Source organism: Muricoccus roseus (assembly GCF_900141905.1).
In the GTDB taxonomy this organism is placed as follows: Bacteria; Pseudomonadota; Alphaproteobacteria; order Acetobacterales; family Acetobacteraceae; genus Roseomonas; species Roseomonas rosea.
Map to the genome: position 1 here is coordinate 1 of NZ_FQZF01000010.1, position 53,597 is coordinate 53,597.

The 53,597-nt window shown below is 70.0% G+C and carries 60 protein-coding genes and 5 pseudogenes (1 of these 65 running past the window's edge); 21 read left to right on the plus strand and 44 right to left on the minus strand.

Annotated features, from left to right (window positions below):
* Window positions 1-177 precede the first annotated feature (177 nt).
* Entirely contained in the window at window positions 178-351 is a 174-nt protein-coding gene (locus BUB97_RS26190; protein WP_175562599.1) for a hypothetical protein, read from the minus strand.
* Window positions 352-367: 16 nt separating this feature from the next.
* Between BUB97_RS26190 and BUB97_RS25800 the strand changes: the two genes are divergently transcribed.
* Window positions 368-724 carry an FAD-binding protein gene (locus BUB97_RS25800; RefSeq protein WP_073134147.1) on the plus strand — a complete coding sequence of 119 codons (357 nt, stop codon included), beginning with the start codon at window positions 368-370 and terminating at the stop codon, window positions 722-724.
* A gap of 203 nt (window positions 725-927) precedes the next feature.
* On the opposite strand, the gene BUB97_RS09770 is transcribed toward BUB97_RS25800, so the two are convergent.
* Window positions 928-2,277 (minus strand): MmgE/PrpD family protein, encoded by a 1,350-nt coding sequence (locus BUB97_RS09770; protein ID WP_073134150.1) that lies wholly within the window; start codon window positions 2,275-2,277, stop codon window positions 928-930.
* Between the two features lie 2 nt (window positions 2,278-2,279).
* Window positions 2,280-3,152, minus strand: coding sequence for a tripartite tricarboxylate transporter substrate-binding protein (locus tag BUB97_RS09775; protein ID WP_175562600.1), 873 nt, complete (start codon window positions 3,150-3,152; stop codon window positions 2,280-2,282).
* A gap of 191 nt (window positions 3,153-3,343) precedes the next feature.
* Here BUB97_RS09775 and BUB97_RS09780 point away from each other — a divergent pair, with 191 nt between their 5' ends.
* The 3 genes from BUB97_RS09780 to BUB97_RS09790 are packed head-to-tail and all read left to right on the plus strand — an operon-like array spanning window position 3,344 to window position 5,917.
* Window positions 3,344-4,135, plus strand: a complete 792-nt coding sequence (locus tag BUB97_RS09780) for an SDR family oxidoreductase (RefSeq protein WP_073134469.1) — start codon at window positions 3,344-3,346, stop codon at window positions 4,133-4,135.
* A 42-nt stretch (window positions 4,136-4,177) separates the two neighbouring features.
* Window positions 4,178-5,137 (plus strand): tripartite tricarboxylate transporter substrate binding protein, encoded by a 960-nt coding sequence (locus BUB97_RS09785; RefSeq protein ID WP_139281322.1) that lies wholly within the window; start codon window positions 4,178-4,180, stop codon window positions 5,135-5,137.
* 9 nt (window positions 5,138-5,146) lie between these two features.
* Window positions 5,147-5,917, plus strand: coding sequence for an SDR family oxidoreductase (locus BUB97_RS09790; RefSeq protein ID WP_073134154.1), 771 nt, complete (start codon window positions 5,147-5,149; stop codon window positions 5,915-5,917).
* Here BUB97_RS09790 and BUB97_RS09795 read toward each other — a convergent pair.
* Complete coding sequence (locus BUB97_RS09795; protein ID WP_245818261.1) at window positions 5,914-6,726, minus strand: N-acyl homoserine lactonase family protein; 813 nt, start codon at window positions 6,724-6,726, stop codon at window positions 5,914-5,916. The two genes, BUB97_RS09790 and BUB97_RS09795, sit on opposite strands and share 4 nt — an antisense overlap.
* Before the next feature lie 43 nt (window positions 6,727-6,769).
* On the opposite strand from BUB97_RS09795, the gene BUB97_RS09800 reads away from it, so the two are divergent.
* Window positions 6,770-7,792, plus strand: a complete 1,023-nt coding sequence (locus tag BUB97_RS09800; RefSeq protein ID WP_073134156.1) for a LacI family DNA-binding transcriptional regulator — start codon at window positions 6,770-6,772, stop codon at window positions 7,790-7,792.
* A gap of 4 nt (window positions 7,793-7,796) precedes the next feature.
* Here BUB97_RS09800 and BUB97_RS09805 read toward each other — a convergent pair whose 3' ends face one another.
* The 4 genes from BUB97_RS09805 to BUB97_RS09820 form a co-directional block, all read right to left on the minus strand.
* Window positions 7,797-8,600 (minus strand): SDR family NAD(P)-dependent oxidoreductase, encoded by an 804-nt coding sequence (locus BUB97_RS09805; protein WP_073134158.1) that lies wholly within the window; start codon window positions 8,598-8,600, stop codon window positions 7,797-7,799.
* Window positions 8,601-8,604: 4 nt separating this feature from the next.
* A complete protein-coding gene (locus BUB97_RS09810; RefSeq protein WP_073134159.1) occupies window positions 8,605-10,212 on the minus strand; it encodes a thiamine pyrophosphate-binding protein in 1,608 nt (535 codons plus the stop codon).
* Window positions 10,209-11,204 (minus strand): Bug family tripartite tricarboxylate transporter substrate binding protein, encoded by a 996-nt coding sequence (locus BUB97_RS09815; protein ID WP_073134161.1) that lies wholly within the window; start codon window positions 11,202-11,204, stop codon window positions 10,209-10,211. The genes BUB97_RS09810 and BUB97_RS09815 overlap by 4 nt, the downstream gene beginning before the upstream one ends.
* 68 nt (window positions 11,205-11,272) lie before the next feature.
* The gene (locus BUB97_RS09820; protein WP_086062070.1) at window positions 11,273-12,199 is read right to left on the minus strand and encodes a TauD/TfdA dioxygenase family protein; all 927 of its coding nucleotides are present in this window, start codon (window positions 12,197-12,199) and stop codon (window positions 11,273-11,275) included.
* Window positions 12,200-12,481: 282 nt separating this feature from the next.
* Between BUB97_RS09820 and BUB97_RS09825 the strand changes: the two genes are divergently transcribed.
* Window positions 12,482-13,378: an NAD(P)-dependent oxidoreductase gene (locus BUB97_RS09825; RefSeq protein ID WP_073134164.1), complete on the plus strand. Its 897-nt coding sequence runs from the start codon at window positions 12,482-12,484 to the stop codon at window positions 13,376-13,378.
* Between the two features lie 38 nt (window positions 13,379-13,416).
* Here BUB97_RS09825 and BUB97_RS09830 read toward each other — a convergent pair whose 3' ends face one another.
* Window positions 13,417-14,385 carry a Bug family tripartite tricarboxylate transporter substrate binding protein gene (locus BUB97_RS09830; protein ID WP_073134479.1) on the minus strand — a complete coding sequence of 323 codons (969 nt, stop codon included), beginning with the start codon at window positions 14,383-14,385 and terminating at the stop codon, window positions 13,417-13,419.
* 157 nt (window positions 14,386-14,542) lie between these two features.
* Here BUB97_RS09830 and BUB97_RS09835 point away from each other — a divergent pair, with 157 nt between their 5' ends.
* Window positions 14,543-14,869: an NIPSNAP family protein gene (locus BUB97_RS09835; protein WP_073134165.1), complete on the plus strand. Its 327-nt coding sequence runs from the start codon at window positions 14,543-14,545 to the stop codon at window positions 14,867-14,869.
* A 6-nt stretch (window positions 14,870-14,875) separates the two neighbouring features.
* Here BUB97_RS09835 and BUB97_RS09840 read toward each other — a convergent pair whose 3' ends face one another.
* Window positions 14,876-15,598: a GntR family transcriptional regulator gene (locus BUB97_RS09840; protein WP_073134167.1), complete on the minus strand. Its 723-nt coding sequence runs from the start codon at window positions 15,596-15,598 to the stop codon at window positions 14,876-14,878.
* Between the two features lie 161 nt (window positions 15,599-15,759).
* On the opposite strand from BUB97_RS09840, the gene BUB97_RS09845 reads away from it, so the two are divergent.
* Window positions 15,760-16,170 (plus strand): carboxymuconolactone decarboxylase family protein, encoded by a 411-nt coding sequence (locus BUB97_RS09845; protein WP_073134169.1) that lies wholly within the window; start codon window positions 15,760-15,762, stop codon window positions 16,168-16,170.
* Window positions 16,167-17,084, plus strand: coding sequence for an NAD(P)-dependent oxidoreductase (locus BUB97_RS09850; RefSeq protein ID WP_073134171.1), 918 nt, complete (start codon window positions 16,167-16,169; stop codon window positions 17,082-17,084). Before BUB97_RS09845 ends, BUB97_RS09850 begins: the two co-directional genes overlap by 4 nt.
* A gap of 34 nt (window positions 17,085-17,118) precedes the next feature.
* Here the strand turns inward: BUB97_RS09850 and BUB97_RS09855 are convergent, their stop codons facing one another.
* Genes BUB97_RS09855 through BUB97_RS09865 form a run of 3 tightly spaced genes read right to left on the minus strand, consistent with a single transcriptional unit; the run spans window position 17,119 to window position 19,174 of the window.
* The gene (locus BUB97_RS09855; RefSeq protein ID WP_073134173.1) at window positions 17,119-17,907 is read right to left on the minus strand and encodes an N-acyl homoserine lactonase family protein; all 789 of its coding nucleotides are present in this window, start codon (window positions 17,905-17,907) and stop codon (window positions 17,119-17,121) included.
* A complete protein-coding gene (locus BUB97_RS09860; protein WP_073134176.1) occupies window positions 17,904-18,833 on the minus strand; it encodes an NAD(P)-dependent oxidoreductase in 930 nt (309 codons plus the stop codon). The genes BUB97_RS09855 and BUB97_RS09860 overlap by 4 nt, the downstream gene beginning before the upstream one ends.
* Window positions 18,834-18,838: 5 nt before the next feature.
* Entirely contained in the window at window positions 18,839-19,174 is a 336-nt protein-coding gene (locus tag BUB97_RS09865; protein WP_073134178.1) for a carboxymuconolactone decarboxylase family protein, read from the minus strand.
* Between the two features lie 150 nt (window positions 19,175-19,324).
* On the opposite strand from BUB97_RS09865, the gene BUB97_RS09870 reads away from it, so the two are divergent.
* The gene (locus BUB97_RS09870) at window positions 19,325-20,311 is read left to right on the plus strand and encodes a Bug family tripartite tricarboxylate transporter substrate binding protein (protein ID WP_086062073.1); all 987 of its coding nucleotides are present in this window, start codon (window positions 19,325-19,327) and stop codon (window positions 20,309-20,311) included.
* 33 nt (window positions 20,312-20,344) lie between these two features.
* Here BUB97_RS09870 and BUB97_RS09875 read toward each other — a convergent pair whose 3' ends face one another.
* The 8 genes from BUB97_RS09875 to BUB97_RS09910 all read right to left on the minus strand — a co-directional run bounded on the left by BUB97_RS09875 (window position 20,345) and on the right by BUB97_RS09910 (window position 28,838).
* On the minus strand, window positions 20,345-21,334 hold the full coding sequence (locus BUB97_RS09875; protein ID WP_073134179.1) for an Ldh family oxidoreductase: 990 nt from the start codon (window positions 21,332-21,334) through the stop codon (window positions 20,345-20,347).
* 37 nt (window positions 21,335-21,371) lie between these two features.
* Window positions 21,372-22,088: an SDR family NAD(P)-dependent oxidoreductase gene (locus BUB97_RS09880; protein ID WP_175562601.1), complete on the minus strand. Its 717-nt coding sequence runs from the start codon at window positions 22,086-22,088 to the stop codon at window positions 21,372-21,374.
* A 58-nt stretch (window positions 22,089-22,146) separates the two neighbouring features.
* Window positions 22,147-23,409, minus strand: coding sequence for an ABC transporter substrate-binding protein (locus tag BUB97_RS09885; RefSeq protein WP_073134181.1), 1,263 nt, complete (start codon window positions 23,407-23,409; stop codon window positions 22,147-22,149).
* Window positions 23,410-23,455: 46 nt separating this feature from the next.
* Window positions 23,456-24,163: an ABC transporter ATP-binding protein gene (locus BUB97_RS09890; protein ID WP_073134183.1), complete on the minus strand. Its 708-nt coding sequence runs from the start codon at window positions 24,161-24,163 to the stop codon at window positions 23,456-23,458.
* Window positions 24,150-25,940, minus strand: coding sequence for a branched-chain amino acid ABC transporter ATP-binding protein/permease (locus BUB97_RS09895; RefSeq protein WP_217659610.1), 1,791 nt, complete (start codon window positions 25,938-25,940; stop codon window positions 24,150-24,152). Before BUB97_RS09895 ends, BUB97_RS09890 begins: the two co-directional genes overlap by 14 nt.
* Window positions 25,941-25,945: 5 nt before the next feature.
* Window positions 25,946-26,896: a branched-chain amino acid ABC transporter permease gene (locus tag BUB97_RS09900; RefSeq protein ID WP_217659611.1), complete on the minus strand. Its 951-nt coding sequence runs from the start codon at window positions 26,894-26,896 to the stop codon at window positions 25,946-25,948.
* A complete protein-coding gene (locus BUB97_RS09905) occupies window positions 26,893-28,293 on the minus strand; it encodes an MmgE/PrpD family protein (RefSeq protein ID WP_175562602.1) in 1,401 nt (466 codons plus the stop codon). The genes BUB97_RS09900 and BUB97_RS09905 overlap by 4 nt, the downstream gene beginning before the upstream one ends.
* A gap of 287 nt (window positions 28,294-28,580) precedes the next feature.
* Window positions 28,581-28,838, minus strand: coding sequence for an aminotransferase class III-fold pyridoxal phosphate-dependent enzyme (locus BUB97_RS09910; RefSeq protein WP_073134188.1), 258 nt, complete (start codon window positions 28,836-28,838; stop codon window positions 28,581-28,583).
* 244 nt (window positions 28,839-29,082) lie between these two features.
* Here BUB97_RS09910 and BUB97_RS09915 point away from each other — a divergent pair.
* Window positions 29,083-29,792: pseudogene (locus BUB97_RS09915) on the plus strand (IS6 family transposase).
* 43 nt (window positions 29,793-29,835) lie between these two features.
* On the opposite strand, the gene BUB97_RS09920 reads toward BUB97_RS09915, so the two are convergent.
* A complete protein-coding gene (locus BUB97_RS09920) occupies window positions 29,836-30,162 on the minus strand; it encodes a hypothetical protein (protein WP_139281324.1) in 327 nt (108 codons plus the stop codon).
* Window positions 30,163-30,223: 61 nt separating this feature from the next.
* Between BUB97_RS09920 and BUB97_RS09925 the strand changes: the two genes are divergently transcribed.
* Window positions 30,224-30,964, plus strand: a complete 741-nt coding sequence (locus BUB97_RS09925) for an enolase C-terminal domain-like protein (RefSeq protein WP_073134192.1) — start codon at window positions 30,224-30,226, stop codon at window positions 30,962-30,964.
* Between the two features lie 209 nt (window positions 30,965-31,173).
* Here the strand turns inward: BUB97_RS09925 and BUB97_RS09930 are convergent, their stop codons facing one another.
* From BUB97_RS09930 to BUB97_RS09950, 5 genes are read right to left on the minus strand one after another with little or no spacing between them, the layout of a single operon-like run.
* Window positions 31,174-31,608 (minus strand): VOC family protein, encoded by a 435-nt coding sequence (locus BUB97_RS09930; RefSeq protein ID WP_073134194.1) that lies wholly within the window; start codon window positions 31,606-31,608, stop codon window positions 31,174-31,176.
* A 31-nt stretch (window positions 31,609-31,639) separates the two neighbouring features.
* On the minus strand, window positions 31,640-32,383 hold the full coding sequence (locus tag BUB97_RS09935) for an SDR family NAD(P)-dependent oxidoreductase (RefSeq protein WP_073134196.1): 744 nt from the start codon (window positions 32,381-32,383) through the stop codon (window positions 31,640-31,642).
* Between the two features lie 2 nt (window positions 32,384-32,385).
* Complete coding sequence (locus tag BUB97_RS09940; RefSeq protein WP_073134199.1) at window positions 32,386-33,375, minus strand: saccharopine dehydrogenase family protein; 990 nt, start codon at window positions 33,373-33,375, stop codon at window positions 32,386-32,388.
* Window positions 33,372-33,773, minus strand: coding sequence for a VOC family protein (locus BUB97_RS09945; RefSeq protein ID WP_073134200.1), 402 nt, complete (start codon window positions 33,771-33,773; stop codon window positions 33,372-33,374). The genes BUB97_RS09940 and BUB97_RS09945 overlap by 4 nt, the downstream gene beginning before the upstream one ends.
* A 13-nt stretch (window positions 33,774-33,786) precedes the next feature.
* Complete coding sequence (locus BUB97_RS09950) at window positions 33,787-34,530, minus strand: SDR family NAD(P)-dependent oxidoreductase (RefSeq protein WP_073134202.1); 744 nt, start codon at window positions 34,528-34,530, stop codon at window positions 33,787-33,789.
* A 134-nt stretch (window positions 34,531-34,664) separates the two neighbouring features.
* Here BUB97_RS09950 and BUB97_RS09955 point away from each other — a divergent pair, with 134 nt between their 5' ends.
* Window positions 34,665-35,570, plus strand: a complete 906-nt coding sequence (locus BUB97_RS09955) for an AraC family transcriptional regulator (protein WP_073134204.1) — start codon at window positions 34,665-34,667, stop codon at window positions 35,568-35,570.
* Between the two features lie 355 nt (window positions 35,571-35,925).
* Here the strand turns inward: BUB97_RS09955 and BUB97_RS09960 are convergent, their stop codons facing one another.
* Entirely contained in the window at window positions 35,926-36,906 is a 981-nt protein-coding gene (locus BUB97_RS09960) for a Bug family tripartite tricarboxylate transporter substrate binding protein (RefSeq protein ID WP_073134207.1), read from the minus strand.
* A gap of 24 nt (window positions 36,907-36,930) precedes the next feature.
* Window positions 36,931-37,902, minus strand: a complete 972-nt coding sequence (locus tag BUB97_RS09965) for an alpha/beta hydrolase (protein WP_217659612.1) — start codon at window positions 37,900-37,902, stop codon at window positions 36,931-36,933.
* 104 nt (window positions 37,903-38,006) lie between these two features.
* Between BUB97_RS09965 and BUB97_RS09970 the strand changes: the two genes are divergently transcribed.
* From BUB97_RS09970 to BUB97_RS27230, 3 genes are all read left to right on the plus strand, one after another.
* On the plus strand, window positions 38,007-38,612 hold the full coding sequence (locus tag BUB97_RS09970) for a helix-turn-helix domain-containing protein (protein WP_086062076.1): 606 nt from the start codon (window positions 38,007-38,009) through the stop codon (window positions 38,610-38,612).
* Between the two features lie 176 nt (window positions 38,613-38,788).
* Window positions 38,789-39,019 carry a hypothetical protein gene (locus BUB97_RS09975; RefSeq protein WP_073134209.1) on the plus strand — a complete coding sequence of 77 codons (231 nt, stop codon included), beginning with the start codon at window positions 38,789-38,791 and terminating at the stop codon, window positions 39,017-39,019.
* Entirely contained in the window at window positions 38,991-39,365 is a 375-nt protein-coding gene (locus BUB97_RS27230) for a hypothetical protein (protein ID WP_073134216.1), read from the plus strand. The genes BUB97_RS09975 and BUB97_RS27230 overlap by 29 nt, the downstream gene beginning before the upstream one ends.
* A 79-nt stretch (window positions 39,366-39,444) precedes the next feature.
* Here the strand turns inward: BUB97_RS27230 and BUB97_RS09985 are convergent, their stop codons facing one another.
* Complete coding sequence (locus tag BUB97_RS09985; RefSeq protein WP_073134218.1) at window positions 39,445-40,134, minus strand: aminotransferase class I/II-fold pyridoxal phosphate-dependent enzyme; 690 nt, start codon at window positions 40,132-40,134, stop codon at window positions 39,445-39,447.
* Window positions 40,135-40,438: 304 nt separating this feature from the next.
* On the opposite strand from BUB97_RS09985, the gene BUB97_RS09990 reads away from it, so the two are divergent.
* Entirely contained in the window at window positions 40,439-40,858 is a 420-nt protein-coding gene (locus BUB97_RS09990) for a DUF6525 family protein (RefSeq protein WP_073134220.1), read from the plus strand.
* 214 nt (window positions 40,859-41,072) lie between these two features.
* Here BUB97_RS09990 and BUB97_RS09995 read toward each other — a convergent pair whose 3' ends face one another.
* Complete coding sequence (locus tag BUB97_RS09995) at window positions 41,073-42,011, minus strand: LysR family transcriptional regulator (protein ID WP_456306332.1); 939 nt, start codon at window positions 42,009-42,011, stop codon at window positions 41,073-41,075.
* 128 nt (window positions 42,012-42,139) lie between these two features.
* On the opposite strand from BUB97_RS09995, the gene BUB97_RS10000 reads away from it, so the two are divergent.
* Window positions 42,140-42,571, plus strand: a complete 432-nt coding sequence (locus tag BUB97_RS10000; protein ID WP_073134223.1) for a (R)-mandelonitrile lyase — start codon at window positions 42,140-42,142, stop codon at window positions 42,569-42,571.
* Between the two features lie 60 nt (window positions 42,572-42,631).
* Here the strand turns inward: BUB97_RS10000 and BUB97_RS27435 are convergent.
* The 12 genes and pseudogenes from BUB97_RS27435 to BUB97_RS10055 form a co-directional block, all read right to left on the minus strand.
* Window positions 42,632-42,865 (minus strand): annotated as a pseudogene (locus tag BUB97_RS27435) (tripartite tricarboxylate transporter substrate-binding protein); the annotation flags it as partial.
* Window positions 42,843-43,019: pseudogene (locus BUB97_RS27440) on the minus strand (tripartite tricarboxylate transporter substrate-binding protein); the annotation flags it as partial. The pseudogenes BUB97_RS27440 and BUB97_RS27435, both read right to left, overlap by 23 nt.
* Window positions 43,020-43,229: 210 nt before the next feature.
* The gene (locus tag BUB97_RS10010) at window positions 43,230-43,574 is read right to left on the minus strand and encodes a RidA family protein (RefSeq protein ID WP_073134227.1); all 345 of its coding nucleotides are present in this window, start codon (window positions 43,572-43,574) and stop codon (window positions 43,230-43,232) included.
* Between the two features lie 30 nt (window positions 43,575-43,604).
* Window positions 43,605-44,762 carry an NAD(P)/FAD-dependent oxidoreductase gene (locus BUB97_RS10015; protein ID WP_073134230.1) on the minus strand — a complete coding sequence of 386 codons (1,158 nt, stop codon included), beginning with the start codon at window positions 44,760-44,762 and terminating at the stop codon, window positions 43,605-43,607.
* Entirely contained in the window at window positions 44,759-45,355 is a 597-nt protein-coding gene (locus tag BUB97_RS10020; protein WP_073134233.1) for a hypothetical protein, read from the minus strand. Before BUB97_RS10020 ends, BUB97_RS10015 begins: the two co-directional genes overlap by 4 nt.
* Complete coding sequence (locus BUB97_RS10025) at window positions 45,352-46,743, minus strand: FAD/NAD(P)-dependent oxidoreductase (protein WP_245818262.1); 1,392 nt, start codon at window positions 46,741-46,743, stop codon at window positions 45,352-45,354. Before BUB97_RS10025 ends, BUB97_RS10020 begins: the two co-directional genes overlap by 4 nt.
* Window positions 46,740-47,060, minus strand: a complete 321-nt coding sequence (locus tag BUB97_RS10030; protein WP_073134238.1) for a 2Fe-2S iron-sulfur cluster-binding protein — start codon at window positions 47,058-47,060, stop codon at window positions 46,740-46,742. The genes BUB97_RS10025 and BUB97_RS10030 overlap by 4 nt, the downstream gene beginning before the upstream one ends.
* On the minus strand, window positions 47,041-48,159 hold the full coding sequence (locus BUB97_RS10035; protein ID WP_073134241.1) for an NAD(P)/FAD-dependent oxidoreductase: 1,119 nt from the start codon (window positions 48,157-48,159) through the stop codon (window positions 47,041-47,043). Before BUB97_RS10035 ends, BUB97_RS10030 begins: the two co-directional genes overlap by 20 nt.
* A complete protein-coding gene (locus BUB97_RS10040) occupies window positions 48,156-48,965 on the minus strand; it encodes an ABC transporter permease (protein WP_073134244.1) in 810 nt (269 codons plus the stop codon). Before BUB97_RS10040 ends, BUB97_RS10035 begins: the two co-directional genes overlap by 4 nt.
* On the minus strand, window positions 48,965-49,828 hold the full coding sequence (locus BUB97_RS10045) for an ABC transporter permease (protein WP_073134245.1): 864 nt from the start codon (window positions 49,826-49,828) through the stop codon (window positions 48,965-48,967). The genes BUB97_RS10040 and BUB97_RS10045 overlap by 1 nt, the downstream gene beginning before the upstream one ends.
* A complete protein-coding gene (locus tag BUB97_RS10050) occupies window positions 49,825-50,871 on the minus strand; it encodes an ABC transporter ATP-binding protein (protein WP_073134246.1) in 1,047 nt (348 codons plus the stop codon). The genes BUB97_RS10045 and BUB97_RS10050 overlap by 4 nt, the downstream gene beginning before the upstream one ends.
* A gap of 5 nt (window positions 50,872-50,876) precedes the next feature.
* A complete protein-coding gene (locus tag BUB97_RS10055; protein ID WP_073134500.1) occupies window positions 50,877-51,920 on the minus strand; it encodes an ABC transporter substrate-binding protein in 1,044 nt (347 codons plus the stop codon).
* 139 nt (window positions 51,921-52,059) lie between these two features.
* On the opposite strand from BUB97_RS10055, the pseudogene BUB97_RS27235 reads away from it, so the two are divergent.
* Together BUB97_RS27235 and BUB97_RS26845 are read left to right on the plus strand one after the other, a co-directional pair.
* Window positions 52,060-52,233, plus strand: a pseudogene (locus tag BUB97_RS27235) (LysR family transcriptional regulator); the annotation flags it as partial.
* Between the two features lie 248 nt (window positions 52,234-52,481).
* Window positions 52,482-52,954: pseudogene (locus tag BUB97_RS26845) on the plus strand (transposase); the annotation flags it as partial.
* Between the two features lie 38 nt (window positions 52,955-52,992).
* Here the strand turns inward: BUB97_RS26845 and BUB97_RS10070 are convergent.
* Window positions 52,993-53,556: a MarR family winged helix-turn-helix transcriptional regulator gene (locus BUB97_RS10070; protein WP_245818263.1), complete on the minus strand. Its 564-nt coding sequence runs from the start codon at window positions 53,554-53,556 to the stop codon at window positions 52,993-52,995.
* A 27-nt stretch (window positions 53,557-53,583) separates the two neighbouring features.
* On the opposite strand from BUB97_RS10070, the gene BUB97_RS10075 reads away from it, so the two are divergent.
* A protein-coding gene (locus tag BUB97_RS10075) for a class II aldolase/adducin family protein (protein ID WP_245818264.1) crosses the window boundary here: on the plus strand, window positions 53,584-53,597 show its start. The gene runs 766 nt beyond the window's last position; the window shows 14 of its 780 coding nt (coding positions 1-14); its start codon is at window positions 53,584-53,586; its stop codon lies off the right edge, out of view.

Sequence of the window (53,597 nt, forward strand, 5' to 3'; positions counted from 1 at the left end):
TCCCCTGCGCAGGAAAGCAGTACCAGGGCCCTAGGAGTGGGGACTGGAGACGCCGGCGTGTTCTCGATCGGACTGAGAGGCTACCGCACCCGAAGTCGTGTCTCTGGACGTGTGCGGCGATGCGGATTTGCGCGAGCGGTCGCGAGGGAGGCGATGCGCCCCGTCGGCCGGCTGGTCTCAGTCCGCGCTGAGGAGGCGCTGCTGATCGTGCCAGTCGAGCGGCAGGCGGGTGTCGCGCATCAGGCGCGACGGGGTGATCGCGGCGGTCTGGGCGCCCGAGAGGATGGCCTTGGTCAGGCTGGGGGCGAGGTAGGCCAGCCGGACCAGCCGGGCGAGGTAGGAGCGGGACACGCCTTCGCGGGCGGCGATGCTCTCGAGCGAGCAGCACCGCGGTGAAACTCCATGGGGACTGGCGCGATTCGACCCGAGCACGACGCTCGGCCCCATAGAGCAGCCGCCATTCTATGGCATCCGCCTGCGTCCGACGGCGCTGTCATCAGCGGGGCTCGTGGCCGACGGCGAAGCGCGGGTGATTCATGTTCGCGGCCATCCCATCCCCGGCGTCTTCGCAGTTGGCAACGCGGCGGCGCGGACCGAGACGGGATCCGGCTACCAGACAGGCTTCTCCCTTGTCTCGGGTCTCACATTCGGACTGATCGCGGCAAGGTCAGTGGCGCGCGACGCAGGCGACGCCGGGAGGCCGGTGCTGCCGGGCGTGCTGTGACCGGGGAAACGACACCCTTGGGTTCTTTGCGCAGGTCTGGGCCGATCGATGACCCCTGCCGCTACTCGCAAAACCTGCTGCAAAAGGGCTTGTCTCTGCACGATACACTCTGGAATCGAACATCACGTTTCTTGCTCCCTTTATCGACATCGGCCCGGCATTGATCGTGAAGGGACTGACGGACGGAGGAGGGCGCAAGGGTGTCAGTCCGTCGCCCCCATAGAGCGGAGTAGCGGTGCCAGGTCGGCCGTTTCCTGAAGCGCCCAGATTGCATCGACCCACCCATCGGCCTTGTCTGCGCGCCCGCCCAGGGAGGCGTTGTCCCGGAATTTCGCCTCTAGCTCGCCGTCTGTCAGCGGCCGGGCGGCACTACCGCGAGCCTCCATCACAAGCGCGACGTGCGTCTGCCCCGCGGTGTCCCACACAGTAACGCGCGCCGCACCCCTCGGCAGGCTTGTATCGAGTCTTGCGCGCACTTTGTCGCGCAGGGCGGAAGTGGCGCGGTCATGCACTGCCGCCGCCGCGAACTCGGCAACGCCCGCAGCACCTCGCAGCATTGCCACGGCCACGCAATGATGGATGCTGACGCGGCTGTCGCGCTCCGTCCTGACCGGCCGGTCGCCACGATCAAGCAGGAGCTGGTCGCCCTCCACGAGCACGGATTCTACGGCCCCGGCCGGTACGCGTGCCCGAAGCTCCAGCGCCGCATCGATCACAGCGTGGAAGACGATGCCGGCGGGATAGGGCTTGTAGGTGTTGCGGGCGAATTCCCAGCGCGTGCCGAGCCCGTCCAGGATGCGGGAGAGGTCCGGCACGTCCCCCATCGCGCGCGCCCAGCCGAGCGGGCCCTCGATGGCGGCCGGGGCGGCCTCGTATCCGTCCCGGGCCATCAGCGCGGCGAGAAGGCCGTTTCGTGCGGCATTGCCCATGCCGACATTCTTTGCCGCGCTCGGAAGGTTCTCCACCAGCCCAGCGGACTGGCTGGCAGCGATGCCCAGCGCGTGCCAGGCCTGTCGGGCATCCAGCCCGAGCAGCCGCGCGCATCCCGCGGCGGCGCCGAAGACGCCGGTGGTGGATGTGATGTGCCAGCCGCGATCGTAGTGCCCGGGCGAGACGGCGGCGCCGATCCGGCATTCCGCCTCCGCGCCGAGGATGAAGGCGTGCAGCACCTCGGCCCCGGAGAGGTTGTGCAGCTCCGCTAGCGCGAGCAGCGGCGGAGCCACGGCGGCCGTGGGGTGAATGACGGTCTCGAGATGAGTGTCGTCGTAGTCCAGCAAGTTGGCGGCGATCGTGTTGACGAAGGATGCGGCCATCGCGTCGAGCCGCTCCCTCCGCCCGATCACCGTCACTCGCTGCGACCCCGAGAAGGGCGCCATGACGCGCGCGGCCGTCTCGACCGCCGGATCCTGCGCGACGCCCAATGCGCCGCCGAAGAAGTTCAGCAGAGATCGCGTGGCCTCGTGGCGCAGTGGCGGCTCGATCCGGTCCCAGCGAGACGTTGCGACGAACGCGCCGAGCGCCTCGCCTGCGAAGGGGTGGGTGTCCACTGCCATGCTCACTGCACCCGCGTGATCAGGCCGTCACGCGCGGCCTGGGCCCATCTTGCGTCGTCCTCACGAAGAAATCCGGCCAGCTCGGCCGGGCCCATCACGCCGAGATCGGCACCGATGGCGGCCAGGCGTTCCCGCACGCGCGGTATCTGCAGCGTCTTCTCCACCGCGTCGTGCATACGCGTGGCGATGGCAGGCGGCAGCGCGGCCGGGCCGACCATGGCGTACCAGCCGGCGAAGTCGTAGCCGCGCACTCCGGCCTCGGCGAGGGTCGGCACCTCGGGCAGCAGCGGGGTGCGGGTGGTGGTGGTGACGCCGAGCGCGCGGATACGGCCGGCCGCCAGGTGCTGCGTCGCCGCCACGGTGCTGTTCCAGCCGGTCGGCAGGTGGCCGGCCACGAGATCGTTCAGGATGGGGGCCGCGCCGCGATAGGGAATCTCGACCATCTCGATCCCCGCCAGCCGGGTGAACAGGTTGCCGGCATAGGAGATGGCCGCGTCCGAGGTGCCGAAGCCGATGGTGCGCGGCGCTGCCCTCGCGGCCGCGACCAGACCGGCCACGTCGCGGAAGGGCGCGGCGCCGGAGGCGGTGAGCAGCAGCGGGTAGCGCGAGAGCAGCGAGACCGGCGCGAAGTCGCGCAGCGGCTGGTAGGAGAGCGACATCACGTAGCTGTTCATGATGTGGCTTCCGGTATCGACGAGGAAGAGATGCCCGTCCGGCTCGGCACGGGCCACCACATCCGACCCGATCGAGCCGTTCGCGCCGGGCCGGTTCTCCACGACCACCGTCTGCCCGAGCACCTGCGACAAACCCTCGGAGAGGGAGCGCGCGAAGATATCGGTCCCACCACCGGGCGCGTAGGGAACCAGGAGCCGCACGGGCCGCTGAGGCCAGGTCCCCTGGGCGCGAAGGATGCCCGGGGCAGCCAGAAACGGCAGGCCGGCTAGGAGGGCGCGGCGCGGGAAGGGGTGCATGGGGCGTCCTCCGGGCCCCATCGGTCTTGCCGGGGGCTTTTGATACCGATATCACATTGAGGAAGGGCAAAGAGGTGGTCAATGGCGGGAAATCGATGCGGGCTTCCGGCGTGAGCGGCGCGTTGCGCGACCGGCGGGCCCTCATCACCGGCTCCACCGGCGGGCTTGGTCTCGCGGTGGCGCGCCGCCTCGCGGCCGATGGCTGCGGCATCGTCCTGCACGGGCTCGCGGCGCCGGGCGAAGCCGAGGCGGTTCGTGCCGCACTCGCGCAGGAGTTCGGCGTGGCGGTGAGCTATCACCGCGCCGATCTTGCCGACCCGCCTGCGATCGAGGCGCTGATGGCGGCGGCCGGGGCGATCGACATCCTCGTCAACAACGCGGCGACGCGGCACTTCGCCCCGATCGACGCCATGGCGACCGCCGATTGGGACGCCGATATCGCCGTGAACCTTTCCGCGCCCTTCCACGCCATCCGCCTCGGGGTGAAGGGGATGCGGGCGCGGGGCTGGGGGCGGATCGTCAACATGTCCTCGATCTACGGGCTGATCGGCACGCCGGATCGCGTCGGCTACGTGGTGACCAAGACTGGGCTGATCGGGATGACGCGCGCGGTGGCGCTGGAGACGGCGCGGGATGGCATCACCTGCAACGCCATCTGCCCTGCCACCAGCCTCACCCCGGGAATTGAGAGCCGCATCGAGGCCTCCATGGCGGGCGGGATGGAGCGGGAGGCCGCGACGGCCGCGGTGCTGAAGGGAAAGCAGCCCACCGGGCGCTTCGTGGAGGCGGAGGCGGTGGCCGACATGGTCGGTTTCCTCTGCGGCCCGTCGGGGCGGGACGTGACCGGCGCGGTGCTGCCGATGGATGGAGGCTGGTCCGCCTGCTGAGCGAAGCGCGACCGGGATAAGCCGGCGCCGGGGAGGGATGACGTGCAGAGACGAGTGCTGATGGCGGGCGCGGCCGTGCTGGTGGCGCCGCGCATGGTGCGGGCGCAGCGTTATCCCGTGCGGCCCGTGCGGCTGGTGGTCACCTGGCCGCCGGGCGGTTCGGCGGATATCCTGGCCCGGCAGATGCAGGCGCCGCTCAGCGCGGCCCTCGGCCAGCCTGTGGTGATCGACAACCGCAGCGGCGCCTCGGGCGCGATCGGTGCGGCGGAGGTGATCCGCGCGCCGGCGGATGGTTACACCTTCGGCATGGTGACCAGCACGCTCGTCTCCATGGCGCTGCTGCAGCGCCAGTCCTACGACCCCGTGCGAGACGTCACGCCCATCCTGCAGCACTCGCGGGTGGCGAACATCCTGGTGGTGCATCCGTCGCTGCCCGTGCGCACGGTGCCGGAGCTGATCGCCCATGCGCGCGAGCGGCAGGGCGGCCTCTCCTTCGGATCCCCTGGGATCGGCTCGGCCGTGCATATCTCCGGCGAGATGTTCCGGCTGGCGACGGCCACGAACCTGGTCCACGTGCCCTATCGCGGCGGCGGGCCGGCGCTGGCGGATCTGGTCAGCGGGTCGCTGCAGCTGATGTTCGGCAATGCCAGCTCCACCCTGCCCTATGTGCGGGATGGCAGCCTGCGCGCCATCGCCGTCACCTCGGCCCAGCGCGTCCCCTATCTGCCAGACGTGCCGACCATCGCCGAATCCGGCCTGCCAGGCTTCGCCATCGACGAATGGTATGGCTGCATCGGCCCGCGCGGCATGCCCGCAGCCACGGTGGAGCAGCTAAACGCCGCGATCTCCGCCATCCTCTCCGCCCCCGCCGAACGGGCGCGGCTGCTGGCCATGGGGGCGGAGGTGGCCGTGGGCACGCCGGAGGCTTTCGGGCGCCTGATCACCGAGGATATGGAGAAGATCGGCCGCGTGGTGCGCGACGCGCGCGTCACGTTGGAATAGGGGGCGGCGATGGGGAAATCCCTGCAGGGCAAGGCGGCGTTAGTCAGCGGGGCGAGCCGCGGCATCGGCCTGGCGATCGCGCGGCGCCTGGCGGGGGAGGGGGCGCGGGTGATGCTGGTCGCCCGCTCCGCGCCGGCGCTGGAGGAGGCGGCCGCGGCCCTTCCCGGCGCGGCCTCCTTCGCCGCAGACCTCGCGCAGCCGGAGGCCGCGGCGCGGGCCGTGGCGGTGGCGGTGGAGCGCTTCGGCGGGCTCGACCTGCTGGTGCACAGCGCGGGTGCCACGCAGCGCGGCGACTTCCTGGCGCTGGATGACGAGGCCTGGGCGGATGGCTACGCGCTGAAGCTGTTCGGCGCCGTGCGCCTGTGCCGGGCCGCCTGGCCGCATCTGCGCGCGGCGGGCGGCAATGCCGTGCTCATCGCGGGCGTCGGCGGGCGCGTGGCGAGCGCGGATTTCACCATCGGTGGTTCGGTGAACGCCGCACTGATGAACCTGACCAAGGCGCTGGCGGATCGCGGCGTGGCGGATGGCGTGCGTGTCAACGCCATCAACCCCGGCAGTATCCGGACGGATCGCCTGACCGGGCGAATCGCGACCCTGGCGCGGGAGCGCGGGCTGGAATCCGATGCCGCGGCCCAGGTCCTGGCCGCGGAAACCGGCGTCTCCCGCTTCGGCCTGCCCGAGGAGGTGGCGGGGGCGGTCGCCTTCCTGGCAGGGCCGGACGCGTCCTACGTCCAGGGCGCGATCCTGGACGTGGATGGCGGGTGGGTGCGGGCGGTCTAGGACGCCACCGGGTCTGCATCCAGCCGGGCGGCAATGCCCTCCAGCCCCGGCGCGGAGGCCGGGTACCTCAGCATCACCAGCGGGTCATGGCCTGGGATGATGTGGTCGGGCGAACTCGCCAGCCGGTGCAGCGTATCGTATCCTTCCAGCATCTGCGTCAGGTCGGCGACGATCGGGAAAGGCCGCTTCTGCTGGAAATTGGCAAAGAAATGCGAGGCGTCGGAGGCCAGCACGACCCAGCCGCGCCGCGTCCGCACCCGCACCACCTGCAGGCCCAGCGAATGGCCGCCCACATGGTGGACGCTGATCCCCGGCGCGATGTCCGAGGAGCCGTCATGGAACTTCGCACGTCCCTCGAACACCCGGCCCACCATGGCCGTGACATCGGTGGCCTCGAAGGGGTGGCGCAGCGTGTCGTGGCACATGCAGCGGCCGGTGCAGTAGGCCATCTCCCGGTCCTGGACGTGGTAGCAGGCGGCGGGGAACATCGCGTGGTTCCCGGCATGGTCGTAATGCATGTGGGAGAGGATGACGTCGGGCACCGTCGCGGCCTCCACGCCGATCATGGCCAGGCCTTCGGCGGGCGAGCGGATCAGGTTGCGGCCGCGCTTGCGGGCCATGGCGGCATCGAAGCCGGTGTCCAACACGAAGCGGCGGGTGCGGCCGATGATGGCCCAGATGAAGTAGTCCAGCGGCATGGGCCCGTTGTCATGCGGATCCCCGCCCAGGAAGTTCTGGTAGGCGGGGCGGTCGTGATGCGCGTAATGCACCGCGTGAATCTCGTAGGTCTCGTCGTCCTGGCTCATCATTCTGCCTTCCTTCCCGGGTCGCTTCTCATGGAGTGTGCGCGCCATGCCGGATGATGTCGCGGGACGCGTCGTGGGTAGCCGCATGCGGGACGTGGCGAAGCAGGCCGGCGTCTCGCCCATGACCGTATCGCGCGCGTTGCGCGACCCGTCCAAGGTGTCCGAAGGTGTGCGGCGGCGCGTGGAGGAGGCGGTGCGCGCGGTGGGCTATGTGCCCAACCGGCTGGCTGGCAATCTGTCCTCCATGAGGTCGAACGTGATCGGGCTGGTCGTGCCGAGCCTCGACAACTCGCTCTACGCCCCCACGATCCAGAGCATATCGGCGGTTCTGCGCGACAGCGGCTACCAGCTGATGATTGCCGATTGCGGCTATAGCCTCGAGGGGGAGGAGGCGCTGATCATCGCCTTCCTTGCGCAGCAGGTCGCCGGGCTCATGTTGCACGATACGCGCCACACCCGCACGGCCTGCGAGATGATCCGCCGCGCGGGCGTGCCGGTGGTGGAGACGGGCACGCTGGTGCCCGACCCGCTGGACATGGTGGTGAGCTATTCCAACCAGGATGCCGCCGGCGCGATGGTGCGGCACCTGCACCGGCTGGGGTACCGCCGCATCGCCTTCGTCAGCCTGCCCGCGGGGAATAACGACCGCAGCCGGGATCGCCAGGCCGGGTACCGCGCCGCGCTGGCAGCGCTGGATCTGCCCGCCGAACCGGGGCTGATGCTGGAGATGCCGCCCGGCCTCGCTTCCGGCGCCGAGGCGGTGGTGCGGCTGATGCAGGGCCCCACCCCGCCGGACGCCATCTTCATGGCCGGCGACGTGCTGGCCGCGGGCGCCCTGTTCGAATGCCAGAGGCGCGGCTGGGCGGTGCCGGGCAAGGTGGCGCTCGCGGCCTTCGACGATATCGACATGCTGCGCCATGTCGTCCCGCCGATCACCACGCTGCGCCTGCCGCGATCGGGCATCGGGCGGCGCGGGGCGGAGGTGCTGCTGGACCGGATCGAGGGGCGGTGCAAGGAGCGGGTGGTCGTCGACCTGGGCTTCGAGATTATCCAGCGGGAGAGCACCTGAGCCCTCAGCCCGCGGAGGCGCCTGCGGGAAGCTGCAGGCTTGCGAGTGCGGTCCGCCCGAAGCCACCATCGACCACGATCTCCTGCCCGTTGATGTAGCTTGCGGCATCCGAGGCGAGGAAGGCGACGGCATTCGCCACCTCCTCCGGCGTGCCGATCCGGCGGGATGCGACGGCTGCGCGGCGTGCCGAATGCACGACGGGGTTGTCATAGAAGGCCTGCGACAACGGCGTGCGGATGAGGCCCGGCGTGACCGCATTGGCGCGCAGCCCGCGCGGGCCCCATTCCACCGCCGTCTGCCGGGTCAATGACAGGATCGCGCCCTTGCTGGCTGCATAGGCGCCGGAGGCATTGGGCAGCGAGGCCGCGATCGAGGCAATGTTGACGATGCTGCCCGAGCCCGCCGCCAACATCGCGCGGCCGAATGCCTGGGTGCAGAGGAAGGTGCCGCGCAGGTTGATGCCGATCACCCGGTCCCAGTCCACCAGCCGCACCTCCTCCAGCGGGGTGGCGGGCGGCAAGATGCCGGCGTTGTTCACCAGCACGTCGCAGCGGCCGAAGGTCTCCGCAACCATACTTGCCGCCGTGGCCACCGCCTTCGGGTCCGCGATGTCGCAGGCGGGGGCGAGGACCCGGGTACCGCCGGCCGAGAGGCGGGCGGCGAGGTCGTCGAGCCGCTTCGGCCGGGGCTCCAGCAGAACGAGATGGCTGCCGAGCTCCGCCAGGCGCTCGGCAACGGCGGCGCCGAGGCCACCGGCCGCGCCGGTAACGACGCTGACGCGGCCGTCCAGCCGCTCCGGTCCCACCATCGTCTCAGCCCCGCAAGCGACGGACGGAGGCGTGGTAGGATTCTGGGTCCACCACCACGTCCAGCACGGCCGGGCCGTTGGACTCCGTGGCCTGCCGAAAAGCGGGCAGGAGCTGGTCGGCCGTCTCCACGCGCAGGCCGAGGCAGCCGAAGCCCTGCGCCACCCTGGCGAAATCGGTGCGGCTGTAATCCATGCCCTGGGCCTGGAGCTGCCGTCGGCGCTGCTTCACCTTGATGAGCGACATGCTCGCATCGTTCAGCACGACGACGACCAAGCGGCAGCCGAGCTGCGCCGCGGTTGCCAGCTCCGCCGCGCACATCATCAGCCCGCCATCGCCGGTGAAGGCGATGACAGTGCGGTCGGGTTCGGCGAGGGAGGCGGCGATGCCGGCGGGCAGCGCGTAGCCCATGGTGGCGAGCCCGCGCGAGATAAGCGCACCGTGCGGCCGTTGCGCCGGCCAGAGTGCCATGACCGGCAGCATATGCGCGCCGGCATCCACCGCGATGCGCGTGTCCGGCGGGGCTGCCTCGGCCAGCGCCGCGACGATGGCGCCGGGCGAGAAGTCGCCATCCTCCGGCGCCAGGGCAAGGGCGCGCATCGCGGAGCGCACCGAGGCCATTTCGGCCGCCGGCCACCCGCCGGGACGCACGGCATCAGCGAGTGCCCTGGCGGCGTCGGCGAGATCGCCCACCACGGCGGCAGCCGGTTGCAGATAGGGCCGCTCGAAGCTGTGGGTGGAGATCTGCACCACCGGCTGCTCGTAGCGCCAAGGCTGCGGCATAAACTCGATCGGGTCGGCGCCGAATAAAATGATCGCGTCGGCCGAACGCAGCAGCGGGTCCTCCGCCGCGCCACTGATGAAGGGGCCCATGGCGCGCGGGTCGCTCTCTGCGATGACGCCCTTTGCCATGTAGGTGACGAGGACTGGGCAATCCCAGGCGGCCGCCAGCGCGCGGAGTGCCTGCGCCCCATCCTCCTCGGCGGCCTGCAGCCCCGCGATGATCACCGGGCGCTGTGAGGCACCCAGCACCTTACGCGCCGCCTCCAGCGCCGCCGCCTGCGGGGGCGGGGGGGTGGGGCGGAGAACGGGGGGAGGGGGTGCGGGTGGCGAGGGGGCGCGGATGCGCTGCCCGACCAGCTCCAGGTAGACAGGGCCGGCCGGGCCGGCCTGGGTGGCGTGCAGTAGCGAGTCCAGTTCCGCCACCGGGTCCGCGCCCTCCAGCCGGCTCTCGGCCTTCACCAACGGGCGCAGCACCGCGGCCTGATCGAAGCGCTGGTGGCTGACATGCCCGTGGGAGGGTTCCTGCCCATCGGAGAGGACCAGCAGCGGCGCCCGGTCCAGCGCAGCGCAGGCGATGCCGTTCACCGCATTCGCGATGCCGGGTCCGCGCGTGGTCATCAGCACTCCGGACGCGCCGGTGAGCGCGGCCGTGACCATGCCCATGATGGCGGCGGCAGTCTCTGTGCGTGTCAGTACGAATTCGATGCCGTGGCGAGGCGCAGCGTCGATGATGTCGAGGCTGCAATCGCCGCCGGGTACGCCGAAGATACGGCGCACCCCGTGATCCGCGAGGCGCTGGACCAGCGCCTCCGCAACCGTGATCCCGTTCATTCCGCGCGCATCCCCGTCTCCGCCGCGACCTTCGCCCAGCGATCGATTTCCGAGCGGATGAAGGTGCCGAACTCCGCCGGCGTGCCGGTCACCACCTCCGCGCCTTGGCCCGCGAGGCGCGCCGCCGTATCCGGCTGCCGCACGATGGTGTTGAAGGCGGCGTTCAGGCGGTTGACCAGCGGCGCCGGCGTGCCGCGGGGTGCCACGATGCCGAGCCAGCCTGCGACCTCGTAGCCGGGGAAGCCGGCCTCGGCGACTGTCGGGACGGTGGGCGCGCCCGGAAGTCGGCTGCGGCCACTGACGGCCAGCGCCCGGACCCGGCCGGCCTCGACCTGCGGCAGCGTCACCAGTGGATCGCTAAAGGCGGAAGCGATGTTGCCGGCGATAAGGTCGTTCAGCGCAAGTGCCGCGCCGCGATAGGGCACGTGCTCGGTCTGGATGCCGGCCATCTGGGACAGCACGACCATGGCCAGATGCAGCGAGCCGCCGCTGCCCGGCGAGCCATAGGTGACGCCCGGTCGCGCACGGGCATAGGCCACGAACTCCTGGAGAGTGTTCACTGGGATGGAAGGGTGGACGACCAGGAGGTTGGAGAAAGAGACGAGGCGCGCAACCGGCTCGAAGTCGCGCGCAGGATCGTAGCCGATGTCGCGGTAGACGGCGCGATTGACCGCCATGACGCCGATCGTGCCCATCATTAGCGTGTAGCCATCGGGCGGTGCCTGGGCGGCCAGCAACGCGGCGACGTTGCCATTGGCACCCGGCCGCGGATCGACCACGACGGGCTGCCCCCACATCTCACTGAGTTTTTGGCCTACCGTGCGCGCAACGATATCCGACGCGCCGCCCGCTGCGGTTGCGACGATGAGGCGGATCGGACGGTCGGGGTAGGATGGCGCCTGGGCACCGGCCGGGGCCGCGAGGCAGGCGAGAAGGGCGGCCGCGCCAAGCCACGCCCCGGGCCGCAGGCGCGGCCGGATATCCCATCTCATGGACTTCATCTCCCACTGGGCCGGGTTCGTTCCGGCCCCTTTGTCGAGGCGCGCTGAAGGCGTGCCGGTTACGCTGCCTGTTCGAGGGTCGACGCCGTGTCCATCAGCGTCACGCGCCGCATGTCGCGCGGGTAAGTCTTGTCGTCATAGGCGAGGCCGCGATGCATGGTGCAGCGGTTGTCCCAGACGACCAGGTCATTTACCGCCCAGCGATGCGTGTAGACGAAGCGCTTCTGCGTCGCGAACTCCGTCAGATCGCGCAGAAGCATCAGGGCCTCAGGCGGTTGCCAGCCGCGGATGCGCCCGGCATGGGCGGACAGATACAGGGACAAGCGGCCCGAACCCGCATGGCGGCGGACCAGGCGCTGGGGCACCGGCGTGCAGCGGATGCGCTCGGCTTCCGTGAATTCATCGAAGCCGAGCATGGCGCGGGAGAAGATCAGTGAGTGCTCGCAGATGAGGTCGCGCACCTGCGCCTGCATCTTCGGAGTCAGCGCGTCCCAGGCCGCGCGCATATCCGCGAACTCGGTCTCGCCGCCTTCTGGCGGGATGACGCGCGCATGTAGCATCGAGTACTGCGCGGGTGTCTCCTTGAAGCTGCTGTCGCTGTGCCAGAGCCGGTTGCCGAGGTTGAACATGCGGCGCCGATCATCGGCGGCTAGGATGCGGCCATCGGCGCCGAGGTTCGAGATGTCATTGACGCGGGCGGTCTGGAGGCGTCGGCGTTCCTGGTCCACGAGAGTGGGCGTGTCCTCGACGGGGCCGAAATGGCTGCCGAATTCGAGTTGCTGGTCGTCATCCATCAGCTGTCCCGGGAAGACCAGCACGGCGTAGCGGTCCATCGCCGCGGCGATCTCGTGGACCTGCGCCGCGTCGAGTGGCTCCCGCAGGTCGATGCCGTCCACGCGGGCGGCAAAGTCCTGATTAATCGGGGTGATACGCAGCTGCGAAGCCGCTTCGGCTCCGTTGGCCTGCCCATTTGGCTCTGTGGCCATGTCGCGTCTCCTCCTTTGCGTCGCATTTGCCGCGCCTGGTCGTTCGCTTGCCGCGCGTTTTCGGTCGCGGTCGCCACATGCCTGAGGCTTGGACCCGGCCCTGATGAGGCTAGGCTTCTATGGGATCGATATCAAGAAGGTTTGGGCCGCAGGCATTAATCAGGGTTTTGAAGGCCGCCGGTATCGCCGCTTATCTGATATCGATATCTAAATGCGGCTTGTCCATTGTCCGGTCCCTGCCTAGACCAGTGCCTGGTCGGGCAAGGCCAGGGGAGGATCGCAATGGCGAACGAGGTTCTGGGCTTCATCGGGCTGGGGCAAATGGGGAGCCGCATGGCGTCGCGGCTGCTCGATGCCGGCCACGCGCTGGTGGTGTTCGATACGGTGGAGGCCTGCGTCGCGCCGCTCGTGGCCCGCGGCGCGCGTCGTGCGGAGAGCCCGGCGCAGTTGGCGGATCTGGCGGATACCGTCCTGGCCAGCCTCCCAACCCCGGACATCGTGCGCGCCGTGGGAATCGGGCCGGATGGCGTGCTGCGCGGCCAACGAGCGCGGCGCTTCGTGGATTTCTCTACCACCGGGCCGCGCGTCGCGCAGCAGGTGGCGGCCGCCTTCGCCGAACGTGGCCGCGCCTCCATCGACGCACCGGTGAGCGGTGGCATTACCGGGGCAGAGAAAGGAACGCTGGCCATCATGGTCTCCGGCCCGCGTGCAGAGTTTGATGCGCTGGAACCGGTCCTGCGCCTAGTGGGAAAGCCGTTTTTCTGCGGCGAAGGTGCGGGCCAGGCCCAGGTGCTGAAGCTCTGCAACAACCTCCTCGCCGCCGCGGCGCTGGCGGTAACGTCGGAGGCCCTTGCCATGGGCGTGAAGGCCGGACTCGACCCCAGCCTGATGTGCGAGGTCATCAACTCGAGCAGCGGCCGCAACAGCGCGACGCAAGATAAGTTCCCGCGCGCCGTCATTCCCCGGACCTTCGATTTCGGCTTCACCACGGCCCTGTCCCTCAAGGATGTCGGGCTCTGCGTGGATGAGGCGGGGGCGATGGGCGTGCCGATGGTGGTCGGCAGCGCCGTGCGGCAGATGCTCGCCGTCACCAGCGCGACCTTCGGGCCGGAGAGCGACTTCACCTCCGTCGCCAAGTTGGTCGAGGGTTGGGCGGGGGTGGAGGTGGGCGGCGCCTGAGGCACCGCCCACCAGCGCCCGCATCGGCTGCGCGACCCTCACTCCAGCTGGATGTTGAGGTCGCGCACCACATTGGCCCAGCCCATCCGGTCCTCGGCGATGAAGGCGCGCATCTCCTCGGGCTTCGTGCTCACGGGAAGGGCGGCTTGAGCCCGGAAGATGGCCTGCACGGCGGGCTGGTTCAGCACCTCCGCCACCACCGCCGCGATCCGCTCCGCGACCGGCATGGGCAGGCGCGCGGGCCCGAGCAGGCCGAACCAGTTCCCCGCGCTCACGGGCATGCCCAGCTCCGCCATGGTCGGCGTCTCTGGCAGCAGCGGGATGCGCTGCGCGGCGCCCACGCCCAGGATCCTCACCTTCCCGTCGCGCGCTACCGCTTCGGCCGGGCCGGCATTGAGGAACATCACGTCCACCTGCCCCGCCACCAGCGCCGTGCTGGCCGGCGCCGCGCCGGTGAAGGGCACATGCAGCATCTGCAGCCCGGCCTGCTTGATCAGGGACTCCATTGCGAGGTGCGAGGTGCTGCCGATGCCCCAGGAGGCGAAGGTGATCCGCCCCGGCTCCGCCCGCGCCTTCGCCAGGAAGCCCTGCAGGTTGTCCACGCCGAAGCTAGGCCGCGTCAGCAGCACGAAGGGACCGCGCGCGAAGAGAGTGACCGGCGTGAAGTCCGTCGCCGGGTTGTAGGCAAGGCGCGGATAGATCAGCGGGTTGATCGCGTGCGTCTCGGCGTTCGCCAGGATGAGCGTGTGCCCGTCCGGCGCCGAGCGCGCGACCACCTGCGTGCCCACCGCCCCGTTTGCGCCCGGCCGGTTCTCAATGATCACGGGCTGGCCGAGAGGGCCGGCCATGGCAGCGGCGATGGCCCGCATCACTACATCCGCGAGCCCGCCCGCGTTCCACGGGACGATGACGCGGATCGGCTGGTCGGGGAAGGCCGCCAGAGCCGGTGCGGCGAGCGGCAGCGTGGCCGCGGCGCCGAGGAACCCGCGTCGTGTGATCTGATCCATGGGGCGTGTTTCCTGCTTCCCGTCCCGGTCCTTGTGACGGACCTTGGCCGCAAGGTTCCGCACGCCGAACATCCTGTCAACGATTTTCAGATTGTCAGACAGATGTCAGGATGCCCCGCCCAAGCAGGACCGTCCTGCCCTCCCTGGAGAAGCCGCCTTGATTCACGAGCTCCGCATCTACCACTGCGTCCCGGGGCGCCTCCCCGACCTCCTCCGCCGCTTCGAGACGATGACGCTGGGCATCTGGGAGAAGCACGGCATCCGCCAGGCCGGCTTCTGGACGGTCGCGGTCGGCGATTCGAACCAGGACCTCTACTACCTGCTGGAATGGCAGTCCCTCGCGGAGCGCGAGACGAAGTGGAACGCCTTTCAGGCCGACCCCGAATGGATCGCCAAGCGGGCTGAGACGGAGAAGAACGGCGCCATCGTGGCCAGCATCACCAACCTGATTCTGCAGCCGACGGGCTTCTCGGCGGTGAAATAGGCCGCGCTAATCCGCCGCGGGCGCCGGGAGGCGGCCGCGCGCCGCCTCGGCCTTCTCGCTCGCCTGCTGGTTCAGGATGCGCAGGGCGACGCGGGCGGCCTGGGCCACATGGTCCCGGCAGGCTTGCCAGGTGCCCTCCGCGTCCCGCCGCTCGATCGCCTCGACGATGCGGCGGATCTCCGTGACCGTGCGCGGCAGCCGCTCGGGGTCGGAGAGGGTGGTGGCGCGGAGCTGGGTATTCCGGTTCAGCACCTGATCCAGCATCCGCGCCACATAGGCGTTACGGCAGCCCCGCAGCAGGACATCGTAGAAGCGCCGCTTCAGCCCCAGCAGCGCCACGCGGTCCAGGCCCGGGCGAGCTGCCGCAATCTCCTCGAACACGGCCCGCAGCTCCGCGATCTCGTCCTCGGAGGCACGTTCGGCGAAGCCCTGGCCCGCCAGCGCCTCCAGCACCGCGCGGACCTCATAAACCTGGCTGGCCTCAGCCGGGGAGAGATAGGCGACGAAGGGCCCGCGGTTCGGCACCACGTCGATCAGCCCCTCCGCCTCCAGCAGCCGCACCGCCTCGCGGATCACCCCGCGGCTGACGCCGAACAGGTCACAGAGCAGGCGGTCGGACAGGTGGTCACCGGGCATGAATCGGCCGCTGATGATCGCCTCACGAAGGCGTTCCTCGACTTGCCGCCGCACAGGCTGTGGCGTGATGCGCAGGGACGCGTCGTTCGGCATTGCTCTCCACATCCCGGGCCATGGGAGAAGCCCCGGCCCGCACAGGCAATTTGGTTGCTGGCCCATTCCCCGTCCAGACGGAAACGATCCTGCAACCCCCAATCAGAATTGACCGACAATCAGACAGGAGTATAGGCTGCGGCAACGACGGAGGAAACAGTATGTCCGACGACACCTGGTTCGAGAAAGGGCTGGAAGTCCGGCGCGCGGTGCTCGGCGCCGAGTATGTCGATGGCGGCATCGCCAAGGCCGACGACTTCATGATGGCCTTCCAGCGCATCACGACCGAGTGGTGCTGGGGCTATGCCTGGACCCGCGAGGGGCTCGACCGCCGCACGCGCAGCATGCTCAACCTCGCCATGCTGACGGCCCTGGGCCGCACGCCCGAGATTAAGCTCCACGTGAAGGGCGCCCTCACCAACGGCGTGACAGTGGAGGAGATCAAGGAAATCCTGCTGCACGCCACCGTGTATTGCGGCATCCCCGCCGGGCTCGACGCCTTCAAGGCGGCGCATGAGGTGCTCGTGAAGGAGGGCGCTCTGACCGGTGAGCCCGCGAAGCCCGCGGAATGAGCGACGGGAACCTCCGCCGGATCGCCTTCATCGGCATCGGCAACATGGGCTGGCCCATGGCCGCCCGCCTGATCGAGGCCGGCTTCGACCTCGTGGTCTTCGATGCCGCGCCCGACCGCGCCGCCCGCTTCGCGCAGGAGGTGGGCGGCCATGCAGCCGATGATGCGGCCTCCGCCGTGCGCGGCGCCGACGCTGTCATCACCATCCTGCCGACGTCCAAGCATGTCGGGCAGGCGCTGGAGGCAATGGGGGATGCGCTGGCCGCCGGCACTCTCGTCATCGAGATGAGCTCCGGTGTGCCGACCGCCACGCGCGGGTACGCCGAGAGCCTCGCTGCGCGCGGCGTGACGATGATCGACGCCCCCGTCTCCGGCGGCGTGCCGCGCGCGAAAACCGGGGATCTCGCCATCATTCTCGGCGGTGAGGCCGAGGCGATCAGCCGCGCCGATCCGGTGCTGCGCGCCATGGGCACCACGCTGACCCATGTCGGCGGCGTCGGCTCCGGGCAGGCGATGAAGGCGCTGAACAACCTCATGGGCGCGGCCGGCTTCCTCATCGGGGTGGAGGCGCTGCTGATCGGCCAGCGCTTCGGCCTCGATCCGGCGGTCATGGTGGACGTGCTGAACGCCTCCACCGGCATGAACAACAGCACCCAGAAGAAGTTCAAGCAGTTCGTGCTGTCCCGCCGCTTCGATGCCGGCTTCGGGCTGGACCTCATGGCGAAGGACGTCTCCGTCGCGCTCGAGGTCGGGCGCGACACCAACACGCCCACCCCCTTCGCGGCGCTGTGCCGGGAGATGTGGGCGAGCGCGCAGGGCCTGCTGGGTCCGGGCCAGGACCACACCGCGATGGCGCAGTTCTCCGAGCGGCTCGTGGGCGAGACGCTGGGCGGAGGCAACCGCGCGGCGGAGTAGAGGCGGGGCCGGGATCACCTCCCGGCCCCTTCCCTCAGGCGCGCGGCGGCACGTCCAGCCGCACGACGATGCCCTCCAGCTCCGGCCGCGGCGCCGGATAGCGGCGCATCACCTCCGGATCATGGCCGGGGATGATATGCGCGGGGCTGTCGGCCACGGCGCGCAGCCGGTCGAAGCCCTCCAGCATCTCGCCGATGTGGAATGCGGTGGTGAAGGGCCGGCCGCTCTCCATGTTCTCGTAGAAATGCGTGACATCGGAGGCGAGCACCACCCGCCCCCGCGCCGTCTCCACCGAGACGAATTGCAGCCCCGCCGAATGCCCGCCCGTGGAATGCAGGCGGATGCCGGGCCAGGGTTCCACCACCCCGTCATGGAAGACCACGCGCCCGGCGTAGTTCATGCGCACGATTCCCACCACATCCTCCACCTCGAAGGAATGGGAGAGCTGCTTGTGCCGCATGTAGCGGCCACAGGCGTAGTGCACCTCCTCCTCCCGCAGGTGGAAGCGCGCCTTGGGGAAGAGGTCGAAATTGCCGACATGGTCGTAGTGCAGGTGCGTCAGCACCACGTCCTCCACCACATCGGGCGCGATGCCGATCAGCCCAAGTGCCTCGACCGGGCAGCGCAGGAACTCGCGGCGGCGCTTGCGCGCGACCTCGGCGGTGAAGCCGGTGTCCACCACGATCGCGCGGCCGTCCTTCACCAGGGCCCAGGCGAAATAGTCCATCGGCATGGGCCCGTCATGCGGATCGCCGCCGATGAAGTGTTCCGCCCGTACCGCATCCCGGCGGGCGTAGCGGATGGCGTAAACCTCATAGGTCATGGCGCGCCATCCGCATCCAGCACGGCCTGCATCGCCGCCCGGTCCACCTCGATTTCCACCCCTGCCCGCTCCAGCTCCAGCAGCATGGCGGAACGCGAATCCCGCTGACCCCAGCCTCGGCCCAGCGCCTCCGTCATCTCCTCCAGGGTCAGCGCCGCCATCCGCATCGGTACCCCCACCTCGCGTCCCAGAGCACAGGCGAGCGACACGTCCTTATGCGCCAAGCGAAGCTGGAAAGCGGGGGTGTCGTAGCTGTTGATGAGGAACTGCTCGGTCACTCCGTCATAGGTGCGCCGCCGGCCATGCACGCCCTGGCGGATAGCGGCGAACAGCGCGAGCGGATCCAGCCCGGCCTTCGACCCCATGGCGAAGACCTCCGCCATGATGACGTTCAGCGCGTAGCCGGACAGGTTGTGCGCCAGCTTTGCGATGCTGCCCGCCCCGATCTCGCCCACGCGGATCGGGCGATCCCCCATGGCCGCCAGCAGTGGCCGGCAGCGATCGAACACCTCCGCCTTCCCGCCGACGAAGAAGGCAAGCTTGCGGCTGGATGCGCCGCGCGGCCCGCCGCTGATCGGCGCATCCAGCACATCCACGCCCTTTTCAGCGCCCGCCGCGTGCAGCTCCCGCACCGCGGAGACAGCGTTGGTGGAGATGTCGATGAGCACCGATCCCGGGCGAAGCGTCTCCAGCAGCTGCGCGCCCACGGCCTTCACCTCCGCGGGGCCCGGAAGGGAGGTGAAGACCACGTCACAGGTCTCGCCCATCGCCTGGGGCGAAGCCGCCCATTCCGCGCCAGCCCCTACCAGCGCATCCGCCGCCTCACGCCGGACATCATGCACCACCAGCGCCACATCCGGCGCCTTGGCGAGGTTGGCGGCCATGCTGGCACCCATGGTGCCCAGGCCGATGAACCCGACACGCATGGCGCTCAGCCCTCCCGCTTCTCGAAGACCTCGGTCGCGACCTGCGCGCCCGACATCGCGGCGGGCCAGCCCGCATAGAAGGCGAGATGGGTGATGAGGCCAGCGATCTCCTCCTGCGTCACCCCGTTGTCGAGCGCCCGGCCGATATGGACCGAGAGCTGCTCCGGCCGATAGGTCGCGACCAGTGCCGCGACAGTGACCAGGCTCCGGTCACGCTTGGACAGATCCGTGCGCTCCCACAGATCGCCATAGACGACGCCCTCCGTGTACTCGACCAGCGCCGGCACGGTCTTACGGACGCGGTCACGCTGCGCGGATTGCGGGATGGGCTTCGTGCTCATGGGCATCTCCTCCGGTTCTGACTTGCCGGGAGCCTAGGACCGTCCGCCGGACCATATCAACCCGTCGTCTGATTGTCGGACAAATCTGTTGATCGGCGTCCTCCGCCGTGGTCACCTGCCGCAAAGAGAGTGAAAAGGGAGGACCTCATCATGCGCAGCGCTGCCTGGCGCCCGGCACTTCTGCTCGGGCTCGCGGCCCTGATTGGCATCGGACCCGCTGCCGCGCAGGACTATCCCAACCGCACCGTCACCCTCATCGTGCCATCCGCGCCCGGCGGCACGCTCGACGCCCTCGCGCGCCTCATGGCCCAGGGAATGGGGGCCGATCTCGGCCGCACCGTCGTGGTGGAGAACGTCTCCGGCGCCGGAAGCGTGGTCGGCACGCAGCGCCTCGTCCGCTCCGATCCGGATGGCTACACGATCGGCTTCGGCAATCTCGGCTCGATGGCGGCGACGGTCGCCCTCGGCGCCGACCCGAACTTCGACCCGCGCCGCGACCTGACGCCGATCAGCATCGTCGCCAATGTCCCCATGGTCATCGCCGCCGGCCCGCGCTCCGGTATCCGCGACCTGGGCACGCTGATCGAGCGCATCCGCACGCGCGGCGAGGAGGTGACCTTCGGCACGCCGGGCACCAACACCACCGGCCATCTCGCCCCGGCCTATCTACTCTCGATCCTCGGCACGAAGGCGATGCTCGTCCCCTATCGCGGCGCGGGCCCTGCCATGAGCGATCTCGCGGCCGGCACGGTGACGGCCGTCATCGATCAGACCGTCACGATGATCCCGGCGCATCAAGGCCGCACGGCCGTCGCCCTCGCCGTCACGGGCTCCAGCCGCATCGCGCAGCTGCCCGAGGTGCCGACCTTCGCCGAGGCCGGCGTGCCCGGCTTCGACATGGTCATTTGGAACGCCATCGCGGGCCCGGCCAACCTGCCGCAGGCGCGGGTGGACCGGCTGCTGAAGGCGATCGATGCGGCCCTGGCCAGTCCGGCCGTGGCCACCCGCTTCGCCGACCTGGCCACCACCATCCCGCCGCCGGCGGAACGCGGCCCCGCAGCCATGCGGGAGCGGATCGCCTCCGACGTCACGCGCTGGACCGAGGTCGTCAGCCGTGCAGGCCTTGCACCGCGTTAGAGCCCGCCGCGCGGGGGCGGGTGCGCGCGGCACCTACCCCCGCGCCGCCAACGCACGCACCGCGTCCAGGATCGTATCGGGGATCTGGATCTCCCCCTGGGCCAGCCTCTCCGCGCGCAGCGCCGCCGAACGGTCGAAGGGCATGCGCACCGGCGGGCCGCCCTCCACCGGCCGCGTGTCGCGGATCAGCGCCGAGTAGGCGGAGACCTTGCGCTTCACCTCATCCAGCGGGGAGAGGAGGTCGGGGCGGAAGGCGATGATCAGATAGCCGAAATCCGACAGGTGCTCCGGCGTCACCGGCGACCCCGCGATCATGCCCAGCAGCTGGACGACGATGCCGAGCCCGCTTCCTCGATGCCCGCCCCAGGCCATGAAGGCACCGTTCAGCGCGGCGACCGGATCGGTCGTCGGCCGCCCCTCCGCGTCATAGGCCGCGTCCTCCGGCAGGTTCTGCCCCAGCCGACGGGCCATCACGGCCTGCGCGTGGATGATGTTGGAAATGCCGATGTCCCAGATGACGGGCCCCTGATCGCCCGGGAAGCCGAAGCAGATGGGATTGGTCCCGAAACGCGGCTCCGTTCCCCCGGCCGGCGCGACCCAGGGCGTGGCGTTGGAGGCGATCATCACCGCCAGCCCCGCCCGCGTCGCCATTTCGGCGTAGAAGGACAGCATCCCCGTGTACCAAGTGTCGTTCGCGCCCACGATCGCGATGCCGCTCGTCACCGCCTTGTCGATCGCGATGCGCGTCGCCTCGTGCCCGACGAGATAGCCGACATTGTCGCCGCCATTCAGGCGGGCGGAGACGGGCGTTTCGGAAAGCACCGTGATGGGCCGGCCCTGATGCGGTCGGTCCGCGTACCGCTCTGCCATGCTCAGCACCCGCGCCAACCCGGCATAGCCGAGGCCGCGCAGCTCGCAATCCAGCAGATGCTCCGCGACCCGCGCCGCATCCGTCGCCGAGAGACCCAGCCCTTCCAGCCCGCGCTCGGCGAGCCGCCGCGCCTCGTCGATCCCGATCCTCATCCGAGGTCTCCCCACAGGTGACAGAGCAGACGCAGGGTCAGTACATGACCATTCCGCCATCTGCGACGAGCGTGGCGCCGTGCACATAGGAGGCTTCCGGCGAGAGCAGCCAGGCGATCGCCGGTGCGATCTCCTCCGCCGTGCCCAACCGGTTGAAGGAGGTCATGCCCTCTACCCGCGCCCGGGTCGCGGGGTCCTTCAGCGGGGTGGCGGCGAAGGGGGTGTCGATCATCCCCGGGGCGATGGTGTTCACCGCGATGCCCTTCGGCCCCAGCACGCGCGCGGCGTTCTTCGTCATAGCCAGCACCGCGCCCTTGCTGGTGGCGTAGGAGACGGTGCCCGCCAGCCCGCCGCCGCGCAGCCCCGCCACGCTGGCCACGGTGCAGATGCGCCCGCCCGCCTCCATCATCCCCGCCGCTTCCCGCAGGCATAGAAAGGTGCCGATGACGTTCACCTCGTGCACGCGGCGGAACATCGCGACCGTGGTTTCCTCGAAGGAGGTTGTCTCGAAGATGCCGGCGCAGGTGGCCAGCGCGTCCAGCCCGCTGAAGGCCGCCCGCACCTCGCCGAAGGCGCGCACCACGGCCTCCTCGTCGGCCACGTCCACGGCAATGGCCGGATGTGCCCCGCCGGCCACCCGCTGCGCCGCCTCGATGTCCCGGTCCAGGCAGGCCACCTGGTGCCCGCGCTCGATCAGCAGCCGGGCCGTGGCCGCCCCGATGCCGCTGCCCGCGCCGGTGATGGAAATCCGCATGATGCTCATCTCCCCCATGGGCGGCCCACCGCGCTTGCCGCGCGGCAGGCCCCCTTCATCAGCGCTTCAGCCAGAAGATCTCGGCAGTGGCCGAGTCACTCGGGTAGACGGTGACGGGCCTGTTGTTCTGCCACTGAACCACCACCGGCCCCGCCGTTTCGCGCACGCCGCTGGCGTCGAACTTCACGCGGCGTCCCGGGTAGTACAGGGCCGCGCCCTCGGTGATGTCGATCGTGCGCAGCGCCTCGGCCACCGCACGCCGGTCGGCCCGCCCCGCTTTTTCCAGAGCATCCCTCATGATCCAGATATCGCCATAGGTCGCGATGCTGTTCTGCCCCATCCAGGGCTCGCCGGAGGCGCGCTTGAACTCCTCGATGATGGCCTCCTGCCCCTTGGCATCCCAGTTGCCGACCACGGTGATGAAGCCCTCCATCTGCGCCGGGCGGATGTTCTGCAGCAGGTCGGACTGGGCCATCGCGATGCCGTTGCCGATCGTCGGCACCCGGCCCCGCCCGAGACCGAACTCGTTCATCTTCTCGATCAACAGCTTCACGTCCGAGATGACGGTGATCGGCATGATCATCACCTCGGGCCGCGCGGAACGGACCTTCTGGATCAGCTGCGTCGCATCCGACAGCGGCGGGGTGAAGGTCTCGTCCATGACGATGCGCAGCCCGAATTTCGCGGCATTGTCGCGGACCGGCTGCACGAAGGAGAGGGAGGAGGCGGTGTTGTCCGTCAGGATCGCCACCGTCTCCGGCCGCTTGCCCGTGGCCTGCTGCGCGAGGTTCAGCAGGATGGGCAGGGATTCGTTGGCCTGGTCGCCCGCCTTGGCGGAGGTCTGGAAGACGTAGCGGAAACCGCGCGTGGTGATCAGGTCGGAATAGCTCAGCGTCAGCATCGGCAGCTCGGCCCGCTCCGTCACCTCCGTCGCCGACAGGGTGAAGGAGGATAGGTAGGCGCCGGAGCAGGCGACAAGGTCCGGGTTGTCGGCCACCATGCGCTGGGCCGCGTTCTTCGCTTTCTCGGTGGAATCGCCGGCATCAAACAGCTTCAGCTCCAGCTTCGCGCCGCCGAGCGAGGGCACGCCGCCCCGCTCGTTCACATGCTGAATGCCGAGTTCCGCGCCCATGCGCATCAGCTGCCCGAAGCGGGAATAGATGCCGGAGAGGGGCACCAGCAGCCCCACCTTCACCGTGCCACCCGCTGCCGTCTGCGCCCGCCCGACACTTGGCAGGAGGCCAGCGCCTGCCAGTGCTGCGCCACCCGCGAGAAGGTCGCGCCGCGTGGGCCGCAGAACGCCCTTGTCAGAGATCGTCATCCGCTTCTCTCCCCGATATGGCGCCGGTTTGCCGGCTGCCGTTGCATCACATGCCCAGATAGGCCTGCCGAACACGGTCATCGCTCCGCAGCGCCTCGTGCGTGCCCTCCAGCACGATGCGCCCAGCCTCCAGCACATATCCGCGGTCCGCCGATTCCAGCGCCTCGGCCACGCGCTGCTCCACCAGAAGGATCGTCATCCCGGCCTGGCGATGGATCTCCGTCAGCCGGTCGAAGATGAACTCGGCGACGGCGGGCGCGAGCCCCATCGAGGGTTCGTCGAGCATGAGCAGGCTTGGCGAAGAGGCGAGGCCGCGCCCCACGGCCACCATCTGCTGCTGCCCGCCCGAGAGCGTGCCGGCTAGCTGGTTCCGGCGCTCTGCCAGGATCGGGAACCATTCCAGCACCTGCGCCAGGTTCCGAGCCCAGTCCCGCCGCCCCGCCTCCGTGCTGGCACCCATCTCCAGGTTCTCCATCACGGTCAGCGAGGGAAAGAGCTGCCGTCCCTCCGGCACATGCGCGATGCCCAGATGTGGGCGGCGCGCGGCGGGGATGGCCGCCAGGTCGGTCCCGTTGAAGCGGATCCGGCCCGAGCGCGCCGCGACCGTTCCCGAGATCGTCTTGAACAGCGTCGTCTTGCCGGCGCCGTTCGGCCCCACCACGGCCACGAACTCCCCCTGGCGCAACTGCAGGCTGACGCCCTTCAGCACCGAGGAGCCGCCGTAGCCGGCGTGCAGATTGTCAATCTCCAGCACGGGCGCTCCATTTGCTTCCGAGATAGGCCTCGATGACGGCAGGGTTGGCCGTCACCTCCTCCGGCAGCCCCTCCGCCAGCACGGCGCCGTGGTCGAGCACGACGAAGCGGTCCACCAGCCGAACCATGGCGTGCAGCGTGTGCTCGATGATCACCACCGTGACACCCTCCGCCGCGATGCCGCGGATCACGCCCAGTAGCTTCTCCACCTCCGGCCCGCCGAGCCCTGCGAAGGTCTCGTCCAGCAGCAACAGCCGCGGCCCGCCGGCCAGGGCGCGCGCGAGCTCCATCAGGCGCAGGTCGAGATTGCTCAAGGTGCCGGCGCGCTCGTCGATCAGCCCTCCCAGGCCCACCCGCTCCATCGCTGCCCGCGCCAGCGCCCGCGCCTCATCGATGCTGTCGGCCGCCTGGGCGCCGCTCATGACGTTGTCGGCCACCGACATGCGCGCGAAGGGCCGCACCACCTGGAAGGTCCGGCCGACGCCGAGACGGCAGAGCCGGTTGGGGGGAAGGCCCGTCACGTCCCGCCCGTCCAGCAGCACGCGCCCGGCGTCGGGGCGCACGAAGCCGTTTAGTAGGTTGAACAGCGTGGTCTTGCCCGCGCCGTTGGGCCCAATGATGCCGAGGATTTCGCCCTGACGCACGGAGAAGCTCACCTCCTGCACCGCCTTCACGCCGCCGAAGGCGCGAGAGACGCCCTCCGCCTGCAGGATCGCCGGTGCGCCGGGCCCCACGGGCGTCCTTGCCGGCGCGTGCTCGCCGAGGGCCACGGTCCCTGCCGAGGCCGTCACGGCGGCGGCAGGTGTGGCGGCCCTTGTCCCGCGCCGGTTCCGCAGCAGGTCGGCCACTTTCCAGTACACGCCCTCGGGCGCGAGGAGGATCACGGCGACGATCGCCACCCCGAACACTACACCCTGGATGCCCGGCAGCACCGCGCCGAACTGCGCATGCAATGTCTCCCCAAGCGGGATCAGCACCACAGCGCCGATGACGGGCCCCCAGACCGTGCCGACGCCGCCGAACATCGCCACCGTCAGCGCCTGGGCGGAGATCAGCATCCCGAACACGGCTTCGGGCGTGACCACGAGGAGGATCACGGCATGGAAGCCGCCTATCATCCCCGCCACCGCACCGCTCGCCGTGATGGTGATGAGCTTCAGACGGCGCGTGTCGATCCCGACCGCCTCCGCCGCCGCCTCGTTCTGCTTGATTGCCGTCAGCGCCAGGCCGTAGCGCGAGCGTTCCACCACCCGCATCGCGATCATCGTGGCCAGCAGCAGGCCGATGGCGAGAAGGATGTACACCCGCTGGTCGGTGAACTGCATGTAGGCCCAGCCCCGTTCCCGAATCAGCGGCAGCGAGACCTCCTGGTGCCCGAGCCAGAGGAAGACATTCAGCAGCGCCAGCGGATAGGCCAGCATCGCCAGCGCGAAGTAGTGCCCGCGCAGTCGGAAGGTCGGTAGGCCGATCAGCAGTCCGGCAAGCCCGCCAAGCACCGCCGCGACCGGGATGCCGGCCCAGGGCGTCAGGCCTAGCTTCACGAAGAGCAGCGCGACCGTGTAGGCGCCCAGCCCGAAGAAGGCGGCATGGCCGAAGGAGATCAGCCCTGTCATGCCAGAGAGCAGGTTCCAGGACAGTCCGAAGATGGCCCAGACGGCCACCAGCGTCAGCGTGAGCTGGTGGTAGGAATTGGTCACGAACATCGCCAGCACTGCATAGGCCACGCAGAAGGCGACCACGGGCAGGATCATGCGCGCACGGCTCAGGGCACGGAACACGGCGCTCAGGTCCTTTCCGACACGCGGCCGAGCAGGCCCTGTGGCCGCAGGAACACCACCAGCAGGAAGACGACGAAGATTGCGGTGTTCTGCAGCTGCGTGGGCAACAGCAGGGCGGAGCATTGCTGGATGACGCCGATCAGCAGCCCGCCCCAGAAAGCGCCGACAGTAGAGCCGAGCCCGCCCAGCACGACTCCTGCATACATGATGATAACGTATTCGAGTCCGACATAGGGCGTGAAAGGATAGCTCGAGGCGAGCAGGCCGCCCGCCACGGCCGTGATGCCCACACCCAGCCCGAAGGTGATCCGGTGCGCGCGGTCCACGTCGATCCCCATGTAGAGCGCGGCCTGCACGTTGTCCGCCGCTGCGCGTAACGATTTCCCGAGGCGGGATCGCGTGATCACCAGCACGAGCAGAATGACAAGAGCGGCCGCGATCGCGGCGCCCCAGGCGCGGGCCTGGTTGATGAACAGCACCAGCGCGCCATCGGCCAGGTCGATCTCCCAGGCTTCCGAGGAGATGTCGCTCGGGATCGAGACGGGAACGCTGCCGAACAGGATCTGCCCGCCGCTCTGCAGGATCAGGGACAGGCCGAGCGTCAGGATCAACTGGGCGTAATGTCCTTCGCCCTCCAGCGATCCCACCCGCGTGCCGGTGACGCGTGAGAGGAGGAAGCGCTGCGCGACGTAGCCCAGCACGAACAGCACGGGCCCGGCCAACAGCGCGGCGATGAACGGCCCCGCCTCGCTCCCGAAGAGCGCGCCGAGTCCCAGCAGGGCGAAGAGGTGGAAGGCGGCGTACATACCCACCATCATGAAGTCGCCATGCGCGAAGTTGATCACGCGCATGACGCCGAAGATCAGGCTGAGCCCGACGCACATGAGGCCGTAATGAGCGCCGAGAAGCAGTCCCGCATTGAGCGCCTGCAGCAGGCCTTCCAGTTGCGGCATCATGGCGCGCCGCCCCCGTCCGCAGCCAGCAAGTCGGCCAGCGGCGCCATGTCCGCCGCGGTCGGCATAGCATCGACGAAGCGGAGGATCGCTGCCGCGCATTCCCGGCCCAGAGCATCCGTCGCGGCGCGCTCGCAGCGCTCGCGGACCTCCGCCGGCGTCGCCGCGACGACATCGTCGAGCCTGCCACGAACCACACGGTCGGGCAGCGCCAACTCCATTTCTGCGCCCTGCCGGGCGGGAAAGGCGGCGGTCAGCGCGGCATCCTCCTCCAACGTGACCAGGCCGAGCAGCCGCTCCATCTCCGGCCCGATCGGCAGGCGATAGTTCGCTTCCTCGATGACCCCGCGCAGCAGGGTCGCCGAAACGCCGAAGGGGATGCTCATCTTGGCCTGGAGCAGCCTGGAGAAGGGCCCCATGCTGTCGCAGCCCGGGTAGCGGGCGGCGGCCCTCGGCACGCGGATCCGGATCGCCCGGATTTCATCCGCCCGCACGCCGTGATCGCGCAATAGCTGCAGGGCGAGCTGACACGCCGTCTGCGCGAAATTGCAGGCAGGAACGGGCTTGTTGTAGACGGCCATGATTTCTGGCGGTCCGTCGAAGAAGCGGATCGCCGGCCGCGTCTCGTCGCGGCGTAAGGCAGCGAAAAGCCCCGCCTTCCCATCCAGGGCGCTCTCGGACGCCTCGGCGCCCAGTTCCGCGAGCAGCGCGGATGTCACCGCGTTTCGGGCGGCGAAGCCGGGATGGAAGAACATTTCCGTGCCGCCCACGGCCGGCCATTCGTTCAGCCCACCCGTTGCGTTCGCTGCCATGCCGATCGCGCTCGTCGCACGGTCCACGTCCAGGCCCAGCAGCACCGCGGCGGCAGCGGCCCCGCCGATCGGGCCGGTGATGCCGGTCGGACGGAACAGCCGCGCCAGATCGGTCGTGAACAACGCGGCCCCGATCCGTGCGCCGATCTCGTACCCCGAGACGGCCGCATTGACGAAGCGCATCCCGGACGTCGGATGAGTGCGGGAAAGTGCCAGCAGGGCCGGAAGGACAACCACGCCGAGATGGCTGATCGAGGCCGCGTGCATGTCCTCGCGCACCAGCCCATGGGCCAGGACGGCATTGGCGAATGCGGCATCCCCCACCGTCGTGCGTCGAGCCGCACCGATAATCGGAACGCCGCCCTTCACAGCGGGCGCGATCCCGACCGCCTGGCGCGCCCAGGGGAGGTCGCGCGACTCCAGCGCCGCGCCGATCACATCCAGGAGGCAGGTTTGGACCTTGCCGAGGACAGCCTCGTCATGGCGGTGCGGCGCAAGGGCGGCGGATGCAGCCTCTCGGGCCAGACTGGGCGAAGCCATCTCCGCTGCGGGCACGCGCATCACTGTCATAGTGGTCACCGGCGGCACGGCACCGCAGCCCGGCAAGGCCGGCGAAGCAACAGCTTCTCGGACAAGAACGTCTCCTCTCACCCTGTTTCCGGGCGATAGGGCAGCGTCCAACGGGACCGGGCACGAGTCAACAATAATCAGATTGTAGGACAGGCGGGCCGTGGGTTTGGGTTTGGGTGCTCGGCGCTGGACGGTAGAGACGTGCTCTCCGGCCAGCTCCGGGTCCTCCGCGAAGCACGCGGAACAGCGCGGCCGCGCCTCTCAAAGAAGTGGAACAGGGGCGGCGAGCGCCGCCCCGGCCACTGTTACGCCTTTGCCGCGCCCTGCCGGACCGCGTCCATGATCTGGCCGATCTGCTCAGCGCTGATGCCCAGCGGCGGCGACAGCACGAGGGAGTCACCGGTTGCTCGGATGAGCACCCCGACCTTGAAGCAGTGGGCGGCGATGGCCTGCGCGCGCGCCGGCCCGCCGCCAGCTTCCGGGCCGAACTCGATGGCATCCAGCAGGCCGAGGTTGCGGATCTCCGTTACGCCCCGCGCATCGCGCAGCCCGTGCAGCGCCATCTCTCAGGACCCTGCACTCTTGGCCGCGCGCTGGAAGCACCCTTCCTCCTGATATACCTCCAGCATCGCTAGCGTGGCCGCGGCTGCGAGAGGATGGCCGGAATAGGTGTAGTCGTGCATGAACTCGGTCACGCTCTCCGGTTGCGAGGCAGACCCCCGGGGACACGATCGTTGATCAGCACGCCGCGCATTGCCAGGTTGAGTGGCAGTAGCCGGAGCGAGCCAGCTGGGCGAAGCTGGTCGAATGGCGGCAGACTCCGCCAGCTACCCTGGATGCCGCTTCCCGGCGGAGATCATCAGCCATGCGGTCTGGCCGTACCATGTGTTCAGCCTGAGTTTGCGTAATGTCGAACTGATCCCGGCAGAGCGGGGCATCATCGCCACGCGCGAGAGCGTCCGAAGCTGGTGCCGAAAGTTCGGTTCGGAGTTCGCCCGCAAGCTGCGGCGGCGTTGCCGAAGCCGGGCGACACCTGGTACCTCGATGAGGTGTTTCTGCGCATCAATGGCCAGGTCCACTATCTCTGGCGAGCGGTGGACAAGCACGGCGTGGTGCTGGACATTCTCGTTCAGGATCGGCGGGATGCGAGTGCAGCCAAGCAGTTCTTCAAGCGTCTGCTCGCGGGCCTGAAGTACGAGCCACGGCGGCTTATCACTGACGGGCGGAAGAGCTGTGGTGTGGCGCAGCGCGAGGTCCTGCCCGGGGTCCTGCATCGGAGCGGCCGCTATCTGAACAACCGGGCGAAGAACTCGCATTTGCCGACCCGGCGGCGGGAGCGGCAGATGCAGCGGTTCAAGTCGGCCGAGGAGGTTCAGCGGTTCCTTTCGGCGCACAGCATGATCTATGCCCATTTCCGCCCTCGCCGGCACCTGATGACGGCGGGCGAGTGCCGGCGCGCCCGGACCAAGGCCCTCCGAATTTGGCAGCAGGAAATCTGCGTCCAAGCGGCACCCTGATACTGTCGCACTCCCAGTCACACGGCCAGAACTCGCTTTCTGGTCAAAGAACTTGCCGATGCTCCTGGCGCAGGTCGGGCTGCAGCAAGGCGACCCACCCGCCGAAGGCCTGGCCGGCCGCGGCGGCCTGCGGGCAATTAGCTTCAACATCGCCGTCCTGCAGGGATGGCGATGCGGCGACGGTCGCCAGTGCGGTGGAGGCGATCTCGACCTCGCGGTCCAACGCGGTAGAGAGCGCCCGGGCCGTGCTGGCCAATCTAGCCTCGGCCACGCGCTGATCGGTCTGACCGACCTGCCAGGTGGTGACCGCACCGAGCAGGAGCGCAGGCGCGAGCGCCAGGAGGATGAGGGCGACAAGGTAGGTGCGCAAGCCCACGCGGGGGCCGGGCGGCTGACGGGCTCCCGCACGCGGAGCGGCTTCTCCTGGTCGTTTGCTAAGGGGGCGCCCCCATCCCGGAGCGAGTGGCTCTCGTCTAGGCGCATGGGCCCACAAGCCGGAGGACTGCATTCCGAACCCGTGCGGAAGCGCCTGGCGCGCGGCTCGTCGAGCCCCACGAGCCCATGCGGCTGGAGAACCCCATCCGCCCCGAGTTCCACGACGAGATGGGCGCGCTCGCCGGCAGCATCCCCGTCCCGATCGCGACGGGCGATCGCTTCACCGGCCCAACCGAGTTCAAGGCCCAGTTCTTCGCGGCCCAATCGGGTTCGCGCGCATCTCCACCTGCGCCGTCGGCGGCATCACCCCAGCGAAGAAGGCGGCCGCCAGCGCGGAGGCCTTCGACATCCCGATCACCCCGCACAGCCCGCTCTCCCCTGTGGGGCTGGTCGCCTGCCTGCATGTCGCGGCCGCCGTGCCGATCTTCGCGATCCAGGAGTACCCGACCGGGTTCAAGAACCTGGAGCTACGCTCTGACGGCGTGCTGCTCGGGTCGGAGTTCGTGGACGCGCCGCCCAAGGCCGAGAACGGCTTCGTCAGGATCCCGACCCGACCCGGCCTCGGCCTCGCCGTGCTCGAGGATGTCGTGGTGCAGACCAAGCCAACCGCCCGCGAGGTATCCATGCGCCGCCACCGCGACGGGTCACCGATCGACCAATGGACCCCACCAAGGGAGACGGCTGACGTGCAAGCCGTCTCCGGGAGGCATGCGCCTGACCCCGCCCTGGTCGCTTGATGATGCTGTTGGCCGACAGCGGTCAGTCCGCTTCCGAGACGGGAATAGCGGGAAGCGGACGTAACGGCAGAACCCGTCGCGGACATTCCGTGCAGGCCAGCTCAGTGTGGTACCTGCCTGCTACAGGCTGGGCATTGCCCTGTGCAAGCGCCGTTTAGCAATAGCGTGTCGGCCTCCGGCATGACGCCACGTGCATCATGGGTCGGGTGTCATCTCCGGCCAGGCACCTGGCACACAGCCTCAATGTTGTTCCCATCCGGGTCGAGCACGAAGGCGGCATAGTAGTCCGGGTGGTAGCGTTCACGAACGCCAGGCCCTCCATTGTCCGTGCCTCCGGCTGCAAGCGCGGCCGCATGGAAGGCGTCCACAACACGGCGATCGGTGGTCGCGAGCGCAAGGTGCATGGGACTGCCCGCAGGCTCCCCATCATGAAACCAGATCCTCGGATATTGGTCCCGGCCCACTCCGTACCGCGTGCCGCCCGTGCGTGTCCGCTCAGGCCCGACACGGAGGATGACGGTCATGCCGAACGGGTGGAGCGCCTCCTCATAGAAGCGGCGTGACCGCTCCGCGTCAGCCACCGCGAGCTCGATGTGGTCGAGGATCGCATCGCCCACAAACGCAGGCACCTCCTTCGTGGTCATGGCTCACTCTCCCTGCCTGGGGTGGACCCTGTCACGCCTGCGACGCCCCGCCATCGGCGAAGAGTTCCACGCCGTTGACGTAGCTGGCGGCATCGCTGGCCAGGAAGGCGGCGACCGCCGCGATCTCATCCGGCTCGCCGATCCGGCCGATCGGGCTTTTCGCGGTAAGGAACGCCATCCCCTCCTCCGCATGCTCGCCAAAGGCGTCCCGCAAGGAGGCTGTATTGGTCGGGCCGGGGCTGACGATGTTGATGCGGATGCCGCTGCCCTTGAGGTCGCTGACCCAACTCCGCACGAGGTTCCGCACGGCCGCCTTGGTCGCGCCGTAGATGCTCATGGTCGGACCGGGGTCGATGGAGGCCGTCGAGCCGACGATGACGATGGAGGCGCCAGGCTTCATCAGCGGCAAGGCCATCTGCACCGTGAAGACGACCCCCTTCACGTTGGTGGCGAACTGCTGGTCGAACTGTGCCTCGGTGATCTGCCCCAGCGGCGCGTGCTGCCCACCACCCGCATTGGGCACCAGTACGTCCAGCCGGCCGAACCGCGCCTTCACCTCGGCAAACAGCCGCTCAAGGTCGGCGGGGCTGGTCACATCGGCGGCGAGGCTTAGCGCGGCAGCACCCAGACTGGAGGCCGCGGCGTCCAGGGCGCCCTGCCGTCGTCCCACCAGGACGACCTGCATGCCCAGTTCGGCGAAGCGGCGGGCGATGGCCAGGCCGATGCCACTGGAGGCCCCGGTCACGAGGGCGACGGGCTTATCGATGGCGGTCATGGTCAGTCCTGAAAGATCTGGATGGTTGTGTCGGCAATGGACTCGGCGAAGCCATTGCCGAACAGTTCCGCCGGGGTCTGGAAGCCGGGCCGCACCTCTCCGGCGAGCACCCGCCGAGATGCCTCGGCGGCCGCCAGGGGCGTGAAGCTGTAGGCATTGACGGTGTCGAGGATGGCCCGGACGGTCGTCCCCTGGACGCCGGTCACCTCGGCCGAGGCTTGGTAGCGGTGCGCGTCACGCTCTTCGGCGGAGGGTCCGTCCGGCAAAACCGTCAGGTCGCCGGTGGGGAAGGCGCTGCCGGAGACGTGGACGAAGGTGCCGATGTTCGGCGCCTGCAAGGCCCTCCAGAGGGTCATCAGGTCGGGCAGGGTGACGGGGAAGCAGGGCACCGGGCCGCGGCCGAAATCGAAATCCCTCGTAGTGCCCGCCGCTCGGGGCCGCAGAGCCCCGTCGACGCGCTCGATGCACTCGGCTGTCAGGTTCTCACGCGCGCTGATCGCCGAGCCGCGGGACATCGCCCCGGCGACATGCAGCGCGACGCGAATGGTGTGGGGGCGCCCGACCCACTCTGTGGCACGACCTACCAACGATCCCAGCATAGCGACGCTGCCGCCACTGCCGGGCAACAGCATGGCCCCGGCCGCCCGCGCCTGTTCGTCATAGGCCTCTGCCAGGCGGTAGCTGTCGGGTTCGGCGGCGATATCGAGGTAGTGGGCGCCCGCCCGGATCGCTCCACGCATCAGCGGGCCAGCGGTGCGCAGGAAGGGACCGGCGCAGTTCAGCAGCACCGCCGCATCCTGCAGGGCAGCGTCGGCCACCGTATCCTCGTCCAGTGCGAACACCCGGTGCTCCGCGCCGAGGGAGCCGCCTAGCTCCGCAAGCCGGGTCTCGTCCCGTCCTCCCAGGATGAGGTCCAGCCCGGCCGCCCTGGCATGGGTGGCCGCCATGCGGCCCGTGTAGCCGGTCGCGCCGTAGATCATCAGCCGGGTCATTGGGGATGCTGCCAGGGCTTGAATACGAACTCGAGGCTGTAGCCGTCCGGGTCCAGGACGTTCGCCGCGTAGTAGCGCGGGTCGTAGTGGATCCGTGCGCCCGGCGCGCCGCTATCCGTGGCACCTGCCGCCATCGCGGCGGCATAGGCCGCGTCAACCGCCTCGCGCGAGCGCGCCACGAAGCCGACATGCGCTGTCTGGCCTTTGGCTTCACCCTCGCGGAGCCAGAAGACCATGCGGCCATTCGCGCCGAAGCCTTTGAGGTCCGGATGTCCTGGCGGGCCGTTGCGGCCGTCGTAATCCAGCCGGTCAGTGATGCCAAGCGGGACCAAGGCGGCTTGATAGAAGGCGATCGAGCGCGCGATGTCGCTGACCGCCAGGAAGATGTGGTCAAGCATGGTCAACGTTCCCTTAGATGCAGTAGCCGCCGCCGACCTCGATCGACTGGCCGTTGACCCAGCCGAGCTCGTCCGTGAGCAGGTTGGCGATGACGCGGCCGACCTCCTCCGCCTCACCGACGCGGCCGAGCGCCGTCTGCGATGCCAGCCGCGCCTGAAACTCATCCGTGAGACCGCCGCCCAGTTCAGTCCGGATCGCGCCCGGTGACACGGCGTTGGCGCGGATGCGACGCGGGCCGAACTCCTTGGCCATGTAGCGGGTCAGCACCTCCAGCCCGCCCTTGAAGCTGGCATAGGGCGCCACCCCAGCCGTTGCCACCCGTGTGGTGGCACTGGTCAGGTTGACGATGGCGCCGCCGTCGCGGATCAGCGGCAGCAGGGCCTGCGTCAGGAAGAACGGCCCCTTCAGATGCACCGCGAACAGGCCGTCGAACTGGTCTTCGGTGACGGTCTCAATCAGGTTGTAGAGCCCGAACCCGGCATTGTTGACGAGACCACGCAGGCTGGCGCCGTTCCAGGTCTCTTCCAGCGCGCGCCTTACCGCCTCGCGGAACGAGGAGAAGCTTGCCGTGTCAGCGACGTCGAGCGGCAGTGCGACCGCACGACCCCCAATCTGCCCGATCTGCGTCACGACAGCCTCGGCGGCCTCGGGATGGCTGTTGTAGGTCAGGATGACGCCCAGGCCGCGATCGGCGCAGGCTCGTGCCGCGGCCGCGCCGATGCCCCGGCTGCCGCCCGTGATAGCGATGACTTCCATGGTGCATAGCTCCAGTATCTGCCAACGAAGCTATGCGGCGACCACCCAACCGCGCGTCGCGGTTCCTACCCGAATCTTGCCTAATCCTGCTTTCCAGGTTGTTTCCCCTGACCAGGCAGGACACTGTCACAGGCATGGAACAGCAGCTGACTGAACTGCGCGCCCTGGCTGCGCGGGCCGAAAACCGGAAAACCGAGACGGGCATTCCGCGCGTGGCAATGGTTCAGGGACAGGTACCCGAGCATGAACTCGCCGCCTGCTACGACCCGATGGTCAACCTAATCCTGCAAGGCAGCAAGTCGATGACGGTCGGCGATCAGACCCTGCACTACGATCCGGCGACCTACTTCGTGATGTCGGTCGACCTGCCAGCGGTCGGGGCTGTCCACCCCAACACGTCGGGCGCACCCTACCTTGCGGTCAGCCTCACGCTGGACCCGCAGGTGATTGCGACCCTGCTGACGGACCTGCCCTCACCGGCGGCACAGGCGCCGATGGCGGGCTTCTCGGTGGCTGCGGTGACTCCAGAACTGCTGGATGCCTGGGTCCGCATGCTGCGCCTAATGGACCAGCCGCACGACATCCCGGCACTGGCCCCTGCTTACGAGCGCGAGATCCTCTACCGGGTGCTGCAAGGGCCGCACGCGGCGCTGCTCCGTGACATCGCCACACCCAGCACCGCGCTGGCACGGATCAATCTCGCTATCCGGTGGATCCGACAGCATTTCGCCGAGCCTCTGCGGGTGGAGGCGCTTGCCGCCATCGCCGCGATGAGCCCCTCCGCTTTCCACCGGCACTTCAAGAGCGCGACGGCACTCAGCCCGGTGCAGTTCCAGAAGCGCATCCGCCTGCTGCAGGCACGGCTGCTGCTGGTCAGCGGCGGCGTGAAGGCAGGCGACGTGGCCTTTGACGTCGGATATGAAAGCGCGACCCAGTTCAGCCGCGAGTACGCCCGCTTCTTCGGCGCTCCTCCGGCCAAGGACGCGGCGCGCATCTTCCGCCATCTCAAGAAGTTGGGAAGCGCAGAGATGGCCGCATAGCTGCCTCGGATTAGTGCGGCTAAACTGAGGAAAGTCCGCTTTCGAGTAAACTTCAGCGGCGCGCAGGCGACTGGAATGGGCGCAAAGCAGCCCCCTCAACCGGCGCGCCTTGGGCGCCGATGGCGCCACTGTCGTACCGACGCCGAATCTCGACGGGCTGCCCCGGCGCTCGGCGGTGTTCGATACGCACGACGTTGCAGTCTGCCGTGCATGCCCGCGCGGCGCGACTTGCACACGGGGCGACTCAACTTTCTGCACCGCGGCTGGTTAGATCCGGCCCTACTGCAGGGCCGGCCGCACCGGCCAGGGCCACGGACCCTCAGGCGTTGAGCCGTCGGTTGTTCCTGGCTCCGTCCTAACCGGCGCGCATGTCCATGGCGCGCACGATCGGCACCCAGCGGTCGTTCTCCTCCGTGAAGAACCGCGCCACCTGATCCGGCGATCCGGACATGGGAGTGAGGTCGATGGCCGCAAAGCGCCCGCGCACCTCCGGCCGGGCCGTCACCTCATTAATGGCGGCGTTCAGCCGGGCGACCACGTCGGGCGGGGTGCCCCGCGGTGCGACGACCGCCTGCCACGGCTCCAGGTTGTTCACGCTGGGGAAGCCCGCCTCCTTCATGGTGGGCACCTCCGGCAGGGTCGGGATGCGCGCATCCGACATGACGGCCAGCCCGCTGATTGCGCCGGAGCGGATGTGCTCGCCGACGACGGAGGGCGTGTCGACGAGAAAAGCAATGCGACCCGCCAGGAGATCCGCTAGCCCGGCCGCGCTGCCGCGATAGGGCACGTGCGTCACCTCCAGACCGGCGACATTGGCGAAGTGCTGGGCCGCGATGTGGCCGGACGCGCCATTCCCCGCTGAGCTGAAGTTGTAGCTGCCCGGTCTGGCCTTCACGGCCTGCACGAGCTCGGCGACGCTGCGGGCGTTCATGTTCCTGGCCGCGACCAGGATCAGCGGCACCTTGGCCACGAGCGCGACGGGCACGAAGTCGCCCATGGGATCGAAGGGCAGGCTGGCATTGGCGCCCTGCACCAGGATCTGCGCCGTCAGCCCGCTGAGCAGCAGGGTGTAGCCATCGGCCGGGGAGCGGGCGACGGAGGCAGCCCCCACGATGCCGCCGGCGCCGGGGCGGTTGTCCACAACCACGGGCTGGCCGAGGAGCGGCGCCGCGCCCTCCGCCATCAGGCGCCCTGTCGTGTCGTAGCTGCCCCCCGGCGCATAGGGCACGACGAGACGGACGGTCCGGTCCGGAAAGGCCGCCCTGGCCGGCCGCGCGCCGGCCAGGGCCGCGAGAGCGAGCGAGCCGAGCAGGGCATGGCGGCGGGTCAGGTGCATCGTTCGGGATCCTTCAGGGCGCGGCTACCAGGTAGGGCGGGCGGGCAGGTCGAGGGCCGCGCGGATTTCGGCGCAGACGGCCTGGAACTCGGCCTCCGCGACGGCGCTGAACCGGCGCATGCGGACATAGCCGTGGATCAGGCCCGGGCCGACGCGGGCGACCGTTGGGACGGCCGCCTCCGTCAGCCGGGCGGCGTAGCGCAGCCCGTCGTCCCGCAGCGGGTCGAGGGCGGCGATGCTGAGGCAGGCGGGCGGCAGGCCGGCGAGGCGAGGGGCGCGCATGGGTAGGGCGTAGCCGTCATCTGCCGCGGCGCCCTCAGGCAGGAAGGCCTCCAGCGCCTCCTTCATCGCGGCGCGGGTGAGGATGGGGTCGGTGCCGGCGCGGTAGCTCTCCGTCTCCAGATCATCGTCCAGGGTGGGGTAGAGCAGGATTTGGTGCGCGATGGCCGGGCCGCCCCGGTCCCGCGCCATCAGGGCGCAGGCTGCGGCGAGGTTGCCGCCCGCACTGTCCCCGGCGATGGCGATGCGGTCCGGGTCGATCCCTAGCGCCTCGGCCCGCTGCACGGCCCAGCACAGGGCGGCGTAGGCATCCTCCGTGGCTGCCGGGTAGGGGTTCTCCGGCGCGCGGCGGTAGTGGACGCTGAGCAGGATGGCGCCAGTGTTGGCAGCCAGGCTGGCCGTGATGAAGTCGTGGGATTCCGGGCTGCCGGCGATCCAGCTTCCCCCGTGCAGGTAGAGAATGGCGGGGCGTGGCCCATCGCCCGCCGGCACGTACACACGGATGGGGATCTCGCGCCCGGGAAGGGTGACGTAGGTGGTGAAGGTAGAAAGCCAGTCCGGATGACGCTCGGCGGTGAGGCGGGCGAGGATCTCCGCCCGCAGCCGCCGCTGGTCGGGCGACAGGTCCACGATTCCTGCCATTCGGCCGGCGTCCCGCCTTGCTTTCTCAACGTAGGCGACCACGCCGGGGTCCATGGAGGCGTGGAAGTCGCTCACTTGCTTTCCGGGGCGGAGAGGGCTGCTGTCATTCGGACGAGACTAGCCATCGCGTTCACGAGGATGCAAGTCTGTTTCACGCGTATGAAATTCTCGGAGGCTGCTTGGCACGCGACCCTGCCCCAACCCCTCGGCCCTCCGAGCCCGTCTCCGCCGATGCCATCGACGCTACGATCGGGCGCCGGCTGCGGCTGCTGCGCGAGGCCCGGCGGATGCCGCTCGCCGGGGTGGCCCTGAGCCTGGGCAAGTCAGTGGGCTACCTCAGCCAGGTGGAGCGCGGTCTCTCCTCCCTTCCCGTCCGGGATCTCGCCCGGATCGCGGAGCTGCTGGGGGTAGACTTCCTCTCCCTTGTCAGCCCGACGGCGGCAGGGGAGGGGGCGTCACCCATCCGCCGGGCGGCGGACACACGGCCCGTCACCTTCCACTCCAGCGGCATCACCAAGACACCGCTCGCTCCATCCGCAGCAGGGGAGTTGCGGCTCTTCTTGATGACACTGGATCCGGGATCCAGCACGGGCACGGATCTCTACAGCCACGATGGGGAGGAGGCCGGGTTGGTGCTGGAGGGCAGCATCCGGCTGACCATCGGGACGGAAACCCATGCTCTGGCGCAGGGCGACTCCTTCCGCTTCACCAGCAGCACGCCTCACGGCTTTGCAAACGCCGCAAGGGGACGGTCCGTGGTGCTCTGGGTCAACTCCCGGCGGTAGCCGAAGAGGCCGAACCGCCGAAAATGAACATTAACGGTACTTCCGCTCCGGGGCGGAGCATCCAGGACAACGGCCGTCAGGATGCCTGCGTCGCCGCTAGTAAATTAACGGGTCCTCACACCTAAAGTGTTTGTGAAACATGGAAGGGTGCCCTCAACTCGCCGAACCTGCTGAACGTGATCGGCGGGGCGATGCTGGCGCAGGATGCGGGGCGCGATCTCTCGGGCATCTACGGCGCCTGGACGGCGCACGGGCTGCTCTCGCCGATGCGGACTGCCTCCGAGCTGGAGGAGCCGGTGGCGGTGGACGGCCATGGGGCGCGCGCTCGGATGGAGGCCTTCATGAATGCCTCCTGGGCGGCGATGGAGGGCGCCGCCTATGTGCGAGGGCCTCTTCCACGAGGATGACCAGTACCCCGACACCCTCGACAAGGCCTTCGGAATGCTGGTGGACATCCACGGGCGCGACGAATGGGAGCCGGGGGCCTCCCGGCTGATCGAGCCCACGGATGCGAATATCGCGGTGATCCTGGAGGAGAAGCAGGCGGCGCAGGAGGCGGTGCGACGGCTGCCGGAGGTGCTGGGGCCAGAGACGCTCGGTTTGTCGGCGGCGCAGGTGTTGGAGTTCACCACGTCGCGCGAGAGGACGCCGAAGAGAGGTTCGGCCTTGCCCTCGAGGACCTCTCCCGGCTGGCTGATGAGTTCGCCCGCTTCGAGGAAACGGACCGCCGGCCGGCTGTTTATGCCCTTCTGAGCGCGGAACGGCTCCGGTGCCTGTAGCTCCGCCGTGTTCGGCCTCTGGCGGCCCGGAGTGACATGGTGGTGGCGGCACCTCAACTCAGGGCACTGGCGACAGCCCGCAGTGCCCGCTGCAGGTCGTCACGATCCATTGGCGCGCCGAGGGCAAGTCGCACGGCGTTGGGCGCGCTGCCGATCCCGAAGGCCGCTCCGGGGGTAATCCTCACGCCGAGGGCGTCCAGGCGCGCGGCCAGCTCCTGCGCGGAGGTCCCTTTCGGCAGGTCGAGCCAGAGGTGCATCGAGGCGGGGTGCGACGCGGATGAAGCCCGGATCGGCAGCAGCTCCCTGGCGAGCGCCTGGCGTGCCCGCGCTTCGCGGCGCTTCTCCGCTTCCAGGAGCGCGGCGGTCCCGTCGCCCACCCAGAGGGAGGCGATCGCGGCACCCAGCGGCGGGGCGGTCCAGACGGTGGCGCGGATCAAGTTTGCGGCCCCCTCTTCCTGCCCCGGTGGCACGAGCATCCAGGCAGCCCGCAGGCCAGGGGTGAAGCCCTTCGAGGTGGAGCGCAGGTGCCAGCTCCGCTCCGGGGCCAGGACCGCCAGGGGTGGAACCGGCGGGTCGTCCTCCGTCAGGAATCCATAGGCATCGTCCTCGATAAGCTGGAAGTCGAGGCGCCGGGCGATCGCGGCCACAGCCTCGCGCCGCCGCGCGGGCATCGTCACGCCCGTCGGGTTCTGGAGCGCGTCGCGTCCCTCCGGCCAGCCATGCGTGCCATCATGCGCGCACATCCAAATCCGCGAACGCCATGTCCCGGCAGACGCTGCCATCGGACAGGAAGCCGACCAGCGCACGGGCCGGTCATGACCCGGCTCGCAGCGGACCGCTTTCAGGTCCCGCTCCTCGAATGCCCCCCCCGCCAGCCGGAAGCTGCATGCGGACCGCAACAGCCTTCCACGCGCTTGATCCCCCTGTCGCGGACCTTGCCCTGCGGCAAGGGGGACGGGCACCGGTCCGGCAGGGGGCGCGGTTGATGCGCGGGAGGGGGCGGCAAGACGATATCCCTCCGGTTCTGCTTTCGGTAGAAGGCCGGACATGGACAACAGCATGGCCGCCAAGCCCTACAGCAAGCTCAAGGGTGATCCGTACCGGGCCTATGAGGAGCTGCCGGTCGAGGTGCGCCGGGCCCTGCAGGAAGCCCTGGTGGATTGGTGCCCTCTGCGCGCCCGCGAGTGGCATCTTCAGCTGCTGCGCCAGCAGCGGCTGAAGCCGGCGCAGGCGGCATCCATCCTGGTCCAGACCATTCGGGGACAGGATCACGCCGAGGTCGCCGCCTTCGCGAGGACATGGCCGAAAGGCGCCCGGGGCTACCCGCACCTCGCGGCCGGCGCGACACTACAGCGCTATGTTGGGCCGGACGGCATTCCGGCGGCCAAGCCCATCGTGATCGCCCCGGCCGCCAAGCCGCCCAAGACACGGGCTCAGCGCAAGACAGGCCGTCGCGCCCGGCGTTAAGCGCGGGACGGCCGACGAGACGGCCCTATGCAAAGATGGCGACGATGACAGGTGAAGCTCGGAGGCGAACGGCGCGGCGTCCGTGATCGACGGCAGCCGCCCGGCAAGAAAGCGCCAGGCCCAAGCAGCGACCGCCAGAGAATCAAGCGATTATAACACCTATCCAACAGAACCCTTTGGGCGCTCCCCCCTCGGTCCGGGCGGATCAGCGAGGCTATGCCCCCTTTCCCCCGCTGGGTGGCGAGCGTCCTTCGCCGTTGTCCCGAAAGCGCAGCGCATCCACCAGCAGCGCAAAGGCCGGGGTCGGCTGGCGGCGGCTCGGGTAATCGAGGTGGTAGCCGGGGAATGGCGGGCACCAGTCGTCCAGCACGCGCAGCAAGCGTCCCTCGGCGAGATGCGCCTGCACCTGGTCCTCAAACACGCAGGCCAAGCCGAACCCGCCTAGCGCCGCCCTCAGCAGCGGGGGCGCCACGTTGAACACCAGCGGCCCCTCCACATGCACGCGAATCTCGCGGCCGTCCTTCTCGAACTCCCAGGCATAGACACCGCCCAGCGTCGGCAGGCGGATGTTGATGCAGGCGTGCCCGGTCAGCTCCTGCGGCGTCCTCGGCGGCGGCCGCGCGGCGAAATAGGCGGGCGCGCCGACGACCTCCATCCGTAGCGCCGGCCCGATGCGCACGGCGACCATGTCCCTGCCCACAAGTTCGCCGATGCGGATGCCGGCGTCGAAGCGGCCGGCCGCGAGGTCGGCAAGGGTGTTGTCCACATGCACCTCGACCGTGATGTCCGGATAAGCCGGCAGCAGCCGCTCGAGCGCCGGCCACAGCACCGTGGCGGCCGCGTGCTCCGCCGCGGTGATGCGGATGGTGCCGGACGGCTTCTCCCGCAGCTCGCCGAGGGCGGCGAGCGCCGCCTCGACCTCGTCGAAGGCCGGGCCGAGCGTCCGTAGCAAGCGCTCGCCGGCCTCTGTGGGCGCGACGCTGCGCGTGGTGCGGGTCAACAGCCGCAGCCCGAGCCGCGCCTCCAGCGAGCGCAGCGTCTGGCTCAACGCAGAGGGGGAGACGCCGAGCTGGGCGGCAGCGCGCGTGAAGCTGCGCGCCGTCGCGACGGCACGGAAGGACTGGAGATCGTTCAGGTCCGTCCGAGGCATCATGAAGCCCTGCTTCAAGGTCCATGCCGACTTTGCCGCCTAATCGCACCAGGCTGCACCCGCCATCTTGCACGCCACACCAACCCGCCATTGCGGCCCCCCACGGCCACGATGAGCGAAGGAGGCCTGTTATGGAGATCACGCGAGCGGCTTCGGCGCCCTCCGGCAAGGGGCCGGCAGTGTGGTTCACCGGCACGGTGCGGATCGATCCGCTGTTCAGCCCGCCCGATCCCGCGCGCGTCGCCGGCGCCCTCGTCACCTTCGAGCCCGGCGCGCGCACCGCCTGGCACACGCATCCGCTCGGCCAGACGCTGATCGTCACCGCAGGTCGTGGCTGGGCGCAGCGCGAGGGCGGGCCGCTGGAGGAGATTCGCCCCGGCGACGTGGTCTGGTTCGGGCCTGGCGAGAGGCACTGGCATGGCGCGACCGCCACCACCGCCATGAGTCACGTCGCGGTCCAGGAAAAGCTGGACGGCTCGCCGGTCACCTGGATGGAGCATGTCGCCCAGGGGGACTATCGCGCCGGCGAGGCCCCGGCCACGCTGGGCCGCCCCGCACCGTAAGCCGCTCGCATCGATCGCCCGGAACGGAGACCACCAATGCGCAACCCCCGCCAGGTGGATCATCGAGCCCGTGCCGGCGGAGCCGAAGGTGAGCGTCCCCGGCTTCGCCTTCGCCAAGGCGACCAGCTCGGCCACGGAGCGCGCCGGCAGGGCGTTGGAGACGGCGCGGAGGTGCTCGATCCGGAAGGCGAGGCTGACCGGGGCGAGGTCTTTCAGCGGGTCGAAGCCGAGATTGCTGTAGAGGTGCCGATTCACCGCCACCGCCGTTCGTGCCCATGAGGAAGGTGTAGCCATCCGCCGGGGCGCGGATGACGTTCTCCATCGCCAGGCTGCCGCCGGCGCCCGTGCGGTTCTCCACCACCACGGTCCCGCCGAGGCGCTCGGAGAGTCCGTTGGCGAGGATGCGGGCGAGCACGTCGGTCCCGCCCCCCGCCGCGAAGGGCACCACGACCCGGACGGGACGCGATGGCCAGGCCTGGGCAAGCGCCGGGCGCGTCAGCGAGAGGGCGGCGGCCAGGGCGGCCAGCTAGTCACGTCCGTGTCATGCACCGTGAAGTCGGTGAAGGTGCCGCCGAAGCCGATTCGAAGCATGCCTGATCCCGCAACCTGCCGTCCATGATGGGCTCCGCGCGGAACCCTTCCGCGCGGCGCGGCGCGCTCAGAGCGCGGCGGTGACGACCACCTCGATGAGCGTGCCCGGGCCGAGATCGGCGACGCCGATGGTGGCGCGCGTCGGCAGGTCGTCCGGGCCGAACCAGGCGGCCCAGGCCGCGTTCATCGCGTCCTTCATGCCCATATCCGTGATGTAGAGCGTGGCGGCGAGGAGCTTCGTCTTGTCGCTGCCGTTCTCGGCCAGCAGCGCGCCGATCCTCTCCAGGATCTGCTCGGTCTGCTCCTTCATCGGCTTCGAGCGGTCCTCGGCGACGATGCCGCCGAAATAGAGAACGCCGTTGTGCTCGACGACGCGGTGCATGATGGGCGTGCGGGCGTGGCGTCGGATCATGTCTTCGTTCCTTCTGAATGGTGCCGGGCGTCAGCCGGCCGGCTGCGGCAGCGCGGCCCCGGTCCCCGCCCCGGCCGGGCCGCCGAAGCGGCCGGGCGCGAAGGCGGCGATGGGGCGGTTGGTGAAGCCCTGGGTGGCCAGCTGGGCGACGATGTCCCCCACCACCGGCCCCAGCTCGAAGCCATGGCCGCAGAAGCCGAAGGCGTGGATCACCCCGTCATGGAGGCCTGAGGCGCCGATGACGGGAAGGTCGTCCGGCGTCACGCCCTCGATGCCGGCCCAGGCATGGACGATCCGCGTCTCCGCGAGCACCGGGAAAAGCTCCAGCGCCGTGCGCGCCGAATAGGCCAGCCGCTCCACATCCAGCGCCGTGGCACCGGTGTCGAGGCTGCCGACGCCCTTGTGCCCCCCGCCGATCATCACCTGGCCCGTCTCGGCCTGCTTGAAGGAGATCGGGCGCGAGGTGGCGCCCACCACGGGGGTGACGAAGGCGGGCATGCGCGCCGTCAGCATCATCATGAAGGCGTTGAAGCCGAGCGGTATCGTCTCCCCGATATGGCGGGCGAGGCGCGCCCCCCAGGCCCCGGCGGCATTCACCAGCACGGGCGCGGCGTGCTCCGCGCCATCGGCCGTGCGGAGGTGCCAGAGCCCGCCGCGGCGCCCGGCGGCGATCACGCGCGCCCCTTCCACGATCTCCGCCCCCAGCGCCCGCGCGGCGCGGCCGAAGGCGAGGCTGGTGCGGTAGGGCGAGGCGAAGCCGTCCCGCCGCGCGACCATGCCGCCGACGACATGCGGCGCCACGGCGGGAAGCAGGCGCCGCAGCCCGGCCGCGTCCACCACCTCCTCATGCGTGTAGCCCCCGGCGCGCAGCGCGGCGGCGCGCTCCTCCAGCACCGTCAGGTCAGCCGCGCTCTCCGCGACCTTCACCTGGCCGGAGGCGCGGAAGCCGCAATCCTCCCCGACCAGCTCCCCGATCCGGTGCCAGAGGTCGAGGGCTTCCAGCGCCAGCGGGATCTCGGCCGGATGGCGGCCCAGGGTGCGGACACCCCCGGCCGAGAAGCCGGAAGCATGCCGGGCCAGATGCCCGGCCTCCAGCACCCGCACCCGGCGCCCGCGGCGCGCGAGGTGAAAGGCGGCGGAGAGCCCGTGCAGCCCGCCCCCGACCACCAGCACCTCCGGCCCGCTCACGCCAGCCCTCCGGCATCGGCCTGGACCGGCCGGGGCTCGGGCATCTCCCCGGCCATCGCGGCCAGGGCCGCGAAGCCCACCGGCAGGGCGAAGGCGACCGGGCCGATCAGGGCAGCCTGCGCCAGCACGGCCCCGTCACGCTCGGGGCCGGGCGGTTCCTCCAGCAGCCCGGCCATCCCCACCGGGTCCAGGCGCCCGGCCGCCGGCAGGGGGCGGGGAACGGCCTCGACGCCGCCCCCACCTCCGGCCCGCCCGGCCAGGGCCAGCGCGGCGACACGGACCAGGGCAAGCCCTTCCGCCCCGGAGACGCCCAGGGCGGGCCCCGCGGCGAAAACGCAGGGCCACGACGTCTCGCCGCGCCCGTCCACCACCGGGAGCCCGCCCTGGAAGCCGCAACCGAGGGCGGCGAGGATCAGCGGCACATCGTCCAGCACCAGCAGGCGCGTGAAGGCAAGCGCGCGCACCCCCGCCTCATCCTCGATCCAGAGCCGCCCCGGCTCCGCATGCCAGGCGCGAGGCACCACGGGGGCATCCGGCAGGAGGCGCGCGGCCTCCAGCGCGGCGGGCCCGCTGCAGAGGAGAAGGGTGGTCACGCCACCGTCTCCAGCGGCAGGGCGGCAAGCTCGCCGACCGTCAGCGGCTTGAAGGGCGCGCGGGGACGCAGCGCACCGGCCTCCCCGATGGGAATCCCGCGCTCGGCGGCGATGAGGGCGGCGACGGTGGTGCCGCACATGCGCCCCTGGCACGGGCCCATGCCGGCGCGGAGATAGGCCTTGGCCTGGTTCGGCCCGGTGGCGCCGAGCCGCGCGGCCTCGCGCACCTGGCCCGCCGTGATCTCCTCGCAGCGGCAGACGATGGTGGCGTCGTCCCGTGGAACCAGCACCTCCGGCGCGGGGGCGTAGAGCCGGTCGAGGAAGGGGCGCAGCGCAAGGGCGGCGGCAAGCCGCGCCCGATGCGGCGCGGCGCGGCGCTCGGCCTCCGCCTCAGGCAGCCGGCCGAGACGGCGGGCAGCGTCGATGGCGGCGATGCGGCCGGTCGCCGTGGCCGCCTCCCAGCCGCCGATGCCACCGCCATCGCCCGCCACGGCGACGAGCCCATGGCTGGTCGCGCCCCATTCGTCGAGCACGGGGCGCCAGCAGCGCTGCGCCTCGTCCCAGCGATGCTCGAGGCCCAGGGCGCGGCTGACATGGGTGGAGGGGATCACGCCCTCATGCAGCAGCAGCGTGTCGCAGGCCATCTCGCCCCCGGCCCAGCGCACGCGCTGCACCCGCCCCTCCCCTTCGGCGCGCAGCTCGCGCACGCCGCGCACCACCTTCAGCCCGCGCCGCTTCGCCTCGCGCACCAGGGCCAGCCCCTTGGTGAGTAGGCGGCGACCGGTCCAGAGCCCGCCGGCGCGGAAGGCGTCCCACAGCGCGCCCTTGCCGCCCGTCTCCAGCAGCGTCACCGGCCCCGCCCCGGCGCGGAGGAGTTGAACGGCTAGCAGCCAGGTCAGCGGCCCTTGCCCCGCGATCACCAGCGGCCCCTGCGGCACCGCCCCCGCCGTCTTGAGCAGGATCTGCGCCGCGCCCGCGCCCATCGCGCCCGGCAGCGTCCAGCCCGGGATCGGCACGGGACGTTCCTGCGCGCCGGTCGCGAGGAGAAGACGCGAAACCCGGATCTCCTCCGAGGCGCCCTCCCGCAGCACGGAGATGACCCCGGTCGCGATGTCCACATGCCAAAGGGTGCTGCGCGGGCTGTACTCGACCTCCCCACCCGGATGCAGGGCGGCGCGGAAGTCCCGCGCCAGGGCGGCGCCGGCGTCGAGGAACTCGCCTGCCAGCGCCGGGTCGCAACCTGCCGCCTCCACCGCGCGGAACACCTGGCCCCCGGGTGCGGGCTGCTCGTCCAGCACGAGCACGGAAAGCCCGAGCGAGGCCGCCTCCATGGCAGCCGCCATGCCCGCCGGGCCGGCCCCGGTGACGGCAAGGTCGTAGTCCCTCACGCCGCGATCTCCGGCGCCGCATCGGGCCGGGCCCGGCGGGCCCCGCGCTGGGCCGCGATCCGCATCCCCGGCGCCACGGTCACCATGCAGGCCTGGCGGTTGGCCACGCCGTCGATCTCGGCGAGGCAGTCGAAGCAGATCCCCATCATGCAATAAGGCAGGCGCGGCGCCCCCTTCACCGGCGTCTCCCGGATGGCGGGCAGGCCGGCCAGCAGCACGGCCGCCGCGGCGGAGGCGCCCTCCGGCACCAGGACGGGGCGGCCTTCGACGAAGACCTCCACCGTGGCGGGGCGGATGTCAGGCCGCGGAACGAACATCGTGGAAACGCCTTGCGCTGAAGGGGGCCATCTCCGGCGTCAGCGCGCCGGCGGCGATCATGGGGGCGAAGATGTCGGCATGGGCGCCCGCGAGGGTGACGCCCGAATGGCAGTTGGCCGTGAACGCGCCGGGGAAGCGCTCGGATTCGTCGTAGATGGGCAGCCCGTCCGGTGCCATCACGCGGAGCGCCGACCAGGCGCGCACGATGTTCAGCTCCGCGATCCAGGGAAAGGTGAGCACCGCGCGCCGTGCCATGGTGCGCATGATCTCGGGCGTCTGGGTCAGGCTGTCATAGCCCGCCTCCTCTTTGCTGTCCCCGATCATCACCGAACCCTCGTCGGTCTGGCGGATGGTGGTCGTGGGCATGGGCAGGAGCTGCCGCGTGCGCTCCGTCACCAGCACTTGGCCGCGCTGCGGCCGCACCGGAGCCTCCAGCCCGAAGCGCGGCGCGAGGGCGGCATTGCCGAGCCCTGCGGCGAGAACGATGCGCGGCGCCCGATGCGTCTCCCCGCCCGCCAGCACGGAGAAGTCGCGCGGGGCGGCGGTGCCCTCGGAGACGCCGGCATTGGGGCGGTAGATCCCGCCCGCATCGTGGAAGGCGGCGTGCAGCGCGCGCAGCAGGTACAAGGGGCTCGCATGGCCGTCATAGGGCGTCCAGCTCGCCCCCACCACGGCGCGGCCGATGCCGGGCAGCATCTCGGCCGTCTCAGCATGGCCGAGCATCCGGTATTCCATGCCGAGATTGCCGGCCTCGCGCTGCAGCTGCGCCATATAGGCCGCGCGCTGCTCGAACTCCTCCTCGGAGAGGCAGACATGGACGCCGCCGGGCTGGTGCAGCCCGGTATCGAGCCCCGTCCGCTCGGCCAGCTCCGCGGCCAGGCCGGGCCAGGCCCCGGCCGAGCCGCGCGTCCAGTGCTGGTAATGCGGCGCCCCCAGCCCCTTGGACTGCACCCAGACCAGCCCGAAATTGCCCCGGCTGGCGCGATGGGCCACGTCGCCCTCGTCCAGCAGCACGGTGGAGAGGCCGCGCTTCTGAAGCCCATAGGCGATGGCGGTGCCGACAAGGCCGCCGCCGACGACGATGACGTCCTGTGTCACGCGCGGCGCTCCCCCGTGAGCAGGCGGTCGATGGGATAGAAGCGGTCCAGCACCAGCAGCAGCACGATCGTCACCGCGATCAGCGCGGCCGAGACGGAGGCGACGAGCGGGTCGGTCATCTGGTCGATATGGGTGAACAGCCGCACCGGGATGGGCGTGTAGGAAGGCGAGGCCAGGAAAAGGCTCACGGTCAGCTCGTCGAAGGAGGTGATGAAGGCGAGGATCCAACCGCCGGCGAGGCCAGGCAGGATCAGCGGCAGCGTGATGCGGCGGAAAACGGTGAAGCGGTCCGCGCCGAGGCTCTCGGCGGCGCGCTCCACCCGCGGGTCGAGGCCGGCCAGCCCCGCGGAGACCAGCCGGAGCATATAGGGGGTGATGACCACCAGATGCGCCGCGACGAGGCCGGGGAAGGAGCCGGCGAGGCCGAAGCCGGAGAAGAAGCGCAGCAGCGCGACGCCGAGCACCACATGCGGGATCATCAGCGGCGAGACAAGCAGCGCGGCCAGCACGTCCCGCCCGGGAAAGCTGTGCCGCGCGATGGCGAGCGCCGCCGGCACCGCGATGAGGGCGGAGAGGGTGGCGGAGACAAGGCCGAGGCCGAGGCTGACCCAGAGGCTCTCGATGAACTGCGGATTGTCCGCGATGGCCGCCCACCAGCGCAGCGACGCGCCGTCGAAGGGCATGGCGAGATAGCCCTTGTCCGTGAAGGAGACGAGGATCACCACCAGCAGCGGCGCCACGATGAACACCGAGAAGACGAGGTGGAAGAGCAGGGCAAGCGGCCCGTTGCGGTCGCGCCGGTCCATCACGCGCCTCCCAGCCGGCGCAGGGCGCGGCGCTCGACGAAGCGGGTCCAGAGAAGAGTGGCGGCGAGGATGGCCGCCAGCAGCAGCGTGGCGATGGCCGCGCCGAGTGGCCAATTCAGCGTGTTGAGGAACTCGTTATAGGCCATGCTGGAAACCACCTTCAGCCGCCGGCCGCCCAGCATGGCGGGCGTGGCGAAGGCCGAGGCGGAAAGGCAGAAGACCATCAGCGCCCCGCCCAGCACGCCCGGCATGATGTTCGGCAGGATGACGCGCCGGAAGATGGTGAGCCGCCCGGCGCCGAGGCTTTCCGCGGCACGCGGCAGGGCCGGGTCCAGCCGGCCGAGGCTGGCCCAGACCGCCAGCACCACCAGCGGCACCATGACATGCACGAGGCCGAGGATGACGGCGAACTCCGTGAACATCATGCGGAAGGGCGCGTCCGGCACGCCGAGGGCGACAAGGGCGCCGTTGATGAGGCCGTTGGTGCCCAGCAGCACCATCCAGCCAAAGGTCCGCACCACCACGGAGACGAGCAGCGGCCCCACCACCAGCAACAGCATCAGCCCGCGCCAGCGCGACGACATCCGGCGGATGATCCAGGCCTCCGGCACGCCGATGAGGAGGCAGATGACGGTGGTGACGAACGCGATCCGGAAGGTGCGGCCAAGCGCCTCCTCGAAGAGCGGATCGGTGAAGAGGTCGGCATAGTTGGCCAGGTCGTAGCGCGGCAGGATGCCGCGGGAGAAGTCGAAGCCCTGCAGGCTGAGCAGCAGCACGCTCGCCAGCGGGATGAGCAGGGCCAGCAGGTAGACGAGGCCCGAGGGCGCCGCGAGCAGCGCCGGGGAGGCGCGGCCGGCGCTCATGCCGCCTCCAGCCGGCGCAGGCTGTGGGAATCCCAGGAGAGGGAGACCGGCGCGCCCTCCTCCACGGGCGGCGCGCCGGTGTTCTGGGCGGTGACCATCATCGGCCCGATCGCCGTATCCACGCGGTAGAGCCAGGAGGCGCCAAGGAAGACGCGGGAGTGCACGCGGCCGGGCAGAGAGCCCGCGCCCTCCGCCCCGATGCGCAGGCGCTCCGGCCGGATGGTCAGCATCACCTCGCCCTCGCTCCCGGCAAGCTCCGGCGGCAGGGCGAAGCGCCGGCCCGCCACCTCCGCCTCACCACCGCCGGCGCGGGCAGGCAGCCAGTTGCTCCGCCCGAGGAAATCGGCAACGAAGCTGTCGGCCGGCAGCTCATAGGCGCGCCAGGGCTCGTCCACCTGCACCACGCGGCCCGCCTGCATCACGGCCACGCGGTCGCAGAGCGCCATGGCCTCCTGCTGGTCATGCGTGACCAGGATGGTGGTGACCCCGACGCGGCGCTGCAGCTCGCGCAGCTCCACCTGCATCTCCTCCCGCAGCTTGGCATCGAGGTTGGAAAGCGGCTCGTCGAGCAGGAGGAGCTGCGGCTCGATCACCAGCGCGCGGGCCAGCGCCACGCGCTGCTGCTGGCCGCCGGACATGTTGCGCGGAAACCGGTCCGCCAGATGCGAGAGATGCACGAGGTCCAGCGCCTCCGCCACGCGCCGCATGCGCTCGGCCTTCGGCACGCGCCGCATCTCCAGTCCGAAGGCCACGTTCTCCGCTGCCGTCATATGCGGAAAGAGCGCGTAGGACTGGAAGACGAGGCCGATGCCCCGCTTGGCCGGCGGCGTGCTGGCCAGGTCCTGCCCGTCGAGGAGGATACGCCCCTCGCTCGGCGTCTCGAACCCCGCGATCATCTGCAGCGTGGTCGTCTTGCCGCAGCCCGAGGGGCCGAGGAGGCCGAGGAACTCCCCCCGCGCCACCTCGATCGAAACCCCCTGCACGGCGACGACGGGGCCGTAGCGCTTGGCCAGCCCGTCCAGCACCAGCGAGCCCGGGCGCATGCGGCTCAGCGCTCCACCTCGCGCTGCCAGCGCCGCGTCCATTCCGTGCGGTTGGCGTTGATCGTGCCCCAGTCCAGCGAGACGAGCCCGCGCACCTGCTCCTCCCCATAGATCACCTTGGCCGCGATCTCGGGCGGAAGCTGCGTGTTGCGGTTGGTCGGGCCCGAGCCGTACTGGCGGGAGAAGCTGGCCTGCACCTCGGGCGAGACGAGATGGGCGAGGAACTTCTGGGCGAGGTCCGGGTTCGGCGTGCCCTCCACCGCGCAGGCGGCGGTCATCAGCACCACCCCGCCCTCCTTGGGCCGCACGAAGCCCATCGGAAACCCCGCCTCCACCATCGCGGCCGCGCGGGAGGAACCCCAGACGGCAAGCCAGATCTCGCCGGACTGGAACATCTCGCTCATCTTCCCCGGGCTGCTCTCATAGGCGAGCACGTTGGGGTTGATCCGCTCGCGCATCGCGCGGAAGCCCGGGTCGATATTCGTCTCGCCGCCGCCATTCACCCGGGCCATCATCGAGAGGATGTGCAGGCCATAGGTGTTGTCGATCCCCGGGATGGCCAGTCGGCGGCGGAACTCCGGCCGCGCCAGGTCCATCCAGGAGGTCGGCACCGGCAGGTTCCGCTCTCGGAACACGCGCGTGTTGTAGGCGATGCCCGTGAAGCCGAAACCCGTGCCGAGCGCCCGCCCCTCGCCCATCACGGCAACGGGGTAGAGGCTGGAGACCGCCGCCTGGTCCGTCGCCTTTTGGCAAAGCCCGAGCGAGATGGCCTGGGTCATCGGCCCGTCATCCAGCACGGCGACCCCCACTTCCTGCCGCCCGCGCTGGGCCTGAAGCCGCGCGAGGCTGTCGGAGGAATTGCCGGCGAGGTAGTCCACGCGGGCATTGTTGGCGCGCTCGAAGGCCGGGATGACCGACTGGCGCATGATGCTCTCATAGGAGCCGCCATAGGCCGCCACCACGAGGCGCTGCTGCGCCATGGCCAGCCCCGCGGCGCCGCCCGTGATGCCGATCGCCGCCACCGCGGCCAGAAGAAGTCTGCGCACCATCATCGCTCCTCACGCCACATCGGAGACGCCGGTGCCTTTCCGGCGGGGGGACGCCTTGTCCTGCCGGAACGCTGGCACCCTTTCGCCTGGCCACGCAAATTCGTAAATTTCCCGTTTCCATTCCCTGGAGTAGCGAAGCGTGACGCGCCGCCTCCACCAGCTCGAAGCATTCCGGGCCGTGATGCATGGCGGCTCCGTCACCCGCGCGGCGGAAATCCTCTCGCTCTCTCAGCCCGCCGTGACGAAGCTCCTGCGCGCTGGAGGAGGAGACGGGCTCGCCCTCTTCGACCGCAGCCGGCGGCGGCTGGCGGCCACACATGAGGCGCATCAACGCCGGCGGACGCGCCACGGCGAGATCCTGGCCGACCTGACCACCGGCGACACGGAAGTGGAGGTGCCCGCCACGCGGCTAGCCGCCTCGGCCTCCAAACATCCGCCGCGACCTGAACACATCGTCCGCAACGCACGCCGTCGCTCGGACTTGTGGTGGCGCGATCCTCACTCTCCCGGCGCAGGGGAAGAACCAGCGCACCCGGACAGGCCAGCATCACCGGCCCAAGGAGCCGAGCGGAGCGCGACCGTGCCAGCCTGGCCGCGAAACGGGACGAGAACCTCGGGCCGAACCCGACGGACCGGAGCAAGCCGGGCACGACGCTCCGCCTCGTCTCGCACCCCCGCTGTAGGCCGCTCGGCCTGCCGTTGAGCGGGTCCAACCGCCGCGACCGCCGCATGGTCGCGCTACGCTCGATGGCCTGCCGGGCCTCCGGGCCAGGCGTCGCAGTCGCTCACGCCGCACACCCACCAAGCTTCACGCCAACAAGGCGTATGACCACCGCCGTTGCCGTCGAGTGTGTCGCATCCGCGGCATCATCCCGCGCACCGGGCGACGGGGACTCGAGAGCACCACCCTGCTCGGCCGCCACAGGTGAGTGGTGGAGTGCACCTTCGCCTGGCTCGCCCGATGCCGACGTTTCACGGTCCACTACGAGCGCCGCGCAGACCTCCACCTTGCCCTCACCACCCTCACCTGTGCGTCATCTGCCTACCCAGCTCAGACGGTTTGTTCCTGGCTTTAACTCTCGCCTGGCAGCGTCCATGATCGCTCCTCCTCGTGGAGCCTCGTCAGCTTCGACAGCAGGCGCATGAAGGTCGTCCGCTCCGCCGGAGGCAGCGGCGCCAGCAGGCGCTCCTGGACCCGTGCCACCGCCTCTTCCACATCCCGCAGGAGCGTTTCCCCATCGGCCGTCAGGCGCAGCTGCTTCTTGCGCCGGTCGCCCGGTGCAGGCTCCCGAACAACCCAGCCCTTCGCCTCCAGCCTCTCCAACACGCCGCCAATGGTGGAGCGATCGAAGGCGATGAGGGCGGAGAGGCGGGTCGCGTCGATGCCCGGGCTGGCCCTGATGGTATAGAGAGCACTGAACTGCACGGAGGTCAGGTCGTGATCACCGATCTCCTCGGCGAAGATCGCGCCCGAGATCTGGTGGATTCGTCGCACGAGGTGGCCGGGCATTGCGTACAGCTGCTGCATCGGTCGGGAGAGCCTGCCCTTCTGTTGCTGCAAGGGTATCACCGGGTCGCCCGCCGGGCGATCCGGGCAGGGATCTTCGTCGATTGACTGTATGCTGAAGGTAAGCATACGGTGGTTTGCGAGGATCGGGCCGAAATGGCCGGATCAGC

Coding starts and splice junctions, on each gene's coding strand:
- BUB97_RS09990 (WP_073134220.1), top strand. CDS start 40,439: ATGGACAACAGCATGGCCGCCAAGCCCTACAGCAAGCTCAAGGGTGAT.
- BUB97_RS09865 (WP_073134178.1), bottom strand. CDS start 19,174: ATGAGCACGAAGCCCATCCCGCAATCCGCGCAGCGTGACCGCGTCCGT.
- BUB97_RS09870 (WP_086062073.1), top strand. CDS start 19,325: ATGCGCAGCGCTGCCTGGCGCCCGGCACTTCTGCTCGGGCTCGCGGCC.
- BUB97_RS10045 (WP_073134245.1), bottom strand. CDS start 49,828: ATGAGCGCCGGCCGCGCCTCCCCGGCGCTGCTCGCGGCGCCCTCGGGC.
- BUB97_RS09790 (WP_073134154.1), top strand. CDS start 5,147: ATGGGGAAATCCCTGCAGGGCAAGGCGGCGTTAGTCAGCGGGGCGAGC.
- BUB97_RS10000 (WP_073134223.1), top strand. CDS start 42,140: ATGGAGATCACGCGAGCGGCTTCGGCGCCCTCCGGCAAGGGGCCGGCA.
- BUB97_RS10055 (WP_073134500.1), bottom strand. CDS start 51,920: ATGGTGCGCAGACTTCTTCTGGCCGCGGTGGCGGCGATCGGCATCACG.
- BUB97_RS09855 (WP_073134173.1), bottom strand. CDS start 17,907: ATGACCTATGAGGTTTACGCCATCCGCTACGCCCGCCGGGATGCGGTA.
- BUB97_RS09900 (WP_217659611.1), bottom strand. CDS start 26,896: ATGATGCCGCAACTGGAAGGCCTGCTGCAGGCGCTCAATGCGGGACTG.
- BUB97_RS09820 (WP_086062070.1), bottom strand. CDS start 12,199: ATGGCCACAGAGCCAAATGGGCAGGCCAACGGAGCCGAAGCGGCTTCG.
- BUB97_RS09885 (WP_073134181.1), bottom strand. CDS start 23,409: ATGACGATCTCTGACAAGGGCGTTCTGCGGCCCACGCGGCGCGACCTT.
- BUB97_RS10030 (WP_073134238.1), bottom strand. CDS start 47,060: ATGTTCGTTCCGCGGCCTGACATCCGCCCCGCCACGGTGGAGGTCTTC.
- BUB97_RS09770 (WP_073134150.1), bottom strand. CDS start 2,277: ATGGCAGTGGACACCCACCCCTTCGCAGGCGAGGCGCTCGGCGCGTTC.
- BUB97_RS09960 (WP_073134207.1), bottom strand. CDS start 36,906: ATGCACCTGACCCGCCGCCATGCCCTGCTCGGCTCGCTCGCTCTCGCG.
- BUB97_RS09875 (WP_073134179.1), bottom strand. CDS start 21,334: ATGAGGATCGGGATCGACGAGGCGCGGCGGCTCGCCGAGCGCGGGCTG.
- BUB97_RS10070 (WP_245818263.1), bottom strand. CDS start 53,556: ATGCTTACCTTCAGCATACAGTCAATCGACGAAGATCCCTGCCCGGAT.
- BUB97_RS27230 (WP_073134216.1), top strand. CDS start 38,991: ATGTGCGAGGGCCTCTTCCACGAGGATGACCAGTACCCCGACACCCTC.
- BUB97_RS09860 (WP_073134176.1), bottom strand. CDS start 18,833: ATGCGTGTCGGGTTCATCGGCCTGGGCACCATGGGTGCCAGCATGGCC.
- BUB97_RS25800 (WP_073134147.1), top strand. CDS start 368: ATGCTCTCGAGCGAGCAGCACCGCGGTGAAACTCCATGGGGACTGGCG.
- BUB97_RS09880 (WP_175562601.1), bottom strand. CDS start 22,088: ATGCGGATTTCCATCACCGGCGCGGGCAGCGGCATCGGGGCGGCCACG.
- BUB97_RS09780 (WP_073134469.1), top strand. CDS start 3,344: ATGCGGGCTTCCGGCGTGAGCGGCGCGTTGCGCGACCGGCGGGCCCTC.
- BUB97_RS09805 (WP_073134158.1), bottom strand. CDS start 8,600: ATGGTGGGACCGGAGCGGCTGGACGGCCGCGTCAGCGTCGTTACCGGC.
- BUB97_RS10040 (WP_073134244.1), bottom strand. CDS start 48,965: ATGGACCGGCGCGACCGCAACGGGCCGCTTGCCCTGCTCTTCCACCTC.
- BUB97_RS10010 (WP_073134227.1), bottom strand. CDS start 43,574: ATGATCCGACGCCACGCCCGCACGCCCATCATGCACCGCGTCGTCGAG.
- BUB97_RS09800 (WP_073134156.1), top strand. CDS start 6,770: ATGCCGGATGATGTCGCGGGACGCGTCGTGGGTAGCCGCATGCGGGAC.
- BUB97_RS09815 (WP_073134161.1), bottom strand. CDS start 11,204: ATGAGATGGGATATCCGGCCGCGCCTGCGGCCCGGGGCGTGGCTTGGC.
- BUB97_RS09985 (WP_073134218.1), bottom strand. CDS start 40,134: ATGTGCGCGCATGATGGCACGCATGGCTGGCCGGAGGGACGCGACGCG.
- BUB97_RS09940 (WP_073134199.1), bottom strand. CDS start 33,375: ATGACCCGGCTGATGATCTACGGCGCGACCGGCTACACGGGCCGCATG.
- BUB97_RS09995 (WP_456306332.1), bottom strand. CDS start 42,011: ATGATGCCTCGGACGGACCTGAACGATCTCCAGTCCTTCCGTGCCGTC.
- BUB97_RS09830 (WP_073134479.1), bottom strand. CDS start 14,385: ATGGATCAGATCACACGACGCGGGTTCCTCGGCGCCGCGGCCACGCTG.
- BUB97_RS09795 (WP_245818261.1), bottom strand. CDS start 6,726: ATGATGAGCCAGGACGACGAGACCTACGAGATTCACGCGGTGCATTAC.
- BUB97_RS09910 (WP_073134188.1), bottom strand. CDS start 28,838: ATGGCGCTGCACGGGCTGCGCGATGCGCGGGGCGTAACGGAGATCCGC.
- BUB97_RS10050 (WP_073134246.1), bottom strand. CDS start 50,871: ATGCGCCCGGGCTCGCTGGTGCTGGACGGGCTGGCCAAGCGCTACGGC.
- BUB97_RS09840 (WP_073134167.1), bottom strand. CDS start 15,598: ATGCCGAACGACGCGTCCCTGCGCATCACGCCACAGCCTGTGCGGCGG.
- BUB97_RS09850 (WP_073134171.1), top strand. CDS start 16,167: ATGAGCGACGGGAACCTCCGCCGGATCGCCTTCATCGGCATCGGCAAC.
- BUB97_RS09945 (WP_073134200.1), bottom strand. CDS start 33,773: ATGCTTGACCACATCTTCCTGGCGGTCAGCGACATCGCGCGCTCGATC.
- BUB97_RS09810 (WP_073134159.1), bottom strand. CDS start 10,212: ATGAACGGGATCACGGTTGCGGAGGCGCTGGTCCAGCGCCTCGCGGAT.
- BUB97_RS09825 (WP_073134164.1), top strand. CDS start 12,482: ATGGCGAACGAGGTTCTGGGCTTCATCGGGCTGGGGCAAATGGGGAGC.
- BUB97_RS09930 (WP_073134194.1), bottom strand. CDS start 31,608: ATGACCACGAAGGAGGTGCCTGCGTTTGTGGGCGATGCGATCCTCGAC.
- BUB97_RS09935 (WP_073134196.1), bottom strand. CDS start 32,383: ATGACCGCCATCGATAAGCCCGTCGCCCTCGTGACCGGGGCCTCCAGT.
- BUB97_RS09950 (WP_073134202.1), bottom strand. CDS start 34,530: ATGGAAGTCATCGCTATCACGGGCGGCAGCCGGGGCATCGGCGCGGCC.
- BUB97_RS09845 (WP_073134169.1), top strand. CDS start 15,760: ATGTCCGACGACACCTGGTTCGAGAAAGGGCTGGAAGTCCGGCGCGCG.
- BUB97_RS09955 (WP_073134204.1), top strand. CDS start 34,665: ATGGAACAGCAGCTGACTGAACTGCGCGCCCTGGCTGCGCGGGCCGAA.